Source organism: Oceanobacillus luteolus (assembly GCF_023715655.1).
GTDB classification, from domain to species: domain Bacteria; phylum Bacillota; class Bacilli; order Bacillales; family Amphibacillaceae; genus Oceanobacillus; species Oceanobacillus luteolus.
Window position 1 is genome coordinate 1 of the sequence record NZ_JAMBON010000026.1, and the last position, 49,759, is coordinate 49,759.

The following is a 49,759-nucleotide window of genomic DNA, read 5'->3' on the forward strand; positions in this document are numbered from 1 at the left end:
CAACCGCCCATTTAACTTCACTAGAATAAACGTTTTTGCCCACGCAAAAACACCTCCGAATTAGTATTGGTTTGATTATACCATTTCGAAGGTGTTTTTTATTGTCTCATTTTATTGTGTTAGTCTATTTTCGTTTATGGCTTTCCTTCCATTAATGTTCCAACAGTTCAATCGAATAAACACCACGTGATGTCGTCAAAAGAAAACGTGAACCGTCATATTCATAAAGGGCGTCGTCTTCCAGTGGTATTTCAAATTTATCCGATGGCAGGTCTTCAAAGTTGTTCTCCGTCGTTCCAATCTTCCCCGGACCATTCAAATGCAGAGCATAACGGGGTTCATAATCATCTTCATCATGATTTTCCTTTGCATATGAAACTTCGTCCAGATTGATTAATGTTTCGTCAAGGTCACTCATTTCATGTTTCACTACTTTTACCCTTTTCCCACTCCATTGCCGCAATAAATCATTAAATTCTTGTATCGATAAATATCGTTGCTGCTCCATAGTATCTCCTCCTGATTTTACGTTTTCCTTTTTTGGAGATAAACATGCATGAAATTGAGGGCTTAAAAAGGAATGAGAGGAAGAAACATACAGAATTTCAGCCTCATGTTAGCTATCTTATCGATACATTTTATTATAATACTCCGTCCATTTATCTACTCCAGTATCATAATAATGGAGCCATACTTCTACCCCATTATCATAAGCTTCCAGCCAGTTTTTCGATTGATTATCGTATCCATACATCCATATCGCACTGGAGCGGTCATAAAATAACATCCATAAATTCTCCGCTTTTTCCATTTCGCGTTCCTTTACAAGATAATCGATTAATTCCTCTGCTCGTTCAAACTCCAGTTCGGATTTATCCATGATTGAAAAACCATTTTCCTCAGCTAAATCCATCAACTCATTCGAGATTTCTTCAGCATTTTTCATGCCTTCCTGTTGCCATTCTTCCCAAGCTTCTTGTATCCGAGTATATTCATCATGCCAATATTGTTCTAAATCTTGCTGATTCCCTGCATACGTGAAAGTTCCATTACCCGCTTCTGCTACCTCCTCTAATAATTCTCTTGCTTCATCATCAACTTGGAAACCAATAATATTGATGATTGGCTCGATGCCTTTTTCAGTCAACGCTTTAGCAGCGGCCACTGGATCACCATCACATGTCTCGATCCCATCACTTACAACATAGACAATGGCACCGGAAGCAACTTCAGGAATATCTTTTTCCGCTTCTTCCAGCGCAAATCCAATCGGAGTCCAGCCTGCAGGGGTTACGGATTCTAATGACTTAGTAAAGTCCTCATGATTAACTTTGTCATTATAAATTACTTCAGTAGCTTCACAGGACATCTTTTTATCTTGTTCTGTTCCCGAGCCTTCATGGCCATACACACGTAATGAAATCGTACTGTCTTCAGGCAGTGTATCAACGAAGTCTGTGATAGCTTCCTTTGCAGCGTCCATTCTCGTTTTCCCACCATTGTCTGCATTCATACTGCCACTAGCATCCAGTAAAATGGCAAAATGGCTGGAGGAAATCTTCTGTTCTGGTCCGTCCACGTCTTCGTCTGGACTTTCAACTTGAACATCAACTGTCGGGTCAAATTTGACGAAAACTTCCACTTCTTCATGATAATCTTCACGAATCAATTGTAAAATCGCCGACTCCAATACTTCCTCACTGCTATCCATCGGCAGTTCATCCAACAACAATTTAATCTCCTCAAAATCATAATCATCTCCACTGAACATACCTTCTTTCAGCACGAGATCCTGCTCCAGTTCCTCCAATTCCCGTGGGAGATCTTCTAACTGATAAGCTTCGACTTCCTCCTCCCACCAAGCCTTTTGTTCATCTTCCGTTGACTCTTCGGTATTGGTGTCATCCTCTACCGATTCCTCAACTGGGGAAATTTCCTCCTCATCTTCTGCAGAGGCTTCCTCGTCTTCACTGCAACCTGAAATAAACAACATAGTAATCAACAAAAATAGTCCAAACTTCTTCAATTCGACACCTCTTCTTTGATTTACAATTTGTATAAATCATATAAAAGTGAAGATATTTTTCTAGAGGTTTAATACCTATAAAACGCCTATAAAATACGACAACAAGGGCCTTTCGCCTCAGTATTATCGACGGAGTTTAAATATTTGTATTTAATTGGCAAATAAGAAATTAATTATTTTTACCACGAACCACGGATTCTTTGGTAATATAGTATAGTTAGGAAAATTAGAATCAATTGCAAGGGAGTTTTACTTTTTGATCATTACCGAAATCATGACAAAAGACGAATTACTGAAATTGCAAAATCTGCTCCAGGAATCTAAAGAAGATGCTGTACTTTTCGTTGAAGATAAAATACAACTACGATCGAAGAAGAAAAGGATTCAAAAGAAATTCCGCAAAAAAATAATCACTCAACTTTCTTCTATGGAGCAAGCCGTACATACAGATGAAGAAGTAATTGCTGAGCAGCCAGAAGTGGATGTCAGCGGTCTCCCTGTTACCTTCCTATTAGGTTTAGGCAAAGAATATTTTGCTGATTTGGATATCGTCAAGTATTACTATACGAAATCCCAAGAAGCATACTATAAAAACAAGGAACTATTGATTGAAACAATCAATAAAGCAATCCAAGAGGAAACTTCTTCTGTACGGAAAGAAATTATCACGAAAGTTGAAGAAAAGAAAAAGTAACAATTTGAGGTGTATGCTGCCTCAAATTGTTATTTTTTTGCCTTGAGGGCGTTACTAATAAAATTAAAATAATAACAAAAGCTATGGACGAATGATTTGATATGAAGGAAGTGCTTCTATGAAAAGGCGTTTGTTTATCATAGCAATTATACTTTGTACCACCCTAGCTCCACTCATCATAAGTGCTCACGTAAAATGGTTTACAGAAGAGCCGGCGGTAAAAGAAGATATCACAACAATCTTATCACCATTCTTTATTTCATTCGCTTTGCTTGTCGCCATTGTTTTAGCTGCAATTCCTCAAATACTTCCTCGAATTCCGGTACTTCAAATGGTGCTTTGATCCCCCAAAGAGATGCACTCTTGAAGCCAAACTTCGGATAATATTCGGGATGCCCCAAAACAATAACTGAAAGATACCCAAGTTCTTTCGCTTTTCTTAATGCCTCGGAGATCAAAAGGCCGCCGATTCCTTTATTTTGCTTCTCCGGTAAAACAGATACGGGAGCAAGAGCAAGTGATTCCACCGTTTTTCCGTCATTTTTTCTAATTTGTATTTTCGACAAAAGGATATGCCCGACTAACTTATTGGTTTCCGGCTCTGTTGCCACAATGGAAAGCTCTGGTAAGAAGCCTTCCGAATTTCTAATTCGGGAAACTAACAGATGTTCATTTTTATCACTTAACTCCGCATTGGCAAAAGCTTGCTCCACAACCTGTTCAGTTGCATTATAATCATTTGGAGTTTCTTGCCTGATGTTAACGTTCATAAAATCAACCCTCTTTCATCCAAGAAAATCTTTCAAGGCAGCAAACTGCTCCCTGGCATCATTCTGGCCTAACTCGTAAAGTTCCTCTAACCTTTCCCTATTACGTTCCATCCTCCCGACGGGCAAAGAAACACTTGGTCTTAGTACAAATACATTACCGGCCTTTTCCTGCTCATTTATGTATTCTACTGTCGCGTTATAATGTTTATATCGCTCGCGTAATAACTCACTAATTTTTGGATGGCGTTTATATTTCAATACTGATGACAATTTGCTTGGACGTTTAAAATAACCTTCAGGCTTCGTGAGGATAACCACATTTTTTTGGTAGCCATCCCCTTCCGCTTTTTTTACAGGTATTGGATCTACGATGCCACCATCCAACAAATGCTTGCCCTTATACTCTACACTCGATGACACAAACGGTAAGGAACTGGAAGCACGAAGGAGCTTGACGAGATCATCTCCCTGTTGCGATTTATCAAAGTATACAGGCTCCCCTGTTTCACAATCTGTCGTAACAATGACGAACTCCTCCGGGCTCTCCCGAAATGCCTCCATATCAAACGGTACAAGCTTATTCGGGATTTCATCAAAAATAAAATCCATGCCAAATATTTCCCGTTTCCTAATATAATTTGAAAATGAAATATAGCGTTTATCATCTATGTATCCAAGATTCACTTTTTTATTTCTACCTTTTTGCCTTGATAGATAGGATGCACCCATACAAGCTCCAGCTGAAACCCCAATGATATAAGGGAAATATAAATCCTGTTCCATAAAATATTCAAGAACACCAGCTGTATATAACCCGCGCATTCCTCCGCCTTCAAGCACTAGTCCTGCATTAATCATCGACCATTTCCTCTCTTTTTTTGCATTCATTTCCATTATTGAATATCATTATTCTAACAAAGCCGCTTAGCATTTGAAAATTTATGGATTACATCGACTCGAGAGGAGCGATTCATGTATGATTAAACTAAAGCGAATTTATGATGAACCGGCCGAGACAGATGGAGTTCGTATATTGGTGGACCGTCTCTGGCCGCGGGGGATATCAAAAGAGGAAGCAAAGCTCGACCATTGGCTAAAAGAAATCGGACCTACAAACGAACTGCGAAAGTCTTTTCATCATAATGAACTGGGTTTTACAGCATTTAAAGAAAAGTATCTTCAAGAATTGACCTCAGGGAAACAAAAAGAAGCACTCGAGGAATTAAAAAGAATCTATAACTCCGAGGAGAAAGTTACACTTTTATTTGCCGCGAAAAATGAGGAAAATAATCAGGCCAGGATATTGAAAGAAATGATTGAGCATGATAATGAAAATATTTCAGATTCCTAAAGTAAATGACAGGATCAAAGGAGAATGCATGTATGAATGAATACGGTACACTACTTAAGAAAGATGGGCGTTATTCTTTACGATTTGAACGGTTTTTTCCGCTTCAACGAGAAGATGTCTTCCGCGTAATAACAGACCCTGAAGCCTTCAAGCAATGGTATCCTTTTGCCACTGGAGAAATGGATGTGAAACTTGGCGGAAAAATAGCTTTCGACGATGGGGAAGGATCGACATATGAAGGCATTATCACTGAATTAGATCCACCCCATGAATTCGGTTTTGATGAGGTTGGTGACTTAGTAAACATAACCATACAGGAAGAGGATGAAGGCAGCCGATTAATTTTCATCCATATTTTCGATGATGATTCTTGGGCGGTACAAACTGCTGCAGGTTGGCACCGTTGTCTCGATGCACTGAGTCAAATCATTAATGGGGAAAAAGTAGAGTGGAAAGATAACGCAGCTGCATTACGAGAAATATATAGTAAAGCCTTTGATAAGGAATAATAATGTCACTAGCTAAAGGGTGCTTTCAACAGGAGGAGCACCCTTCGTTTTATCTCTATCACGTGATATCACCCCCTCTTCCACACTTTTCGGTAATCGATCCTTCCATTACTATCAAGGGTCATATTTACAAAAAGGTGATCATTAGATTCATAAACGATATGTGAGCGATGGGTCAAAAAACGAATCACATGATGATCTGTCAAATAGTCCTCGATTTTCTTGTAGTACATCATGCGCTCCACGTCATCGTCCGTTCCTTTGATATTCTCCAGCTGTTCCAGTATAAATTGTTGCATATCTGGCTCTAAACAATTAAATATCGGAATCCTTTTCGATGTTAAAGTAGCAATTAAGGAAAGCAGCCGGTCTTCTCCGAGGGCAACACCAGATACGATTAAATCGTACCGTTCAAGCACTTGCCTTTCCTTAAGATCATTCACATCTACGGCTTCAACTTTAGCTTGAATGCCGATTTGATTCAGCTGTTGTTTTAGTATTTCAGCTTCCCGAAGATGATTTACCCCTTCACGGATTTGTTGTGCGGCAATCTTAATTTCCCCAGCAAACGTCACCTTACTAAAATCATGAGAAGGTGGTCGTTTCCCACTTCTCTCCGTCAGAAAACTATCCGCTACTCTCTCCCCAGGTAGACAAAATTCTTCTGGTCGGATCATTCGATATATTTTTTCTCGCAAACCCTCATTCTGTAGGAGGCCAGATTTCCGGCAATTAAACATAATAAAATCTGCACCCTCCTCTATCCTCTCTACCGCTTTCCACGAGGCATCGGGAGGACTTAATAAAATCGGGACAGAAACATCCGATGGAAAAGGAGTTTTTATAATTTCAATATGATCCAACCAAGGTCGGTACCCGTAGTAATCCTTGAAAACTTCCAATATGATCATTTCATCGTCATGCCGAACCAATTGATATGGCCCACAACCGATAGGGAAATCCTGAAAATTGGATGAATCAATAATATCCATCGGAATGATGGATGCTTTTAAACTAGCCAAATATCGCGGAAACAAATAATTGATTTCTTGCAGTTGAAATTCCACGACATATTTTGATTGACATAGAATTTGATCGATGGTTTGCAACGGCGCTTCTATCGGCATCATACGAGTAAGGCTAGCCTTCACATCTTCACTCGTCAATTCTTTACCATGATGGAACAGGACACCTTTTCGCAAATAAAAGGTCCAGGTTTTTCCATCCTCACTTTCAAAATGATGGGCAATCTGCGGAACAACCTGTCTCGTTTCAGCATCAAAGTCTACCAAACGGTCAAAGATTTGCTTCACCATATGGGCATCATGCCTGGAAATCGCATGGAGCGGATCCATCACCAGCCTTGTTTCATAGAATGGATAGCGCAATATATCGAGATCCTCTTCACTCTTATTGATGCTGGCTATATAACTTGTCATCCATTCCTGAAATTGGAGCTGAATTCTTCCTTCCATTTTTTCCAGCATCGCAAATCCTTCTTTATACTGTCCCTTCCGGATATACTGCTTCGCCTCTTCCAATTCAAGTTCATCTAAAGAGTAGTTTAATACGATGCTTGGCTTCTTTCCCCTTCCTCGTTGAATAGACCATGTGATATAGCCTTCGTTATCCAGATAACGAACAACCGTCTTGACATGACGCTCTGAACAATCCAATATCTCTGCAAGATCCTTAATTGTAGTCTCATATGTTTTATGTATGGTAAAAATTTGTTCATTCTTTTTAAATGATTACTATATTTCATATTTACCTCCAAAAAGGTGAACTGCTAATCTTCATAAAATTCACTTTATGTTGCTCTTTTTCTATCATACACTTTGATTAGAAACAGAACAATCAACGTTCGGGGTGAGGATATGGAAAATAGAGAAGTTCATGAAGAAACACAGACACTATGGAAAAATAAAAATTTCCTATTAATCTGGGGAGGTAATGTCGTCTCCAGCTTAGGTTTTCAAATTTATAGTATTGCAATTCCGTTATTAATCTACAGTATGAGCCAATCCGCCATAGCGATGAGTGCTATGCGAGCAATTGAATTTCTACCGAATATTTTTATAGGTATGATTGCCGGAGTGCTTGTCGACCGATTCAATCGGAAAAAAATGATGCAATGGACGAGTTTTATCCAATTTGCCTGTGTGCTCGGCATTGTACTGTTGCTCCTTGTCAGTCAGCTTGAACTTTGGCATTTGTACATCTTAGGCTTTATCCTTTCCTGTGCAGGCTACACGTTTGGAAATGCGAGCCACTCGATTATCCCGCAGATTGTGGAAAAAGAGCAGCTTACATCAGCTAATGCCAAGCTGACCTTTATGAGCACCATCGTTCAAACAGCTGGACCAGGAATGGCCGGAGCATTCCTTGCTGCTTTTTCTTTTACGTCGACATTCGCCCTGTATTTATTTTGCCTGCTTATTTTATTGCTGTGCATCCGTTCCATTAAATTGCCTTCTGCTGCAAAAGAAACGAGCAGACAAACCGGTATTTGGACAGAAATGAAAGAGGGGCTGGTAGAATTATTCCAGAATAAAACATTACTCACTCCGACGATTACAGTCTTATTTGTCAATTTTGCTGCGAGTCTTGTCATTGGCGTCCTCGTTTTTTACGTCACCGATCAACTCGGGGCGACCGAGGCAGAAGTCGGACTGATGTTTACGATTTCTGCTGCAGGAGGACTGATTGGGGCGGCTTTCATCAGCCAAATCCGGAAAAAGTTCGGTAGAGGAAATATTTATACCTTTTGCTTGTTGATTGATGTGATTGGCATCACGAGCTTAATCTTTGCGCCAACATGGTGGACAATCGGAATTGCCCTTGGCATCCGTACATTTTCCACCACATTATCTAACATTGTTTATTTTACAATCCGGCAAGAATTCACGCCGAATCATTTGCTTGGCAGAGTAGCCGGGACTTCTTCCATGCTTATGAAGTTAACCCTTCCACTCGGGTTATTAATTGCAGGCCTCTGGGCCGAGTGGTTGCCAATTCCTATTTTATTTGCCATCTCATCGTGCATCTTGTTCATATTGTTTATTCGCCTTTTTTTCCACCCGTTTCGTAAGCTCGTATAAAAAATCGGGTTAGGAGGAGTCACCTTCTAACCCGATGAATGTTAAACTTGAGCATAAAACATGTGAGATTGAGCATTTTTGCTGTGAACTTGAGCATTTATTTGTAAATCTGAGCATTTTCACCATCGACTTGAGCATTTCAACTCAACATCCCGCATCACTGCTTCCGATGCTTTTCCCAAAACTCCATCATCTCTTCTTTACTGATTTCCCGATGTACTTCATGCAGCATCCAAACATAACCAAATGGATCGGTAAAAATTGCATTCGAAAGCCCCATCTCAGGTATTTCAGTGACGACTTGTATTTCCGTACATCCCGCTTCCATTGCCTGTTTGTATGTATCCTTAATGTTAGGGACTGTTACATTTACCCAACTCGTTTTCGAATCTTCCGGCTTTGGAGCAATCAAATGAAATTGCGGATTTTCATCCAAAAGATGAAAACGAACACCATATAAAGTAAAGATGACTTCATTTTCACCACGCGAAAAGTCCGTTACTTCTTCACGTTCAATATCAAAAATCCTCTCATACAATTCCAGAGCCTTAATACTATCCGGCACCACCATATCCAGTTCTACTCCGACCATTAAGAGTCACTCCTTCGTAAATTAATTGGCTTCCTTATTATAACTCAATTAACCCTCATAATGTCTCTGGTCACAGCTTCCCTCTCTATTCTTCGATTTATTCCTATGAACATTAGAATTTTTCCCGTTCATACAGCATACGTTTGTAATAAGGACAAGCATCATGCTCATTCATCCTAGTAACTATAATCAAAGGAGAGGAATTTAATATGAGGTACAAAAATCCGAACACGGAAGGTGCAGTCGTTCATTTCAAGGTTCGGTATGATAACTATATTGGAGGCGAATATCGTCAGCCGGTTAAAGGGATGTATTTCGAAAATGTCAGTCCGGTAACAGGAGAAGCGTTCTGTGAAATTGCACGGTCGACGAAGGAAGATGTGGACCTGGCTGTTCAAGCAGCGACGGAAGCAAAAGATACTTGGGGCAAAACGTCGGTTGCCGAACGGGCAAATATATTAAATGAGATCGCCAGGCGCATGGAAGAAAATATGGAGAAGCTCGCTGTTGCAGAGAGTTGGGATAATGGAAAAGCGGTCCGGGAACCGTTAGCAGCAGACTTGCCATTGGCAATCGATCATTTCCGTTATTTTGCAAGTGCGATTCGCGCGCAGGAAGGCGGCATCAGCCAAATCGACAATGATACGGTAGCTTATCATTTCCATGAGCCGCTTGGAGTCGTTGGACAAATCATTCCTTGGAACTTCCCACTCTTGATGGCGACTTGGAAATTAGCTCCGGCACTTGCTACCGGAAACTGTGTCGTATTAAAACCAGCGGAACAAACACCTGCATCAATTCATGTTCTGCTTGAGTTGATTCATGACCTATTACCACCGGGAGTACTCAACGTAGTAAATGGCTTTGGACTCGAAGCAGGAAAACCGCTTGCCACACATCCTGGCATTCAAAAGGTCGCTTTCACTGGTGAAACGACTACTGGCCGACTCATCATGCAATATGCGTCAGAGAATATCATTCCAGTAACTTTAGAACTCGGCGGAAAATCTCCGAATATCTTTTTTGAAGATGTGTTCGATCAGGATGACGGATTCCTCGATAAAGCGGTGGAAGGATTTACAATGTTCGCGTTAAACCAAGGAGAAGTTTGTACTTGTCCTTCCCGCGCTTTGATTCATGAATCGATTTATGATGAATTTATGGACCGGGCTATTGCACGCGTGAAAGAAATTAAGATTGGTCACCCACTCGATACAACAACAATGATGGGTGCTCAAGCTTCAACCGAGCAAATGGAAAAAATCACTTCCTACCTCGATATCGGAAAACAAGAAGGCGCGGAAGTTCTTCATGGCGGCAATGTGAATCGTCTCGAAGGAGAACTTTCAAACGGTTATTATGTAGAGCCGACTATCTTCAAAGGAAACAATAAAATGCGGATTTTCCAAGAAGAAATTTTCGGTCCTGTAGTTTCCGTAACAACATTCAAAGATAAAGAAGAAGCACTGGAGATTGCGAACGACACACTGTACGGACTAGGTGCCGGGGTTTGGACACGTAATATTAATACAGCATACCGTTTCGGACGTGAGATTCAAGCCGGACGTGTCTGGACGAACACGTATCATCAATACCCTGCCCACGCAGCATTCGGAGGCTATAAAAAGTCAGGAATCGGTCGGGAAAACCATGCAATGATGCTCTCCCACTACCAGCAAACGAAGAACTTGCTGATCAGCTATAGTGAAGGGCCTGCTGGATTGTTCTAATAGAAGGAAAGGAGCTAATTCCACGAAAGATTAGCTCCTTTTTTGCATAGGTTACTAGCAAGGAGGGATTGCGATGGTTGAACGTGTGATTGCAACAGATACCGCATTGCAGTTAATCGATAAGCTGAAATATATCCATGGGCCACTCATGTTTCATCAATCTGGCGGCTGTTGTGATGGAAGCTCGCCGATGTGTTATCCACGTGATGAATTCCGTACCGGAGAATCAGATGTTTTACTCGGTAAAATTGGCGACACACCCTTTTACATGTCAAAAGACCAATATGAATACTGGAAACATACTCAATTGATCATTGATGTCGTCGATGGCAGAGGCGGTATGTTTTCCTTGGAAGGTCCTGAAGGGAAGCGTTTTTTAACACGCTCAAGGGTATTTACGGAGGAAGAAAGAAAAGAGTTAGCTCTCTAATATTCTATAAGAACCTGTATCCGGGCCCTTAACCCAAGAGGGCCCTGCTAATTTATAATAACTTCCTTATGAAAGTTATGAGCAGCCCAGTTTCCTTCCATTTCAAATAATTCATAGACTGTTTCCTGGTCCTGTGGTGGTTCATTCACCCATTCCAGTAGCCTCCTGACAACAGATGTTTTCTCAGGGAAATACTTTATAAAGACTTCCGCCTGTTCAGCAAGGCGTGTCGTCCATATTTGCGAGCGTACCATCACCATGGAATAATAGGTTCGAATCAGTTTACGGGAAAAGTTTTGCACAACTGTATGCCACTCTTTCTCAGAAGCCTTATTTAAATTTTCCAGCGTTCTAGCAAGCACGTCACCAATATCTCCGTTAAAACTAATTGCGATTTCAGCTGATAAATTATACGGACCAAATTGCTCCCCTACGTCTTCACCGAATACACAAACAGATATTTCCTTAATAAAGGCATTTTCATAATAATTCTTCGGATCCATGATATCTTGATAATTCGCAACTGCTATTCCGACATCACGAACCAAGGATTCATATTGGGCAGATAACCCTTGAGCAAGCTCCTTTAACACAGACTTCTCTCTCGAACTTAGTTCACCATGAAACATCGCGATGACATCCAAGTCCGATTTAGAAATTACCGCATCTCCTCTGGGCACACTTCCGTACACATAAACACTGTGAAGCTGATATTGAAATAACACTCGAAGACGTTCAACAGAATCCCTAATGCAAGGCAGGAAAACAGGATTTATCTTCTCCACACTTACATCACTTATAATATATCCTTGATTGTCAAGACCATACCCAGCTTTTAACCTTGTCATTGTGAATGACTCCCCTCTTCCGTACAGATCATAACCCTACATATTCCAAATAATTCCCATACCCTTTGACGATCGACAATCCATCCTGTACCAATCCATTCCAAATTTCCGCATCCAAAGCAAATGGACCGGTCGCCTGCAGTTCAGCAATTCGTCTTTCAGAGATGACAGTTTCATAATATGTTTCCTCTAATCTCACGATAAAATGATAATCTGCCAATTTCATAATGTTCACCGCATAGTTTCCGTCCCATTCCAGAAGTTGCCGCTCTATTCCCTCACCAACAAATAGCAGGAAGTCTTCACTCTCATAATTTTTGGCAATCATTCCTCTAATCCATCCACTCGTATTCATCTTATTCTATTCCTCCTTTAATTTTCCTGGAGGATAACAAAAAGAACGCCCTTTGCTGCATACGGAGTGCAACAAAGGGCGAAAGTTTTCCGTTCCTCTTGTTATCATCCAAAGCAGTTTCGCTTTGCTGGGTGGAGCACCTTACTTGTTCGAGCAGGTTGCTGTGAAGTCATCGAGCCAGTTCTCTCATTCACTCTTGATAACTGATTAAGTTGTAATTATGTTTTATCACAAGATTCACAGTTTGTAAAGTTCTTGAATAACACGATTCATTCGAAATAAAATGATTTCAATCACGAATTTCATCTCTTAACCTGTTATAATAAGTATAACTTTTATATGAATTTATCAATCTGAATTCGAAAGGTGAGCTGCTATTTAGATGGGCCAAATGAACGTAATTGCAAAACGTATTATAATTGGAATACTTATCGTTATTGGTATACTTATTACATATTTTTATTTCTCACAAATCTCCCCGATTCTGCTGGCATTTTTACTCGCTTTGATTTTTGAGCCATTTGTCCGTTTTCTGATGAAGCGATTTAAATGGCAAAAACGAATATTACCCGTACTCATCACCTTTCTTTCCTTTTTAGTTCTTAGCGGACTGTTGATTTATTTTACTGTCGTCGTTGTATTTGATATTCTCTACAGCTGGGCATTTCAGATTCCTAGCTATGCGGTGGAAATACAGAAATTCATCGAAACAAATATTGAAAGCTTCTATCTCTTTCTCCAGGAAGTACCGATGGCGGATGTGATCATTGAAGAATTGGAGGCTCTGTCTTCTGACTTCATGCAGACTGCTTTAAGTATCACCACCTCTATTATTACTGGGATTGGCTCCTTTGTACAAAGTATGGTGTCTGCGATTCCAAATTTGATTTTTGTATCGCTTTTCTTCTTGATTGCTCTTTTTTTATTCAGCTTGGAATTACCAAGAGTGAAGAAAATCTTCTGGAGTTGGTTCAGCTCTGATCTATCCAAAAAGCTTCAAGTCGTTTCTAAGCGGATGGGTGAAGTGTTTCTCGGGTACTGGAAAGCACAGTTCATTTTGAGTGTCGGTGTATTCATTTTATGTTATATCAGCCTCAAATTTATCGCACCTGGATCCGCCTTGATCATGTCGATAGTTATTTGGGTGGTCGACATCATTCCGCTCTATGTCGGTCCAGCTTTGGTCCTTGTACCATGGGGAATATTTGCAATGATTCTCGGAAATACATTTACAGGAATCCAGCTTCTCGTGCTGACGGTTGTATTACTTGTTCTGCGCCGGATCATTGAACCGAAAGTATTGGGTGACTCTATTGGGTTAGCTGCCCTTCCAACGGTTTTATCGATGTATTTTGGATATGTATTCGGAGGCATACTCGGGTTGATTTTCGGGCCATTCGTCTATATCGCATTTCAAACAGCAAAAGAAGCTGGTCTGTTCAAACTTACTGCTAAAGCGGATCAATCAGGCATAAAACCTGATTAATCCGCTCTTTTACTTTCGATATACATCTACTTTATTGGAATCAACAGAAATTCGATACTGATTGGAAGTGGTAATCTCCAATGGGTAAACCGCAGATATTTTATCTGAGAAGAACCATTGCCTTCCAGGTTTATTGAGGATGATAAAAATCCCCTTAGATTTCTCTCCCATAAAGTTAAGCGATGTGATGCTGATTGGTTTATCATCCCGTTCATGGATACCAATTTCAATCAATCTATTTCCAACAGTTACAACATCCTCAACTGTAAGGCCAATTTCACTAATATTTAGTACATCTTCTACAGAGAATGGCCCTTCTCCCCTTTCCGAGATAGAATGTCTGGAGATAAACTCTACTACATTACCAGCAGGATCATAAAAATATAAGGCATGGGCATCAGAGTAGGAGAAATAAACTTCATCTTCCCCCTCATTTTCGTTCAATGGCACTCTTTCTTTAACCCATGATTTAGCTTCTTCGAATTTATTTGCAAAAATGTTAAAAGCAAAATGATAATACGGATCACCTTTTACATTTTCTGTTGTGAATTCCAACTCACTAGAGCCTGCTTGGATACGAAATCTATTTTCATCTTCCATTACTAGCGGAAATCCGAAAGTATCTACATAAAATTCTTTCATTTCCCTAATGCTTTTAGTTTGAAGAGTCAATCGTTCTATTTCCATGACAAACCCACCCCTTATCCATCCATACTTTGTATCATCAATGCTTTAACGATTCTTTCTCAACTGCATTCCCTCAATCAAACGAAATAGTTGATTAGTAGTAAACTCTAGGTTTCGATAAGTTGTATCAAAGTCCATCGCCTCATCCAGAGACAAAGGAGCATGTAAGATAGAAAAACAGGCTGTCATCCCTTGTTCATTCAATTGGAAGTTTTCATGATTCACACCGCCAGCGAGGGCAATCACTGGTACACCATGCTTTTTAGCTAGCGCTGCAATGCCGAGTGGAGCTTTTCCCATTGATGTCTGTCCATCCAACATCCCTTCCCCGGTTATCACTATATCCACCTCTTTTACATACGTTTCCATAGCCGTAAATTCCAACACGAGCTCTATTCCGGATTCTAAGCTTGCTTGTAAAAATCCTGCAAATGCTGCACCAAGACCTCCAGCTGCACCTGCTCCTTCAATAGCATGAATATCTATTTCCAAAACATCTTGCACAATATCCGCGAAATGCCGAAGACCTTCATCTAACTGCTCGACCATTTCTTGGGAGGCACCTTTTTGTGGGCCGTACACGTGGGCCGCTCCATTTTCACCGTAGAGATGATTATTCACATCACAGGCTACTTGAAATTGGCACTTATTTAATAATGGATGAACGTTGTCTGTACGAATATGTTCGATCTTTTTCAGCGCCTCTCCTCCTGAGGTCACTTCTAGTAACTGTTCATCCAGAAACTGAAAACCTAACGCTTGCAGCATACCTACACCAGCATCGTTCGTGGAACTGCCACCTAAACCAATGATAAATTTCCGGCAACCTTTTTCCATCGCATCAACTATGAGCTCGCCGACTCCATATGTTGTTGTTTTTAATGGATTTCTTCGCTCAGTTGGTACGAGCGGAAGTCCACAAGCTTCAGCTACCTCTATCATAGCGGTCTTCCCATCCCCAGAAATTCCATATGAAGCGATGACCTTTTCTGTCAATGGCCCTTGTACTTCCTTTTTCACCCATCTACCGTTCGAAGCTTCAATAAGTGCTTCCACCGTCCCTTCCCCACCATCTCCGAGAGGAATTCGATTAATCTCTGCTTCTGGATATACATCATAAATACCTGAAGCTATAGCTTCACTCGCTTTTTTAGAAGTAATGCTGCCCTTGAAAGAATCAATAGCTATCAACACCTTCATATTCTGCCTCCTAACATAGACTATATATTAAAACTGCTCTCAACTCATTCAGCTCCCTATCTGATTTGAATATATACTGGATGAGCCGAACCTTCAAATCAAATTAGCTAGATAACTCTCTATATATCATTACTATCGCTCTAATAGGCAGACCTAAATAGGCAGAATGGCCCCTAGGAAAATAATGGATAGTATAGTTAAATCATAAGAAAGGGAGGGAGAAGTTTGATAGAAACATTATTTAATTATGGGATTCTTTTCGGAGTTGTCATATTTTTTGTGATCATTGTCTCCTTGGTGAGCCGTTCTCGTATACTTTCTTCTCTATTCAAGTTTTTAGGTAAGCTGTTGTTGGTACTGTTGCAGGTTGCTATGCTTGCTGTATTTACTGTCATCATCAGCTTGCTCGTCGGGTTGATCATCTTCATTCACCCGTTGGTATTAGGAGAGCCGCAATTTTTTGCGAATGGAGAAGCGGTTCATCTTCTGGCACCTGAACCTGATGGTTATGGTCTGATGCAATTTGCTTTTACTTATGGAATCATGTACATTATCTTATATTTTATCGCTTTACGATTCCTTGCCAAGACAGGGATCACAAAATTCTTCTATAGCATCGCAAGGAAAATCCGGATGATTTTCCCTTACCGGCGGAGCCACAAATACTTGGAAACAAAACTTGTCGGTACAGCATGCCAGTTGCTCACTACCAGCTGTTTGATCCTATTATATCCACTGGCTATTGCTGGCATGTTTCCACATCTTGAATTGACGATGACAGGTAATGTCGCCATCTTTATTTGTCTATTCATCTTTTCTATGGTTCCACTGCCTGGTTATGCAGATACAAGAGAAGAGAAACAACGACCGTATTTACGGACGGGAACGATAAGAAATAGATTCTAGCACTGATGCATGAAAAGCAGATCAATCCTTTAGATCGATCTGCTTTTCTTCATTCCTGATTACCTATATACCACTTTAAACCGTTCACAGACAATCAACATATCCTCTTCAAATTCTCTTTTTATTCCCTTCAATTCACGTGCAAAAAAATCTTCATGGACCTTCCTCCAATAAGCAAGTGAACGGTCCCCCTCACCCTCCAGATAAGCATGTTCTGCCGAGACTTCATGAAATGGGATCAACTCTATTGATGTCGTTTCGATCATGCCAACCGCTTGTTCCTTACCATTAAGAATCACATTGTGTAATCCCACGTAAGGTAACTCCTCGTTTTCCAATTCGTACAGTAAATGCAATGATGATGTTGCTGTTTTTGTTCCGTCAAAGACCAACTCTGCAAGCTCATCCGCCGATTCTTTAGAATCACCAAATGCCCACGCATCATATGTTTCAGGTGCAGCTGGATTTGTCTTACAGAACTCATTCCACATGTTTATGACCGATTGATTTTTCATATTCATCTACCTTTCTATGCTTTCGACTAATGTTTCCCATTTCTTTTCCAAAGCTTCTTTTTCACTATACATCTCTTGTAATATCTCAACATCCTCAATCTCTAACAGTTTGTCATCCAGTTCATTTATTTTCTTCTCTAAAGCATCTAGTTCTTCCTCTACTTTAAGTCCCGAATCTTTTTGCAACGATGAATTTCGCTGTCTTGGAGCCTGTTTCTTTTCACTGGCACCCAATTCGATTCGATGCTGTCTCTGCTCTTCCATCTTCTCCCTTGCCCATGTATAACTGCCGTCGAAATGATACATTTTCCTATCTTCAAGCCAATAGATCTTCTCAAATAATTTATTCAAGAAATAACGGTCATGAGAGACAGCTAGAATCGTACCATTATAATCCTCCAGCGCTTCTTCCAATACTTCCCGTGAGTCGATATCCAAGTGGTTTGTCGGTTCATCTAAAATCAATAGATTCACATCCTGGTGCATAAGCTGCGCCAATCTTAGCCGCATACGTTCACCACCACTTAAGCCGGAAACTTTTTGAAAAACTGTATGACCATAAAACATGAACTTGGCCAGTATCCCCCTTGCCTCACCTTCAGTCACCTTCACCTTATCCCGGAATGCATCCAATACTGTTTCATCGGCGGCCTCTTGGAAAACATGCTGTGACAAATATCCGATTTTAACATTACTACCGACACGAACCTCGCCCTCGTCAGCCGTCATTTCTCCTAATATCATTTTCAGTATTGTAGATTTTCCTGTACCATTCTGACCGATGATTGCTGCTCGATTTTGATAAACAAGATGCATCGACACATCCTGGAATAATTGCTTATCCCCAAATCTTTTACAGACGTTCCGCAATTGGATGACGTCCTTCCCGCTTCGATCAGAGGCCTCCATTTCCAAGTCCATTTTCTTCCGTTGCATTACTGGGCGATTCAATTTCTCCATTCTTTCTAGCGCTCTTTCCATATTACGCGCCCTTCGATGTAGATCAGCATTCGGTGGATTTGCCCGGTTAGCCCAGTCCCGAAGCCGCTTGATCGCTTCTTTCACCTTCTTGATTTTCTTCTGTTGCTCCTCATAATCTTGGAAAGCCTTTAATAACCTTTTCTCTTTTTCTTCCACAAATCCAGAAAAATTGGTGTGGTACGTCATCAGCTCCCCATCCTCTAAATCAAGTATTTTATCGACCACTTCATCAAGGAAATAGCGGTCATGTGAAATGACGAGGACAGTTCCTTTATAATTCTTTAAAAATTCTTCGAGCCATTCTACAGCCAGTAAATCGAGATGATTCGTTGGTTCATCCAGCAATAACAATTCTGGTTCCTGAAGCAACAGCTGACCGAGTCCGACCTTCGTCTTCTCTCCTCCACTTAAACTGGAAAAAGCTTGATCTATAAAATCGACCATGTCTAACCCGTGAACAATTTTCTCCATACTTGCTTCCATTTCATAGCCGCCTTGTATAGAAAACTGTTCCTGCAGCTTGCCGTATTCGGACACCAATTTTTCCAATTCCTCCGTGTCAGACTCACTTGTCATTCGTTCTTCCATCTTCTTCATTTTATATTCCATGTTAGTTAAATCTGAAAAAGCCCTTTTCAGTACATCCCATGCTGTACCCTGCGACTCTTCCGGAAGCTGTTTCAAATAGCCGATGGAGGCACCCTTTTTCCAATGAATCTTTCCGGCATCGACCAACTCCTCACCTGAAAGCAGACGAAGCAATGTCGTTTTTCCACTTCCGTTCCTTCCCACTAAAGCGACTCTTTCATTTTCTTTTATCTCAAACGATAGATTTTCAAAAATCATGTTACCACCGTACATTTTGGCAATATCGTTTACACTACAAATTATCATTTTTATCCTCCTTCATTGTAAGTACACAAAAAACCATGAGAAGACATACTCCCCATGGTTTATAGATGCTGCAAATCAGCATCAAAATAAAAAGGAGTACATGAAAATGCACTCCTTTTCCAATATAGCTTTTAATCAACAGACGACGGCTATATCCCCTTCAAATACGAGGTGGAGAATTAAAAATCCGTCAATCCTTGATTTCTTTTATGGGTAAAGAGATGTTTCCACTGTTTCAGCTTGCTATTTAGTTGTTAAAAAAGGACACACTTATCCCGTTAACAACCAAACATGCAAATTTTGCACGGACAAAATAAAGAAAATCTTCTACAAATCCATGCACTAAAACAGTATCATTAAACATCCTTTCCCACCTCCGTTCATCAATATAATTACAGTTTACCATTTTCCGAAAGTTTCCACAAGCAGATTATTCATTTGGATTAATCACGAACTCCACTCGACGATTTTTCTGCCTACCATCCTCATCTTCATTTGAAGCAATCGGCCTGGTCAATCCGTAACCGTTCGTCTCAAATGTTAAATGATCAAGGCCACCATTTTCCTGGATATAAACTTCCACCGCTTCTGCCCGTTCTTCCGATAATTTCTGGTTCAACTCTTCGCTGCCTGAGTTATCCGTGTGTCCGTTAATTTGGATGACCGTTCCTTCTTCTACCTTTTCCAATGACCCGAGGAAATCATCAAGAGCCGCTTCTGCCTCTTCCCTTAATTCACTTTCACCAAAATCAAATAAAATATGATCCGGCAGCTGGATTTTCGTTTCTTCCCCATCAACCGTTATCTGGGAATCTTCAGGCAAGTTATAATCAAACTCAGGAAAATTCGGATAAAGTTTTAATTCAATTCCTTTTACCCCTTCTTCATTCTCTATCACTTGCTCGCCTTCCATGTAAGCAAAGTCCTCCCCATAAACATTAAAAGTCTCATCAGGGTCTTGATGGCTATAATTCCCCCATGTTGAAAACTCGATGAAACCAACATCTGTGATAGAGTCATACGGAATCCGCAATAAAAAAGTTCCATCCCGCTTTACGTTATCTTCACTGCTGAACCAATGTTGTGGTAGTGCAGCTTTCTCTGAGGAATAATAAACAGCCCTGACATTCGTTCCTTCTAATAGATTTGATTTTCCTTCCACATATAGATAACGGTGATCATTCGTTACGTCCGTATCAACCCATACTTCCTTTTCTCCGTAGTCAGTCGGAGGATCTGTGTATTCAGGAGCCTCAATCAAATATTCCGTTTCTTCGCCGCCGACTAAAATATAAATTGGAGCGTAAGCCTTATATTTCGTTTCTCCTGATTGATCATATGGATAAATAAATGGCCCTTCCATTTTTTCTCCCTTTTCACCATAGAGTAAGATTGTTTCTTCTGGTTGCATCGACATTTTCACTTCGATCGCCAACTCAATATAACTTTGATCAAAACTTTCCCCAGGTGGAGGAAATTCGAAATGGAAGCTTCCATCACTTTCCACTTTTGCATTCTCTGACCCACAAGCTACACAAATTAGATGTCTTAATGTAAAGGGAGAGCGGTAACGGGTAACTTGAACATTCGTTCCTTCAGGTAAGTTACTTTCTCCTTCTACAATCATGGCATCATCCGTAAGCGTCACTTTTCCTCCTAAAGAAACCTCAGCACTTTGTTCAACCTTTTCCGCGTCTTCTATGTCATCTTCTTCATTTACTTCTGCTGCCACTTCCTCAACTATTTCGCTCTCTTTCGTTGATTCATCCTCAGCAGGTTCCTCCTCTGCTTCCCCCTGACAAGCTGTCAAAAATAAAATAAAAATTAATGCTAAAACGGCTAACCGCTTCACGGCATCATCCCCCCAAACCTAGTCTATCCATATCTTAGGAAAGTTTAAGAGAAAATGAAATAGCTTCAAAGTTCTAAACAAGACAGCCCTCCAGTACGTTTTTCCTGGTTTTCGTTTTGAATAAGGGTTGAAATAACTGCTCCATAAAGAGCATAACGCGAAACATATTTTAATCCTCGAAGGAGCGAAAATACCTTCCCTCCGCCAAATTTGCTATAATATCTATGACAACACAAGAATTAAAGGAGACAGAAATGGATGAAAAAATTTATCAACGCAAACATCTACGGAGACCCAGAGTCTCAAGAAATCCTCATCGAAAATAACCAATTCAAAGCAGTTGGCAATAACTTGGGAGACGCAGACGAAGTAATCGACCTTGAAGGCCGTCTTGTGCTCCCACCATATGTCGATCCCCACCTCCACTTGGATTACATCTTCTCAGGACTTGGCGAAGGAAACGCCAACGTATCCGGTACACTTTTTGAAGGTATCCAGCGCTGGAGCGATAACAAAAAGTCATTAACAGAAGACTTAGTTCGAGAAAGAGCTTTAAAAGGAATCAAAAAAGAAGTAAGTCATGGGGTGCAGTTCATCCGTACTCATGTTGATATTACCGATCCGAATCTGACGGGAATGAAAGCTTTACTTAAACTCCGCGAAGAATTAAAAGATATCGTTACCCTTCAACTTGTCGCCTTCCCTCAAGAAGGATTTTTTCGCTACAAAGGCGCAGAACAATTAATGGAACAAGCATTGGAAATGGGTGCGGATGTCGCTGGAGGTATCCCACATTTTGAGATTTCCTACGAGCACGGTGTGGAGTCTCTGAAACGGATTGTTGACTTGGCAATTAAATATAATGTCATGATTGATATCCACTGTGACGAAAACGATGATCCAAACAGCCGCTTCCTCGAAGTACTAAATGCGCTAGTGATGGAAAAAGACTACGGAGAATATACAACCGCAAGTCATACGACAAGCTTCGGTGCAGTAGAAAACAGTTATGCGAATAAAATGATGGGCTTATTCAGAGAATCAAAAATCAACTTCATCTCTTGTCCTACAGAAAACGCCCACTTACAAGGACGTGGCGACAATTATCCGAAACGCCGTGGTCTCACAAGAGTGAAGGAATTACTCGAAAATGGCAACAACGTCGCATTTGCCCAAGATTCAATCGCAGACTACTGGTATCCATTAGGTAACGGAAACATGATGAACATCCTAGATAACGGAATCCATTTGGCACATTACACCCATATCGATGAAATCAATAAAGCATTCGACCTCATCACGTATAATGGCGCGAATATTATGCGGGTCAACGATGAGTACGGAATTGAAGCAGGCAAACCAGCGAACTTTATCGTACTGGATGCAAAGGATGCTTATGAAGCGATTCGAGAGCGTGCCGAAGTGTTAGCTTCTGTCCGTAACGGAGAATACTTATTTAAACGCGAACCGAGAAAAAATGATGTTGAAATTGACTTCTTAAAATAAAAATAAAAAAATCCCCCTCTCCACATTAGGAGGGGGATTTCTCATGAAGTTACGGATAGAAAACCGATAAGATGATTCAGTAATGTAGTCGGTCCAGGCATTTTCTCCAATGGCAAAAATGAAAGTATAGCACATACACCAAAAATAAATATTAGAGTAGCTTTTTCAGTTTTGGAGGCATTTTTTATTAAATTCCAATCAACAGCGATAATGATACCAATCAATATAAGCATAACGATGATCGGCACTATTCTTTCACCTCATCTTTCGGCAAGAATCCCGGCGGACCAATATAACCAGGTTTTTGGACAATTACGGTAAGATCAATATCGACTTCCACCTCTTGATATTTACTATCCCATTCACTTTTTGCTTCTTTCCACTCTTGTGGGTAATGTTGATGAAACTTTCTTCCGAACTGAAGTACATCCGTATTCATCTTTTGAAGTTTGCTAATAAGATCTGCTATTTTTCCTTCCAACACTTCTTTATACCTTTTCTCGATTTGCTTAATTACCTGTTCATGCATAATATTGAAATGTGTTTCGTTCTGTATAATTTCTCCTTCTACAGAAACAACAACATCCATTTTCCATTGCCCATCCTGCACTTCAGGTATGTACTTAACTCTACCTGAAGCAACTTTCATTGTAATATCCCCACTCTCTTCAGGTAAACTTGCAGATACAACCCCTCTTGTCACATCCCCTTGTAACCACAATAAATATTGAGTTTCCATAATATCGAGTAAGCCCGCCTGTTGATCACCATGAAAAGTCGCCGTAGCAGAAATAACTGGTATTGTCTTCTGTTGAGCATTTCCAGCTGCTTCTAAAGGAATAATATAGGGAATCGAAACGCTCTTCCCTTCCCCCATTAACCCTTTATCTACATCCCGTAACGTCGTACCTAAACCTACTTCCTCATCTGTTAATTTACTTAACACTTCTGCAGAATATCTTTCGAGAGGCGGGGTCAGTTCCAAAGTGCCCTTCGCTTCTCCCTGGCTTACAAATAAAAAAGCTCCTCCTCTTGGTCCCGGGTGCCGGGCTAAATAGTCCAACTCTTCTCGTATCCCATCCTTTGCGAGCTCTTCTCCAAGAATAAATATTTTACATTGTCCCCAAAAAATCCTTCGCGGAACATTCACTTGCAATAAGGAGATGGCACTTGCAAGGTTCTCTCCCACACCCTCTCTTACAAAGGTAGCCCCTGAATCGGGATCTTCCCCCGTCTCCCCACTCGTAATTGCACGTGGTATAAAAATTTGGACGGAGATCCTCGTCTGTCCATCTTCAAGTTTATCAATTGCAGCAGCCGTAATGATAGCAAGGTTTTGCAACTCTACTCTGTCCCAGCAACCGGATAAGAGTGGAAGGCTTAGCACTAAAACAAGAATCATTTTCTTCAATTGGTTTTCCGCCCCCTCATCCCACGTGCTAAAGCGATAAGTAGTAAACAAAGAGGTAGTATGACTTGAACCAGAAGGAAATAAGTTGGCTGAATGTTCTTCATGTAATCCACTAAGACTACATAATTCGGCAAGCCCCACTGACTAAACAGTATAATAAACAGACTGATCGGATAAACAACAATTCGATAATCAGACAACCTCAATAATTGAGCAAGCGCCAAGCTAACTACATAGAGAAACATAGATATCTTTACAAAGTTACCTAGAACCCAAGAAGCTGTAATAATCACCTCAAAGTTTTCAAAAAAGTCAAATACTGATATTGCGCGGATAAGGGAATAGACTGGATATAGTTGATTGCCTGCGGTTACCCCAAGTACAGTAAGCACAAAAAATTGACGTAAAAAAAAATGAGCATAATATATATAGTTGCCAATATCCCTGGCTTTACACTGATTTTCTCTCTATTAAGAAATGGAAAAATAAATGCCAGCAAGAAAAGCTCACTATACCATGCACCGAAGACAAAACCGCCCTTCAAGACAGGCGTAATCCCATTTTCCATAATAGGAAGCAGGAGGCTTACATCCATATCTTTAATCAGCAATAATAAAGAAAGTGAGGATAGCATGAATATCGTCGTACAAATGACGGCGCTTCTTGCAATCACCTCAATACCACCACGCACCGCCAAGGCACTTACTACCATTATGCTAAGGGAGAAAATTAGTTCTGGAGTTTCTGTCAATACGTTCATCGTAATAAAATCCGTATATTGCCGAACAATTAGCCCAGTATTATGGAGGTAAAAGAAGATGAGAAAAAAACTGAGCATAGAACCGAGTATTTTTCCGAGAATTTTTTCATTATATTGAATCGGAGTCATTCTCGGAAACAGTTCATGAAGCTTCCAAACAAGAAAGACAGTAATAAATCCGATGATAGAGCCTGCAATTGGAGTCATCCACATATCATGTACCGCAAGTTGAGCAGCCATTGATGGGATGGAGAGGATCCCCGTAGCAATGATGGTTGGTATAATGATAAATTGCATTTGCAACGTCGATATCTTCCCTTTTTCCAGCAACTATATTTCACTCCCATCTGCGGCTTATTCACTATGATGTTTAGGACCCGGCTTCAAGTTTTCCTTCTGTCTTCTCGGATTATACTTACCAGTCAAATGCGGACGATAATCCATTTTCCATAATGGAGAACGGACAAGCGTATCTTGAAACACTGGCTTTCGCAAGGTACTAATTGGTCCTAGATAAGGTAGACCGAACGATCTCAAGGAGGATAAATGGATTATGATTAAGATAAAGGCAAGCATGACTCCAATTAATCCGATTGCGCCTCCTAATAAAATAATCGGAAAACGTAATAAACGGACCGTTAAACCCATGGAATAACGTGGAACGAGGAAAGAAGCAATTCCAGTAATACTTACAACGATAATCATCGGAGCAGAAACTATGCCAGCTTGAACAGCCGCTTGCCCAATAACAAGAGCCCCTACAATACTCACTGCTGACCCAACTTGTTTCGGCAGACGTATACCGGCCTCTCGCAATGCTTCAAATGCAATCTCCATAATGATAACCTCAATAATCGCCGGAAAAGGAACCGCTTCTCTCGATGAAGCAATGCTGAGCATGAGATTGGTTGGAATCATTTCTTGGTGGAATGTTGTGACCGCCACATAGATAGCCGGGAGGAATAATGAAATACCTAAGAATAAAAACCGAAGACTTCTTACAAAGGTTCCTACCCAGAAACGGTCATAATAATCTTCCTGACTTTGAAACAAACTGAAGAAACTTACGGGAGCAATTAAACAGAATGGGGTGCCGTCAATGAATATAGCTGCTCTCCCTTCAAGTAAATTCCCACTTACTACATCAGGCCGTTCTGTAAATAACATTTGTGGGAATGGAGAATACGGATTATCTTCTATAAACTGTTCAATGTACCCACTTTCCAATACCCCGTCAATTTTTATACGATTTAGACGGTCCTCGATTTCTTTAATTAATCCCGGATCTGCTAATCCATCTATATAAGAAATGACAACCTTCGTTTTTGTATATTTACCGATTTGGAGATTTTTCATTTTCAAAGCAGGATCTTTGATGATGCGCCGCAATAAAGATGTATTCACTCCAATTGATTCTGTAAATCCTTCTCTCGGTCCACGAATGGCCATTTCCGCTTCAGGCTCTGCAATTGAGCGCATCTCAAATTTAGCTATGCCAAACGACAGTGCTTGTTTTTCACCATCTACCAAAAGAATTGGGTTACCATTGGAGATTTCATCGATTCCTTCCACGTATGTAGCTATCTTTTTCATATTCGAGACCGGAATACGATTCTCTACGGATTGAAGAAAATTTTCTTCATTAAACTCAGCCTCTGCTAAGAGTATGTTCAAAACTTGCTCATCTAATTTCTGTGTATCTGTTAATCCTTCTATATATATAATAGTAGCTTGTCTATTTCCTATAGAAACTGAATGGAAAACGACATCCGTACTTTGTTCATATAGATTGGTAAAAAAAGAAACATTCTCTTCCAGCTTCTCCGAGAACGATTGGTTTGGCACGACGCTTTTCTTGGCAGACCGTTTTGTTCTTCTAAACATAGCTCCTCATCCCCTGAACTGATATATAGATAAATTTCCTCAAGGACGGAAAATTATACATATCTCTTCGTTATAGATATAAGTTATGATTTTAAATAATCTAAGAACGTAACTACTTTAAGTCAGTTAGGACTAAGCCATAAAAAAATATACCCCTTATCAAAAGAGGTATATTTTTTATGTTATTTGATTTTAATTACTTCCAATTCAAACATTTTACCTAAATCTTCAATTTGATCAGCTGTAACTGCAAATGAGAGGACCGTATGATGTCCTCCACCATGTTCAACCCATTTTTTCACGCCTTCATAAAATCCGGATTTTGGAGTATACATTTGACGGGCAACTGGGAGATTTGGAGCCGGTGTTTCCGGTTTATTTCCATCCACCTCATACATCACTAATTTGAATCGGTCGCCAAAGTCAGAAATAGTGATATTCACTGCCTCCCCTTCCGATCCATCAAATACTAATCTTGCAGGATCCTCTTTCCCACCTATTCCAAGTGGATGAACCTCTACTCTAGGTTTTGTGCTAGCAAAAGTCGGATCTACTTCTAACATATGGGAGCCTAAAATAGTCTCTTGTCCTTGAACAAGGTTATACGTATAATCCTCCATGAATCCTGTTGCTTTGTTATGAGACATAATTTTTATTAATCGGTCAAGAGCCGCTGTTTTCCAATCTCCTTCACCAGCAAAGCCATATCCAGCTTCATTCAAACGCTGTACAGCCATGCCAGGTAGCTGCTTCATGCCCCATAAATCTTCAAAGTTTGTTGTGAAGGCACTATAACCCCCACGCTCAAGGAACTTCCTTAGGGCTATTTCAATTCTAATTTGCTCTTTAACTTGCCCTTCGAAAAAACTAGGATCGTTATCGCCAACAACTAACTCATATTTTTCTTCACATTCTTTATATACAGCATCTATTTCCTCTTCTGTTACTTCCTTCATTTCGGCTACGAGGTCACCAATGCCATAATAGTCGACTGTCCAGCCGAATTTAATTTGGGCTTCAATTTTATCTCCATCCGTTACTGCTACATTACGCATATTGTCTCCAAATCTAGCTACTTTAATATGGAAGCTTTCGTTGTAAGCTACAGCTACATCCATCCATTGCTTGATTTCATTTTGCAGACGTTCTTCTTTCCAGTGACCGACAACTATTTTATTGTTTTTATTTAATCGAGCATTGATAAAACCATATTCCCTGTCACCATGTGCACTTTGGTGCAAGTTCATGTAATCCATATCAATCGTATCCCAAGGAATATCATTCGCAAATTGAGTATTTAAATGAAGTAATGGCTTTTGTAGTAATTTAGTTCCTCTAATCCAGTTTTTTGCTGGAGAGAATGTATGCATCCAAGTGATGACACCTGCAACACGATCATTATAGTTTATTTCTTTCATAACTTGCGTAATACTGTCCGCCGTGGTTACAACCGTTTTAAATACAATCGGATAAGGGAAGTCACCCTTTTCATTTAGTTCATTAATGATTGCAACTGTATTTTTCTTTACTTCATTTAATGTTTCTTCCCCATATAAGTGCTGACTTCCTACAACAAACCAAAATTCGTATTCATTTGTTTTTAACATCCATACACCCTCCTCTAATTTTTAAAGCCACTTTACCTATCTGATTAAAGAATATAAATATATAAAATTAGTATGGTAGATTCAAAAAGTGAATCCCATATGTAAACCGCTTACATAAAATAATAAAATATTTATACGTATAAGTCAAATGATATTTTATTTATACGCATAATAAAACAATTCCTGTTAACATAAGTTGTAATTTATATGCTATCCATTAGGTATTTATTTAGCTTATATAATTTAACAAACAACCAAAATCACGAATCGCATTAAAATAACAGTATTAACTATAAGCAAATGAAATGTTTAGTAATCTAAAACCCAAAATTGATACGTACAAAAATTAAACTGTTGATTTATTCGGATAACGGTGTTAACATCATTTTATGAAAGCCTTTACCTATCTTTAAAGAATTCATAGAAAAGAGGCGGTACTACAAAGTAATGATGAGTTTCAACAAAAGATCATGGTTGTCCTTATAAGTATAGGTAATTTATTTTTATTCGCAGCCTTTATATCATTTTATTTGTAAGCCTTTTCCAAAACCAGAAAATTATTTTTAATATAATTTTACTGAGCGATCGGATTATTCTTAAGGAGGGAAACACAATGGTTAAAGAAAAAAAAGTATCACATAAATTTATATACTTCTTTGGAGCTTTCGGCGGTATCTTATTCGGGTACGATATCGGTGTTATGACAGGAGCGTTGCCATTCCTCCAACAGGATTGGGGACTTGATAATGCCGCTACCATCGGATGGATCACATCTTCTATCATGTTAGGGGCAATTTTTGGAGGCGCTTTAGCAGGTCAATTGTCTGACCGCTTTGGAAGACGAAAGATGATTCTAGCTACTTCCGTCATTTTCGTCATCGGCTCCATACTTTCTGGGATGGCACCGCCAGACGGAAGCTTATTCTTAATTCTTGTCAGAGTATTTCTAGGTTTAGCTGTTGGTGCTGCTTCTGCATTAGTACCAGCTTACATGTCAGAAATGGCTCCAGCACATTTGCGAGGACGCCTCTCAGGAATTAACCAAACAATGATTGTGTCTGGAATGTTGCTTTCCTATATTGTTGACTTTCTACTTAGTGGTTTACCAACAACGATAGCTTGGCGTTCTATGCTTGCAATGGCAGCGGTTCCAGCTGTAATCCTATTTATCGGAGTATTGAGATTACCAGAGTCACCTCGTTTTCTTATTAAAAATAATAAATTGGACGAAGCTCGAACCGTTCTAGGATACCTACGTCCAAACAAAAAAGCCATTGATGCTGAAATTAAAGAAATCCAAGAAAGCAGTAAACAGGAGAAACAAAACGTATCTTGGGGTGCCTTACTCGATAGTAAGTATCGTTATCTAGTTATAGCTGGTGTAGGTGTTGCTGCGTTCCAGCAATTCCAAGGGGCAAATGCGATCTTCTACTATATTCCGCTTATCGTTGAACAAGCGACTGGACAAGCAGCAAGTTCGGCATTGTTGTGGCCGATCATCCAAGGTATCATTCTTGTCATTGGATCATTAGTCTTCCTTGTAATTGCTGATAAATTTAAACGCCGTACATTATTGACACTTGGTGGAACGGTAATGGGACTTTCTTTTATTTTCCCAGCAATTCTAAACGTTTTGGTTCCTAATGCGGATCCAATGTTGATCGTTGTATTCTTGAGTATTTATGTAGCATTCTATTCCTTTACTTGGGCACCTTTAACATGGGTTATTGTAGGAGAGATTTTCCCGTTATTAATACGTGGACGTGCTTCCGGCTTAGCCTCATCCTTTAACTGGATAGGTTCATTCCTAGTTGGTCTACTGTTCCCAATAATGACTGCATCCATGGCTCAAGAAGCTGTGTTTGCCATTTTCGGTGTCATCTGTTTACTTGGAGTAGCCTTTATCCGCATTCGTGTCCCTGAAACTATGGGTCGCACTTTAGAGGAGATTGAGAAGATTGGGGAAAGAAAAGGATTGGAAAAAAAAGGAGCTTAGTCGAAACAGCTCAACAGGAATGGAGGAGAAATAATGTACATTAAGGAAACATCTCAGGCAATTCAACGTGGTGATGTATATCTTGGAATAGAATTAGGATCTACTCGGATTAAAGCTGTTTTAATCAACGATAAATATGAAACCATCTCCGTTGGAAGTTATGCATGGGAAAATAAGTTTGAAAACGGTATCTGGACCTATTCACTTGATGATGTGTGGAAAGGGATCCAAAGTAGTTACCTCCAAATGGCAGCAGATGTGGAGAGCAAATTCCACACGAAACTAACTAAGATTCGCTCTATTGGTGTAAGTGCCATGATGCATGGTTATTTAGCTTTTTCACAGGATGGTACACTGCTTACTCCTTTTCGAACATGGCGCAATAATACAACAGAGAAAGCTGCAATTGAACTTACGGAATTATTTCAATTCAATATACCAGAAAGATGGAGCATCGCTCATCTTTACCAAGCAATCCTAGACGAGGAATCACATGTTGAGGATGTGAACTTTTTAACGACTTTAGCTGGTTATGTCCATTGGAAATTATCAGGAGAAAAAGTTTTAGGTATTGGTGATGCCTCTGGTGTGTTCCCTATTGACGAGAATACTGGTAATTATTCTGAGGAACTTCTACTTAAATTTGAAAATATGAAACGTGTATCAGCTTATGAGTGGAATATTAGAAGTATATTACCAACTGTATTAAAAGCAGGCGATGTAGCAGGCAACTTAACAGAGGAAGGAGCTAAGCTGCTTGATGTGAACGGATATTTACAGGCGGGAAGTTTCATGGCTCCACCAGAAGGGGATGCAGGAACCGGTATGGTCAGTACGAACAGTGTGCGCAAACAAACAGGAAATATTTCTGTTGGAACTTCAGCGTTTTCAATGATTGTGCTTGATAAACCACTAAAAAAGGTTTATAGAGATATCGACATTGTTACTACTCCTACAGGGAATCCTGTTGCAATGGTCCATACCAATAATTGTTCATCTGATATTAATGCCTGGGCAAATATATTTAAAGAATTCGCAGAAAGGCTCGGTATAGAAATCGAGCCCGACAAATTATATGAATCCCTATTTCTTACTACTACGAAAGCAGACCCAGATGCCGGAGGATTGATTAATTACAGTTATCTTTCGGGTGAGAACATTACAAAAATGCCGGAAGGACGTCCCCTATTTGTAAGGGATGTCAATAGTTCGTTTACATTGGCGAACTTTATTCTCACACAGTTATATGCTGCTTTTGCTCCTTTAAAAATTGGTATGGATATCTTGTACAATGAAGAGGAGATTCAAACAAATGTCTTAATAGCCCAAGGAGGTCTGTTCAAAACAACAGTCATTGCTCAACAGATTTTGTCCAATGCCTTAAATACGCCAATCACTGTTATGAACACTGCGAGTGAAGGCGGAGCTTGGGGTATGGCGGTATTGGCTGCATACACCAAGTTTGGGAATGAGAATATGAACTTGGAGGACTTCTTAGACCAGTATGTATTCGTAAATCCTAATAGCTCTACCTTAAGTCCGGAACCTCAAGGGGTTGAGGGGTATGAGACATTCATCAATAATTACAAAGCCGGCTTACCCGTTGAAGAGGCAGCGATAAAATATATTTAATTTGACGCATCCATTTAAAAGAGAGCTGAGACACAACTCGTAGTTTGTCTCAGCTCTCTTTTTCCATCATTTCCTTAGAAGCGAGGGGAAGTACAGAATCTCGCTCAATGATTTCTGGTTCATATACTTTTGAAGTAACCTCTTGTTTATTTATCAAATCGATCATCATTTTCCCTGCGTCCAACCCCATTTTTTCCTGTGGATGACGAATTGTTGTCAGTCGTGGGTTGATATAATTTGAGAATCGATAATCATCTACCCCAATTATCGAAATATCATGTGGGACACTCAAACCAATTTCTTTAGCAAATTTAATTACTTGAATAGCTAATTGATCGTTATAGCAAACAATTGCTGTTGGTGCATCGTTCGAACGGGTCAGCATCATGTGAAGTTTTTTAAACAAGTTATCAATATTTTCTTCCGTCTGAAACATCATAATATCGCCCATATTTAATAACTCCGGCTGCTCTTGATAAGCTTTGATAAAACCATTCATTCTATCAATCCCCTGCTTATCATCCACTTTAAATATACCAACGATTTGCTTATGTCCCTTGGAAATTAGATAGTTAGTCGCAAGCTCACCAGTCTTTACATCATCCATGATCAAATATGGTATATCGAGGTCATCATAAACTGCATTAATCGACAACATCGGGATACCCATCGATTTGATATTATCGTAAATTCCTTTATTATAATCATTCCGAGCGCTCTTGGTTGGCTCAATAATTAAACCAGACAAATTATTATTTAGTAGATTCGTAAGGCTTTTACGCTCTTTCTCAGGACTGTTTTGTGTATCCGTTATAAGAATGGAATAACCATAATTAGATAGGTAATTATCGATTCCTGTAATGATATTCGGGAAAATATAATTGGCGATATGTGTGGAAATAAGCCCGATTGTCTTATGTTGAATTTGTATTTTTGGTTTGCTTTTCCAATCATTAACAAATATTCCAGCACCTTGAATTCGGTATACATAATTATCTTTCTCAAGTTCATCAATTGCACGTCTTACTGTAAATCTACTGACATCGTAAACCTTCATCATTTCTGATTCAGTAGGCAATTTATCATTCACTTGATATACTTCCGATAGGATTTTTTCTTGTATATTTTGTTTGATTCGTTCATATTTTTTAACCATATTGAATCCCCTTTAATTCCATACGACCTATAATAAAGAATAATCTTTCTATATACAGAAATTTCTATTATGTGTAGACAAGTTTAATTATAGCATACCTATAATCATTATTATTGGTTGTAAATAAAAAGTCTAAACCTATACGGTAAGATTTAGGTACGTTTAACTTGCATCAAATAAAAAAACCATTAAGAAATTAGAATGCTTCTTAATGGCAGTATCTTGAAAGATTTGAATCTAATTATAACTCTATAAGACTATTTTTGACCGTAATAAGCATTTGCGCCATGCTTCCTCAAAAAGTGCTTATCCAAAAGATAAGAATCCATCTCAATTCCATGTGGATTCAATTGTAATGTATGGTAAGTCATTTTAGCTACCTCTTCCAATACGACCGCATGGTGTACAGCATCTTGTGCAGATTTCCCCCATGTAAAAGGACCATGATCATTGACTAACACTGCTGGAACATAATCTGGATTAATCTTACGTTCTTCAAACGTCTCAACGATAACATCTCCAGTTTGTCTTTCATATTCACTAGATACTTCAGATTCTGTCATCTTCCTTGTTACAGGGACGGGGCCATAAAATGTATCAGCATGAGTAGTTCCTGATGACGGAATATCAATACCAGCTTGGGCGAATGTTACAGCCCAAGGAGAGTGTGTATGAACAATGCCTTTAATATTAGGAAATTGATTATATAAAACAACATGCGTTGCTGTATCACTCGATGGATTCAATTCCCCTTCAACAACATTACCTTTCAAATCAACGACCACCATATGCTCTGGCAACAGTTCTTCATAAGGTATGCCACTAGGCTTAATAACAATTAAATTTTCATTTCTATCTATTCCACTAACATTTCCCCATGTAAAAGTAACAAGATTATATTTCGGAAGTAACATGTTCGCTTCATAAACTTCTAGTTTTAGCTGTTCTAACATAATCAGTCATCCTTTTTAGCATTTTTTTAGTTCAAGTTGGATGGATCATTTGAAAGATTGCCTCAAAACTTCTATTAACTCTACGTATTATTCTCTTCATACTAATGTCATCATATTATATTTGTACGTACAAGTCAATTGAGTTATACTTAAATTAAGCATTTTAATACGGACTAATTAAGATACATAAATTTCATTCGTATAACTGGTAATGTTTTATTGTAAACGCTTGCCAAAAGCTAAATTCAAGCGCAATTCAACTTAACGATTTATTAAAATATCTATAGGTTGGTGAATCAAGTGATTACACGAAAAGAAATAGCAAGTAACTTAGAGCGTCCTCTTATGCAATATACTGTTAATAATGGTAATGGATACGCTTTTACCTGTTTGAATTATGGAGCTACATTAACTTCTATTATGATGCCAGATAGAAATGGAATCATAGATAACATCTTGCTCGGTTTTAACGGACCCACAGACTTTTTGAATGACCAGACGTATTTCTTCGGAAAGGCAATCGGCAGAGTTGGTGGGAGAATAAAAGGTGGTCTGTTCCACTATAAAAATCAGGAATTCCTATTACCTAGGAATGAAGGAGACAACACCTTACATGGTGGGGTTAACGGCTTTCATCATATGTGGTGGGATGTTTCGGAAACTGAAAAGGGACTAACTTTCACTAAAGTAATTAATCCGGAAATGGATGGCTTTCCTGGCAAGTTGGAAGTTACTATTACATATAGATGGGGAGAAAACAATCAATTTCATGTTGAATTTTATGCTATAAATAAATCCGATACACCTACACTCTTTAATCCCACTACACATATTTATTTCAATTTAAACAATGATAAGTTAAAGGGATTGAATAATCATAAACTATCCATCAGCGCCGAACAGCTGTTAGAGCTGGACCAGCAACAAATTCCAACTGGAGAATTTATAAATGTAACAAACACACCCTTCGACTTTCGGAAAGAACAAAATCTATCAGAAATGCTGCACTCACTAAAACAGCTCAATATATCAGGATATGATCATCCTTATCATGTAACCGGGCCAAAGGCTGCTAGATTAAGCAATTTAAATAATGGACGAATTGTTGAAATCCAATCCGATCGAAACGGTCTAGTTTTTTATTCATTAAACAAAACTCATCCTCACATAAAGGTGAATGAGGGGAATCATCTATTCCCTCATATGGCTGTAGCATTGGAACCCCAAACTTTACCTGATGCTAATCATCACCCTGATTTTGGAGATATTGTCTTACCTGCTAATACCGAAAAGAAATATGAAATTACTTATAAACTATCAGTAATATAAGAGTAACCGATGTTCCTTCATCAATTCTGAAGGAACATCGGTTTTTTACCCAACTTTTAACATGGTTACGTAACATCATTAATTAACTACAACTGCTGTTTTCTCCAATTCCTTCCCTAAAAACTTCGCAACCTCCAACATCCCATACTTTCCACTTACAGCTTCGGCATCACTGTTGTAGTTCGTATTTGTGTTGATGTCATACGTATAGATTTTTCCGTCCTTATCCTCAATAAACTCGATACCTGCGATTTGGATGCCATTCGCTTGAAGGAGTTTTTCATATTTGTCGATTATAGGATAATCAAAGCCTTCCCTCACTTGGAATTTAGCTGGCGCTTCGCTTTCTTCACCGACTGGGCAAAAAGCATCCTCTATGGAGCAAGCGTCTGCCGGACATAATTCAAACCCTTCTGATGTATCTACACGAACCGCATAAAGGAATTTACCGCCAACAAATTCACAGCGTGTAATATATGATTCCGGTGATTCGATATAATCTTGCAGCAGTGTAATTCCGTCCACCGGCTCTTCGAACTCTTCACTTTCGACATAACGCTGTAACGCTTCAACAGAATCAAACAACCGGACGCCGAGTCCTTTTCCAGCACGATTATGTTTTGTTATGAATTTCTTACCTCGGAAGTTTTCAGCAGCTTTCAAGATCTCATCTTTTCCAACTGCTACGACCGTCCGTGGAGTTTCAATGCCAAATTTCTCAAGTTCCAAGTACTGAAGAACCTTGCTGACTTCCAACTGCAATACGCGACTGCCATTGATCACCGTTCTCCCATGTTGTTCCAGCCAAGTTAAGACTGCGCTCGTCAACTCCGGAGCAAAACGATGACCTCTCGTGTGAGACGACGCACTCATCCGGCTGTAGAAGACTCCTTCTGGTGGTACAGAAGCAAGATCCACCGTCCCCTTATCCAAATGCCATTCTTCATAAGGCAGATTCAATTCCTCCAAGCGTTTCGTCAAATGATTGGTCCATTCTTTATTTTCATGCAGAACATATATTTTACTCATCAACATACTCTCCTATTGTTTAGTTTTTTGCTAACTCGCTGCGTAATTCTTCAACTTTAGGCATGACTTGTTTGGAAAATCGTTCGAGTTCTTCTAGCTGGGGAGAACTTTGTAATAATAATAAATCTACTCCCGCTTCCTCAAACGCTAAAATCTGTTTCGCTATTTGCTCAGGTGTCCCGATTAAATTCGGACGAAGCCCACGATTCGATACAGAATAATCTTGTAATGCAATCTTCTGCTCTAGCTCAGACTTCGTTGTAAAGTCTTTAAATCCAGCATAGCCACTTAAATCATCTACAGTCGTAATCCGTTCCAACTCGGCTTGTGCTTCTTCCTCCGTATCCCGACAAATCACATATGCCGCCATCCCGATTGTACGGAAAGGCTCACATCCCGCTTGCTTTCTCCGTTCCTTCATTTCATCGATTTTCTCTTTTGCTTCTTCCACCTTATGGCCATGAATCACATACGCATCACATAAGGAGGAAATGACCTGTTTTCCTTTTTCACTTTCTCCGCCTGCATAAAGAATCGGGTTTGGACGTTGAACTGGCTTCGGTTCTAGTTTCGTATCCTCGATTGTATAGAACTTACCTTTAAAGGAGAACGTATCTTCCGTCCATAAGCCTTTTAATATTTGAATGAATTCTTCGGTTCGTGCATAACGCTCGTCATGCGCTGTGAATTCACCGCCGTATTGTTTTGCTTCCCCTTCCCACCAGCCAGAGACTATATTCAGCGTAAAGCGTCCATTAGAAATATGGTCGATATTTGCAGCCATTTTAGCTGTAACTGCTGGATTATGATAAATCGGACGGACGGCTGTCATGATTTCAATTTTCTCCGTCACTGCCGCTAATGCAGCTGCGGTTGACCACGCCTCTAATGAATCGTGATCTGTACCTTTGATGTCATTCAAGTACAACTCAGCAATTAACGTTGTATCATAGCCCCAATTTTCCGCAGATTGGATGACTTTCTTCGCATATTCATAAGTAGGTGGCATTTTTTCATCTTTTACATTACGTAACCATCCTCCAAAAATCGGCAACCAAAATCCATATTTCATCTTCCCCACTCCTCATCTCTCTCTCTTAATCTATATAAAATAAAAAAACCTTTCTCTAAAAAATAGAAAAAGGGTCCAATCACAATATTACTTTCCTCTTCCTATCTTCCAAGCCATACATGCTTGATGGAATTAGCACAGTATTCTCTGTTAGAACCTGTTGCCGAGGCTTCCGTGGGCCATATCCCTCCACCTCTCTTGATAAGAAATTATTCGATTATTACCAATCCTAAAGTAATTAAAATCATTTGTCAATCAAAAAATTCGCACTTGACTTATCGGAATAATTCACATAGAATATGAAATAATTTAATAATTAAGAGTTCTTATCAAGAGAAGCTGAGGGACCTGGCCCGATGAAGCTTCAGCAACCTCTGATTTATCGAATCAGAAAGGTGCTAAATCCGGCAAGAAATAATTCTTGAGAGATAAGAGATGAATGTAACCAATCCCTATTTCTCAAGTTTATGAAAGAGAGGGATTTTTTTAATGCTCTAAATTATGAACAGTGTCTAAGTCGCCGTTCGTTATCTACTGATTCGAAACCTTAAAATATGAAAATACTCTTAGAAAGGAGTTATATCATGAGTGAAATTATTATACTTTCCGGAAGTCCTTCTGAAAATTCGGGTTCTGACAAAGTATTGTTATATTTAGGTTCCTTACTGGAGAAGGAAGGTTTATCTGTAACCCACCTTTCCGTAAAAGATGTCCCTTATCAAGATTTGTTTGAAGGGAGATATAATAGTCCTTCTGTCGTCGGCATCACCAGACTCATTCAGAATTCAAAAGGTGTACTCGTCGGCTCACCAGTATACAAAAGTTCCTACACCGGCGTATTAAAAGCACTGATTGATCTGCTGCCACCAGATGTATTTGAACATAAACCAGTACTCCCATTGATGAGTGGAGGAAGCGCCTCCCATCTATTGGCACTCGAGTACTCCCTGAAACCTCTGCTGGCAAGTCTTAAAGCACATAATTTAAAAGGCATTTATCTCATAAACGAACAAATCGATAAACGAAAAGATACCCCGATAATCGATGAAGAACTTCTACAACGTGCAGAAAAACAACTGAACTATTTCATCCATCTCGTCAACAGGCAAAAACAAGCTACACCAGTATTTTTACAACAATAGGAGGAATAGCATTGAGTAAAAAACGAATCTATTTAAACGCGTTTGACATGAATACACCTGGGCATCAATCTCCAGGTTTATGGGCCCATCCCGAAGATCAATCACATCGATACAAGGATAGTGAATATTGGATAGAACTTGCTAAGATTTTAGAAAAAGGACGTTTTGATGGGGTGTTTATTGCTGATGTACTGGGAACCTACGATGTATACGGCGGATCAAGAGACACTGCGGTTGCACACGGTGTACAATCACCGGTTAATGATCCGTTTCTCATCGTGCCACTGATGTCGGCGGTAACGAAACATCTTGGATTTGGTGTAACCTCCTCCGTGATTCATGAACATCCTTATACCTTTGCACGAAAAATAAGTACACTGGATCATTTGACGAATGGGCGCGTCGGATGGAATATCGTCACGTCCTACTTGAAGAGTGCCTCCGTAAATATGGGGCTTGATGAGCAAATTTCCCATGATGAGAGATACGATATTGCAGAGGAATATTTGCAAGTTTGCTTGAAGCTTTGGGAAGAGAGCTGGGAAGATGATGCAGTCAAAGTAGATAAAGCTAACCGGATTTATACCGACCCGACTAAGGTTCACGACATCGAGCATGAGGGTAAATACTTTAAAGTACCAGGTGCACATCTGAGCGAACCATCTCCACAGAGGACGCCAGTCATATTCCAAGCGGGAGCTTCTACAAAGGGAAGATCTTTTGCAGCAAGACATGCCGAGGTTATTTTCATCGGTGCACCAAATAAAAATGTAGCTAAAGAAACCGTCCGGAAAATTCGTGAAGAAGTAAAAAAAGCAGGCAGACCACAAGATGGCGTAAAAATTATTACGATGTTCGTTCCGATTACCGGAAGCACAGAAGAAGAAGCAAAACGGAAGTATGAGGATTATAAAAGCTGTATTAGTAAAGAAGGAGCGCTCGCATTATTTGGCGGTTGGACCGGGGTCGATGTATCCGGCTACGCACCAGATCAGGAAATCAAGTATATCGAAAATGACGCTATTCGTTCAGCGTTAGAAAACTTTACGAAATTAAAAGCAGATCGCGCCTCCACCGTACAGGATGTCATCGATGCGATAGGTATCGGCGGGATGGGTGCTTCTGCGATAGGATCTCCCGAGCAAATAGCGGACATCATGGAAGAATGGGTGGATGAAACTGGGATCGACGGGTTTAATATCGCTTATGCAACTACACCAGGAACTTTCAAAGATTTCGTAGACTATGTAGTACCTGTTCTACAGGAACGAGGGTTGGTCCAAAAAGAATATGAAGGCAACACTTTCCGGGAGAACTTATTCGGAACGAACCGCCGTCTGTCGCGGGAAAAACATTTCGTTTAAAATATCTCGACAAAGTGAAAAAGTGGTATTCGTTTTCCTAGACGAATACCACTTTTTAAACTTTCCACATGAGTTATCTCCGATGTGGAGAATCATGAATATCCTCTTTCAGATCTCCAATCCGCTTTTTCACATTACCTTTTGCTTTATCCACTTTTCCTTCTGCTTGCTTGGAAAAGTCCTCTGTGGCTTTACCCCACTGATCTTTTGCTTCACCTTTTGCTTTATCAACCGTTCCGTCCACTTTATCTTTAAATCCATTATCCATCGTGTCTACTCCCTTCTTGTTCTTTTTCTTCCCTCCATGGTTCTTTCTAAAACATGTTATACTTTAATGAAGCACAACTTAGTCTGTACCTTAACACGTTAAAAAGCGGTACCCGTCTAAAGATTGGACACCGCCGCGATTTCAATATTACCTTACATCATCAAGGGATTTGGCAACCGTATGTGCAATTGGTTTCCATTCCACCTTTTGAAATAAAGCAACAACAGCAATTGGAATATACGTAAACATGAATAATGGAAAAGTGAAGGTATAGAAAATCTTTTTCCAGCTAGTACTATGAATCCTCTTCCATTCCGTCAATACAGTAGCCAAACCGAGCAAATACAGTATCCCATAATACCAGCAGAGGAATCTCAATATAGTAGCAATGGTTACCGGAATGACTTCTCGATCATCTATTATTCCTGTTACACCAGCTATGAGAAATGCCATATTTACAAGAATACTGAAAAAGGAAACAAGCATTGCGGGGAGAATCATCATCGTCATATCATAGCAAGAAAATCGATGATGATTCCCTTTTGTAAAGATATTTTTAATCATTGTTTTACCGTATTTAGCAAATACTTGGTAAAATCCTTTCGCCCAGCGCATTCTCTGATTCCAAGATTGACGGAAAGTGACGGGCTGTTCATCATAAAACATCGCATTTCTGCAGTAACCGATTTTTTCACCCTTGGCAATTTGAGCAACAGAAAACTCAATGTCCTCTGTAAGCAGATGGTGACCCCAACCACCATTTGCCTTTATAATGTCTGCATGAACGAGGAAGCCTGTCCCAGAAATGGCACAGCTTGTATTCAAATTCATTCTTGCCAGGTTCAGATGTTCCGCTTCATGGAGGAACCAAAGTGAATAACCTGAAGAGATCCAGTTCTGTCCAAAGTTCTTAGAATTCCGATAACTTGTGATGATTCGATATCCATCGTGGAAGGTACGATTCATCTCCAATACATAATCCTCTTCAAGCAGATTATCTGCATCAAATACAAAATAACCTTCATACTTCTCCTCAAAAAATTCTTGCTCTATAATATGAAACATAAAATCAAGCGCATAACCCTTTCCCACCAACTCCTTGTTGAATCGCTCCCTGACAATTGCCCCCGCCTTTTGTGCGACCTCGGCAGTCCGGTCTGTACAGTTATCCGCCACTACGAATATATCAATCATTTCTTTGGGATACTTCTGTTTTTTGATACTTTGAATCAATTGACCAATAACAAGCTCTTCATTTCTCGCAGCAATGATTACGGCATACTTATGAAAAGGAACGGTATGATTGAAAGACGATTTCCTTTTCTTTACTTTAAATGAATAAAGCAGATAAATGATTTGATACAAATACATGAATCCAAAGAGAAGAAATAAAAGAAAATTAAATCCATATATAAACTCTTCAATCGGTATACCCAAAATGATACCACCACCGTTTTATATTTTTCTCTTGCTCTACTTAACAACTAATTATAGAACATGATTAAAAATGGCATATTAATCCAACATTAAAATCCCGTTAATTTAACTAGTTCTATTGCCATGAGTCGTAAATCACTACCTATACTATAAATAAAAAAGCATGCTTTGAAGGTACCTTCAAAGCATGCACTCTTCGTTTTGTATTTACCAGTTTTCCTCGTCTCTCATATTCTTCTGGTCTTCTTCGTCCTTTTCATCTTTAACATAACTCACTCCATATGCTGCATTATAAATACTCGAATATGGAGGTGAGTCCATCCGATGATTTTTTTCATCTTCTCCGCCAATCTTTTTGTTCAACTCAAGATTCGCTTCTTCTGTTGTTTTACGTTCGCGTCCGGGTTTATTTTTCATTAGACATTCCTCCTGTTAGTGGTATTCCCTCTAATAAAAGATTTATTACCCACTCCAAAAATATCTTAATACATTCTTTAATTGTTCATCTTATGTGAATACTGGTACACTTAATTTCAGCTGAGTAAAGTAAAGAACAAAGGAGGGGCGAAAAAATGATAAAAGGGATAGGTGGCATATTTTGGAGAACTAAAAATCTTGATGAGGTTAAAAGATGGTACAGCAAGGTATTGAAAATTGACGTAGAAAACTGGAATGGAACAGTAATGAAGCTTGAACCAGGGAATGAGACGATTTTTTCCTTTTTTACTGAGCATGACAGTTATTTCCCGACAGATCAGCAAGTGATGTTAAATTTCCAAGTTCATGACCTGGACGAAACGATTCACCATCTTGAACAAATAGGCGTACCTCTGAAGAAAGAAAAAGAGGATACGGATTTCGGAAAATTTATTTGGATTAAAGATCCAGATGGTCGACTAATCGAACTTTGGGAGAAATAAAAAGATTAGGCAGAGCTCCATCCTCTGCCTAATCCCACTTTCTAAACGATAACTCAATTATAAATTCATTTTCTTGAACATCAGCAACTGCTGTTCCTCCCTGTTTAGTGACAAGCTGCTGTACGATGTGAAGACCTAATCCAAGCTGATTACCAGTCCGACTGGAATCAAGCCTGACGGTACGGTCAAAGATCCGCTGCAGGGATGTAACATTTATTTCCTCCACGTCATTCACTGCCCTCAAACGGATAACTTCCTCTTCCTCTACAAAACTGATTTTGAAATAACTTTTCGCATACGTTATTGCATTTTGGATGATATTTGCTACAATCCGGTCCACCGCTTTCTTGTCAGCTAAAATTGGCGAAACAGTACGCTCGTCCATCTCTACCTTAATTTGTTTCTTTTCAAAGTCGCCATAAAAGAGCAACATCGTATCTACAACGATGTGGTCCAAAGATTGCTTTTCCATTATGAGTTGTTTATCTGAAGAGTCCAATTGGGAAAGCTCGTAAAATAAATCAACCTTCATCGTAAGATTATCGATTTTCTTTTCAATAATCGTTAAAAATTCTTTCCTTTGAGTTTCTGATAAAGATGGTTCAGACAATAATTCCGTAAATCCCTTGATCGACGTTAATGGTGTCCGAAAATCATGTGAAATATTCGTTATTTCCTGTTTCAGATTCTTTTCCCTATTTAACGTATGCTGCTGATCTTGCTTGAATAAATGAATGAGCTGATTGATTTTAGCTGTAAACTTCGTCACGTTTTTGTGATGCGTACTCGTGCGAACTAATTCATTTGTACCAAAATTTTCAATGATATCATCCAATTGTTTGGTCATGTTTTTAATATCCCAATGAAATAGCAGAAGTCGCGCAAACGTAACAATCAGCAGTAAAAGCAATATCGTGATAATCAACCAGCTGCCCACATTCATTCATCCCTTCTCAGTCAATCAATACTTTGATTTTTGAACTTTTTTGCTCCTATCAGGATGGCAATCACAGAGATTACTATGCCTATAATCCAATATAGATACTCAAATTGAACTGTACCATCCATAAAGTGCATTAAGTTATCATTTAATAATGTATTTGGTGTATATTTATATATCTCGTTTAAGCCTGTAACTGGACGAAACAGATTCCGAAGTAGATTACTGGAAAATCCATAAATAAATAACAGTACAAAAATGATGTATATATCTCCAACCTTCATCATTTTTAACGCATGAGTCAGAAAGAATCCACTTAGAATAAGCGGAGCCATATTCACACTCGCAATTAGAAAATGTCTGACAGACTGTTGATCACTAGGGAACATATTCTCACCTAGTACAATCATAAAAAGTATCCCAACAGCACATACTGCTAGAAAACAACTTAAAGTAATGATGAGCTTGGACCAGAAAATTATTTTACGGGATATGCCGAAAGAAACAGATTGCTTAATTAAAGACATATCTTTACCAGTAAGAGTTGAATTAAAGATTATCCCTACGAGTACGATCAGTAAACCACTGCCAATTACATTAGAGTAGAAAAATTCGCCAGTATTATAAGGGAAATTCGGATCGGATTGTCCAAAATAATAAAGGACAGCGGCAGCAGCAGCAATCAATAAAAAACAGATCACACTTGTGATATACAAGCCTTTTAGACGAAAGAGACGATAATACTCACTTTTCATATAATTTATCATTGTTGTTCCCCCTCCACTAATCCTAAGAAATATTCTTCCAGCTTCAATGTTTCGGTACGGAACTCTCGTACGAAGACGCCACTGTCCACTAAAAGACGATTTATTTCTCCAGCTTTTTCTGCATAATTTTGGATCGTTATTACTTGATCAGGGAGAACTTGATACTGGAGATCTACATATGCCTGTTCTAAAACTCTTGCAGCTTTAGCAGGATCATCCACTTTCAACAATATTTGTTTCCTGCTCTTATCCACTAATGCTTCTTTGCTCAAATCATCGACGACTACCCCATTTTTGATGAACACAAAACGGGTGGCGAGTAATTCTAATTCCGTTAAAATATGGCTGGAAATCAATATCGTTATATGTTTTTCCTGGTTAAGCTTCGTCAAAAGCTTACGGATTTCCATAATTCCTTCTGCATCCAAACCATTAATCGGTTCATCGAGCACTAAGCAATCCGGACTGCTTAAAAGACATAGGGCAATACCTAATCGCTGCTTCATCCCCATGGAGTATTCTTTAAATTTTTTCTTCTTCTCTTTCGCCAAATCTACAATTTCGAGCACTTCATGAATGCGCTGTTTATCCACTACGCCACGTTGAATCCGGAAATATTCCAAGTTTTGTTGTGCAGTGAAATCAGGAAAAAAGGCAGGAGTTTCAATCATAAAGCCCATTCTCTTTCTCGCACGAGCTTTTTTCTTACCTGTTTTGCCAAACAACTGCATATCTCCACTTGTCGGTTTGATTTGTCCGGAAAGCATTTTAAAAATCGTCGACTTACCTGCCCCATTTTTTCCAATGAGTGCACAAATCTCTCCTTTTTTTAACGTAAAATCTAGTGGCTTGATAACTTCTGCATCTTTAAATCTTTTCGTTAATCGGTATGTCTGAACAATCGTATCCATCACATTGACTCCTTCACCGTATTTCTTTACTTAAGTTTAGCGCAGAAGTCTTTAAAATCCTTTAAGCAAAACATAAAGAAATCATAAAGAATGTTTGCGAATTAAACCAGCATAAAGCCGACGCCCCAAATTGTTTTGATATATTCTTCTTCCGTAACTTCCGCCATTTTCTTGCGGAGATTGGAGACGTGGACACTGATCGTATTATCGTCTCCATAGTAAGTCCCGCTCCAAACATTTTCATAAATCTCTTTCTTGGAGAAAGCATGCTCCGGTTTATCCATAAATAAGTTTAAAATATCGAACTCAGCGTTCGTCAACTGCAGTTCTTTTCCTTTCAATGTCACGGAACGTTTATCTTTATCGATGGTAAGCCCACGCCATTCCATTTGAGCTGTTTCCAGCGGATCATTTTTTGCTTTTCGTAGCTGAACTTCCACACGAGCAAGCACTTCTTCCTGATGAAATGGCTTTGTTATGTAATCATCCGCTCCGATTTTCAATACTTGCACTTTATCCTCCACAGCTACCTTTGCTGAGATGACGATGATCGGAATCGAGCTTTTTTCTCTGATTTCTTTGATTAATTCTTCACCGCTTTTTCCCGGCAGCATTAAATCAAGTAAAATTAAATCAAACGAATTATTTTGTAGGTGTAATAAACCTTCCGTACCAGAATATGCTGCAACAGGGCTTAGATTGGACTTGGATAGTATCACTTGCAGCAGCATACTGATTTCTGGATCATCTTCAATAATTAAAATCTGTTTTCCTTCATTCATTCTCATCACCCGTTCATCGATATCTTACTATTTATTATAACGTATCTTGTTTATTAACAAGCCATAGTGCCTATGGGTATATAGATGTTTTCTTTTATATGAAAATCGGTTATACTAATAGCAGATAAACATATAATATAAAAAACCGTTTGGTGCGGGAACACCAAACGGTAAGTGCATACAGCCCTTCAAGGGGCGACTCACAATAGAGTGTTAAAAATAACCACCGCTAATTGCTTGTCAGGCTAAGGGTGGTTATTTTTTATCGTTAATTGACAGTATCGCAACAATGAGACTCCCAAAGGAAATCATCACAACCATTGCTTCATAAACCGTCATAGGCAACACCCCCTTTCTAAAAGGGAGTGAGCCACCACCCTGATAGCCTTATGCACTTGTCATCATTATATCACTAATTGTCTTTTATTAAGCAAAAATTTCCAATTTTTATAAATGAAACTTCCTGGCAATTTTTTGTTTGATTCGTTCCGGCATCCCATATTTTACATAAAGCATAATCAACAGGACCGGCAACAATTGCAGGACTGTAACAATCAGCCAATTTAACGGATCTGTCTTGTTTTGGTAATTTTGGATGAAGAAATTGATCCACATGATGAGAATGACTGCGGCTATAAAAAAGAAGCCTATCACATTAAAGCCTCTGACCGATAACGCCCGGACTACACTCCAGTAAAGGATGGCCACGACCGTTGTTCCGGTTACAATCGGAAATGCCAGTGGGATGAACCAATCCAGGCTGCCGTTAAACAGATCTAATCCGAATAGCAGGATGAGCATATCCAAACCAATCCCAATCAGCACTTTATAATAATTTTTCACATAACCAAAAGTAAAGAATATGAATCCCCAGCCTGCAAGAACACTTAAATTACTGTATCTGGACCATGTGAACATTTCATTTAATTCATAATCGATATAAGCCATGAGACTGACAGCTACGAATACTAACAGTGTAATAAATATAAAAATACGGTTCAGTACCCGTCTCATATAGCTTGGATAAGGGTTGGTCGTTTTAGGAAACTTTCTTACTCTGACAACCTCTTCACCATCTTCATTGACTTTCGGAATAGGGAAACTGCAAAGTGGACATGGCCGGTTATCCCTCTCCACTCTAATTCCGCATTTCGGACAATAGGCCATCTTCATTCTCCTCATCGTTTGTTTCAATTGTAACTTGTATTCCTAGCTCACGGATGCTACGGAAAAATTCTCGCTCAAGCATACGGTCTTTTGATAAGTTCCCAAATGAAATGTACATATGTTCTTTATAGCTCGTCAGTATGGCCTTCACTTTGTTGCCAATACTCGGCGGTGGATAGCACTCCACTCTTTCAATGTATTTCTCCATTTCACTAGGCACACGTACAATCCCTAAGTTGGATAAGCCACTCGTATATTGTCCTTCACCAAAAAAGGAATATATCGATGGAGCGACCATATCCTTGATCGGTGATGGCATTAATCGCAACATTAATGATTTCTCACTAATGACACTCTGTTTGATGTACTGTTTTAATTTTTTTGGCGTCAATAATCGGCTAAATTCGATTTTCACTTCCTGGATTATTTCTTCAAATTCATATTTACCAAGCCTTGCATCAATCGAAGGTGTAATACTTACAAAGAAGTTTCGCATCGTGTCACTTGGAAAGTACGACCGCATATTTACAGGTACATTGATAACGACCGGCCGCTTACGTCTTGATGTTCTTTCTTGAATCGTCAACAAACTTTGGATATAAATCGCAGTGAGGAATATTGTAATCGATACATCATATTCCTTTGCTTTTTTCTTTAAAGCCTCTACAGGTATGATTCCGGTAACGATATGATAATACCCTTTTTTATCTAATTCCAAGGGCAGTTTAAAAGAGTTTCCCAACTTGGTCTTCGGTGCCGGTATACTTTTATCATAATATCTCCGGAAACCATTCTCCGTTTCCGCCTCCAACTGCTCATCACTTATCTCCTCTTGCTCAATCGGAATGCCTTCCTTCAAATGCAAGTATTGCTTGACGAGCTCACCTAAAAACTTCAGCCCCCCAGTCCCATCTGTCATACTATGGGATAGCTCCAGGGCGATTCTGTTATTATAATAATATACCCGATATGGAAAAGAGCCACGCTTTTTAATCGATAAACTCATGCATGGGTAATACCTCTCTTTTTCCACTTGAGGCATTTGATCTGTTCCTTCAAAGTAATACCAAAAAAATCCTTGCTTTAATTGCACTTTAAAAAATGGAAAACGTTGTAACGTCAATTCCAAAGCCTCTTGCAATAAATCTGGATAGATTGGGCTTGTCAATGTTGCAGACAAGCGGAATAAAGTAGTTGCACGGGAGGATATGATAGAGGAATACAATTTCCCAGCATTATCTAATTGGTACCATGATTTGTCCCCTCTCATCTGATCAACCCTTCCTTGTGATGAAGATTACGAGGTTATTTTACCATACCAATAGTGGTAAAGATAGATTGACAACATGGTCTTCAAGAAGGAATGACATGTATCATCGGCCCTATACTTACTATCGCTTCATCTTCTATAAATAAAAGCCGCAGAGAGCTGCGGCTTTATCCTAAAAATCAACTAGAAGTAAAATGTTCTATTTTATGAACTGTACTGAATGAGAAATCTTATCATCAATAATTTGTACGAACTTATTGATATTCTCAGGTGCAATGATGGTGTAATCATTGGCATTGTAATATAAATAGTAACGCTCCTTTGCAAGTGCCACTGATGCAAGTTGTGTATTGGTTTTTTCGATCTTTTTAATAGCATGAAGAGCGATTTTACGTTTAAAAGGGCCTAGATTAATGATTAAGGTATCATCTGTCAATATATAATACGTACTGTACCAAAACCATAGGATGATCAAACCACTTATCCCAAATAAAAGACCGACGATTAAACTGGCAGCCAATCCAGCTTTGTTATAAATTGGTACAAAGAGGCCGACTGAAATTCCTAAGAAAAGTAAAGCCGATCCCCAAACGAGGACTCGGTATGTTGTGTCCTTTTTTGCGTTAAACTTCATAGGTTTCATCACCTCATCCGTTAGACTAATTTGTTTTGAAATATTATTAGACTCATCTTATTCTCTTTTACCGACTATTGGCACCCAAAGCTCAAATATACAATCAGGGTCATCATTATGTGTAAAATCCTTACCGTAAAACTCAAAGTAATGAGGAAATTGATAGTGAAACCCTTTTATCGTCGGAGCCCATTCACTAAACAAATAATCATTTGCTATCCTAATTTCATCAATGACACCTTGATAGGTAAGTACTGCATATTCATAACTCGGTATTTCTGCCGTCTTCATTCCACTCGGCAGTTCAGATGGAAATTCACTAACCTCGATACATGCCATATACTTGTGGGAATCCCCAACCTTCCAATCTTCTGGAAAACGCATCAATCCATATGATTGATGTGGCACGGCATGGTTGATCTCTGATCTTCTTTCATTAAAGGCATCCCAGGTTTTTGCAATTGTATTTTCTGAAGGTTGCTCTTTATTGGATTGCCAGTCAATCTCAATCCCAACTACTTTAAAGGCATCTTTTTTGATGATACTTTTATTTACAATCCCCATTTTCATCCCCCTATTGATAAAATCCGAAACATTTCATTCCTATTGCCCGATATGCTGCTTTATTCACTACTTCAGATAGTTGATTGTATATGTTCCAACTCCCTTCTTTCCATTCTCATGTCGCTTTTCCTTGATATATAACTTCTACCTATACTTAATCTTTTCCTCTTTCCAGATGTTCCTAACAGATAAAGAATTTCACACAAAAAGAGGCTGGGACATAACTAGCCGAAAACAGTAATTAAAAAGGATCCAAGCAATCAAAACTTTGCTAGGATCCTTTTTTGAGTCAAATTTATCATTATCGGTCTTTAGATTGGGGTTGTTGGCG

49 protein-coding genes, 1 pseudogene and 3 riboswitches are annotated in these 49,759 nt (G+C 39.2%); of the genes and pseudogenes, 15 read left to right on the top strand and 35 right to left on the bottom strand.

The window, feature by feature from the left end:
• Positions 1-151: 151 nt before the first annotated feature.
• Complete coding sequence (ymzB, locus tag M3210_RS13770) at positions 152-508, bottom strand: protein YmzB (RefSeq protein WP_251515540.1); 357 nt, start codon at positions 506-508, stop codon at positions 152-154.
• A 117-nt stretch (positions 509-625) separates the two neighbouring features.
• Positions 626-2,026, bottom strand: coding sequence for a vWA domain-containing protein (locus tag M3210_RS13775; RefSeq protein WP_251515543.1), 1,401 nt, complete (start codon positions 2,024-2,026; stop codon positions 626-628).
• Positions 2,027-2,282: 256 nt separating this feature from the next.
• Between M3210_RS13775 and M3210_RS13780 the strand changes: the two genes are divergently transcribed.
• Entirely contained in the window at positions 2,283-2,720 is a 438-nt protein-coding gene (locus tag M3210_RS13780; protein ID WP_251515546.1) for a hypothetical protein, read from the top strand.
• Positions 2,721-2,974: 254 nt separating this feature from the next.
• Here M3210_RS13780 and M3210_RS13785 read toward each other — a convergent pair whose 3' ends face one another.
• A complete protein-coding gene (locus M3210_RS13785) occupies positions 2,975-3,490 on the bottom strand; it encodes a GNAT family N-acetyltransferase (protein ID WP_251515555.1) in 516 nt (171 codons plus the stop codon).
• Between the two features lie 15 nt (positions 3,491-3,505).
• Positions 3,506-4,348, bottom strand: coding sequence for a patatin-like phospholipase family protein (locus M3210_RS13790; protein ID WP_251515616.1), 843 nt, complete (start codon positions 4,346-4,348; stop codon positions 3,506-3,508).
• Positions 4,349-4,466: 118 nt separating this feature from the next.
• Here M3210_RS13790 and M3210_RS13795 point away from each other — a divergent pair, with 118 nt between their 5' ends.
• Together M3210_RS13795 and M3210_RS13800 are read left to right on the top strand one after the other, a co-directional pair.
• Positions 4,467-4,841 carry a DUF488 domain-containing protein gene (locus M3210_RS13795; RefSeq protein WP_251515556.1) on the top strand — a complete coding sequence of 125 codons (375 nt, stop codon included), beginning with the start codon at positions 4,467-4,469 and terminating at the stop codon, positions 4,839-4,841.
• A gap of 32 nt (positions 4,842-4,873) precedes the next feature.
• A complete protein-coding gene (locus tag M3210_RS13800) occupies positions 4,874-5,350 on the top strand; it encodes an SRPBCC family protein (RefSeq protein ID WP_251515557.1) in 477 nt (158 codons plus the stop codon).
• A gap of 68 nt (positions 5,351-5,418) precedes the next feature.
• Here the strand turns inward: M3210_RS13800 and M3210_RS13805 are convergent, their stop codons facing one another.
• Positions 5,419-7,080, bottom strand: a complete 1,662-nt coding sequence (locus M3210_RS13805; protein ID WP_349774366.1) for an ABC transporter substrate-binding protein — start codon at positions 7,078-7,080, stop codon at positions 5,419-5,421.
• A 108-nt stretch (positions 7,081-7,188) separates the two neighbouring features.
• Here M3210_RS13805 and M3210_RS13810 point away from each other — a divergent pair, with 108 nt between their 5' ends.
• The gene (locus M3210_RS13810; protein ID WP_285853792.1) at positions 7,189-8,451 is read left to right on the top strand and encodes an MFS transporter; all 1,263 of its coding nucleotides are present in this window, start codon (positions 7,189-7,191) and stop codon (positions 8,449-8,451) included.
• Between the two features lie 157 nt (positions 8,452-8,608).
• Here M3210_RS13810 and M3210_RS13815 read toward each other — a convergent pair whose 3' ends face one another.
• The gene (locus M3210_RS13815) at positions 8,609-9,043 is read right to left on the bottom strand and encodes a VOC family protein (protein ID WP_251515560.1); all 435 of its coding nucleotides are present in this window, start codon (positions 9,041-9,043) and stop codon (positions 8,609-8,611) included.
• 209 nt (positions 9,044-9,252) lie between these two features.
• Between M3210_RS13815 and adh the strand changes: the two genes are divergently transcribed.
• Both adh and M3210_RS13825 read left to right on the top strand, forming a co-directional pair.
• Entirely contained in the window at positions 9,253-10,773 is a 1,521-nt protein-coding gene (gene adh / locus M3210_RS13820) for an aldehyde dehydrogenase (RefSeq protein WP_251515561.1), read from the top strand.
• 73 nt (positions 10,774-10,846) lie between these two features.
• Positions 10,847-11,203: a DUF779 domain-containing protein gene (locus tag M3210_RS13825; RefSeq protein WP_251515562.1), complete on the top strand. Its 357-nt coding sequence runs from the start codon at positions 10,847-10,849 to the stop codon at positions 11,201-11,203.
• Between the two features lie 47 nt (positions 11,204-11,250).
• Here M3210_RS13825 and M3210_RS13830 read toward each other — a convergent pair whose 3' ends face one another.
• Together M3210_RS13830 and M3210_RS13835 are read right to left on the bottom strand one after the other, a co-directional pair.
• Positions 11,251-12,051 (bottom strand): nucleotidyltransferase domain-containing protein, encoded by an 801-nt coding sequence (locus M3210_RS13830; protein WP_251515563.1) that lies wholly within the window; start codon positions 12,049-12,051, stop codon positions 11,251-11,253.
• Positions 12,052-12,079: 28 nt separating this feature from the next.
• Positions 12,080-12,406 (bottom strand): hypothetical protein, encoded by a 327-nt coding sequence (locus M3210_RS13835; RefSeq protein WP_251515564.1) that lies wholly within the window; start codon positions 12,404-12,406, stop codon positions 12,080-12,082.
• A 98-nt stretch (positions 12,407-12,504) separates the two neighbouring features.
• Positions 12,505-12,612: riboswitch (SAM riboswitch) on the bottom strand.
• A 176-nt stretch (positions 12,613-12,788) separates the two neighbouring features.
• Here M3210_RS13835 and ytvI point away from each other — a divergent pair.
• Positions 12,789-13,892 carry a sporulation integral membrane protein YtvI gene (ytvI, locus tag M3210_RS13840; protein WP_251515565.1) on the top strand — a complete coding sequence of 368 codons (1,104 nt, stop codon included), beginning with the start codon at positions 12,789-12,791 and terminating at the stop codon, positions 13,890-13,892.
• Between the two features lie 9 nt (positions 13,893-13,901).
• On the opposite strand, the gene M3210_RS13845 is transcribed toward ytvI, so the two are convergent.
• Together M3210_RS13845 and M3210_RS13850 are read right to left on the bottom strand one after the other, a co-directional pair.
• Positions 13,902-14,579 (bottom strand): VOC family protein, encoded by a 678-nt coding sequence (locus M3210_RS13845; protein WP_251515566.1) that lies wholly within the window; start codon positions 14,577-14,579, stop codon positions 13,902-13,904.
• Positions 14,580-14,624: 45 nt separating this feature from the next.
• A complete protein-coding gene (locus M3210_RS13850) occupies positions 14,625-15,779 on the bottom strand; it encodes a glycerate kinase family protein (RefSeq protein WP_251515568.1) in 1,155 nt (384 codons plus the stop codon).
• Between the two features lie 225 nt (positions 15,780-16,004).
• On the opposite strand from M3210_RS13850, the gene M3210_RS13855 reads away from it, so the two are divergent.
• On the top strand, positions 16,005-16,685 hold the full coding sequence (locus tag M3210_RS13855) for a hypothetical protein (protein WP_251515569.1): 681 nt from the start codon (positions 16,005-16,007) through the stop codon (positions 16,683-16,685).
• A 59-nt stretch (positions 16,686-16,744) separates the two neighbouring features.
• Here the strand turns inward: M3210_RS13855 and M3210_RS13860 are convergent, their stop codons facing one another.
• The 4 genes from M3210_RS13860 to M3210_RS20615 form a co-directional block, all read right to left on the bottom strand.
• Positions 16,745-17,200 (bottom strand): ASCH domain-containing protein, encoded by a 456-nt coding sequence (locus tag M3210_RS13860; RefSeq protein ID WP_251515570.1) that lies wholly within the window; start codon positions 17,198-17,200, stop codon positions 16,745-16,747.
• 6 nt (positions 17,201-17,206) lie between these two features.
• Positions 17,207-19,075, bottom strand: coding sequence for a ribosomal protection-like ABC-F family protein (gene abc-f / locus M3210_RS13865; RefSeq protein WP_251515571.1), 1,869 nt, complete (start codon positions 19,073-19,075; stop codon positions 17,207-17,209).
• Between the two features lie 247 nt (positions 19,076-19,322).
• Positions 19,323-19,481 carry an RAxF-45 family protein gene (locus tag M3210_RS20480; protein ID WP_349774365.1) on the bottom strand — a complete coding sequence of 53 codons (159 nt, stop codon included), beginning with the start codon at positions 19,479-19,481 and terminating at the stop codon, positions 19,323-19,325.
• 24 nt (positions 19,482-19,505) lie between these two features.
• On the bottom strand, positions 19,506-20,927 hold the full coding sequence (locus M3210_RS20615) for an OmpA family protein (protein WP_251515572.1): 1,422 nt from the start codon (positions 20,925-20,927) through the stop codon (positions 19,506-19,508).
• A 258-nt stretch (positions 20,928-21,185) separates the two neighbouring features.
• On the opposite strand from M3210_RS20615, the gene M3210_RS13875 reads away from it, so the two are divergent.
• Entirely contained in the window at positions 21,186-22,433 is a 1,248-nt protein-coding gene (locus M3210_RS13875; RefSeq protein ID WP_251515573.1) for an amidohydrolase family protein, read from the top strand.
• A 41-nt stretch (positions 22,434-22,474) separates the two neighbouring features.
• On the opposite strand, the gene M3210_RS13880 is transcribed toward M3210_RS13875, so the two are convergent.
• The 5 genes and pseudogenes from M3210_RS13880 to araA form a co-directional block, all read right to left on the bottom strand.
• Positions 22,475-22,681, bottom strand: coding sequence for a hypothetical protein (locus M3210_RS13880; protein WP_251515574.1), 207 nt, complete (start codon positions 22,679-22,681; stop codon positions 22,475-22,477).
• Entirely contained in the window at positions 22,681-23,835 is a 1,155-nt protein-coding gene (locus tag M3210_RS13885) for a Ger(x)C family spore germination protein (protein ID WP_251515618.1), read from the bottom strand. The genes M3210_RS13880 and M3210_RS13885 overlap by 1 nt, the downstream gene beginning before the upstream one ends.
• A 5-nt stretch (positions 23,836-23,840) precedes the next feature.
• Positions 23,841-24,934 (bottom strand): annotated as a pseudogene (locus tag M3210_RS13890) (GerAB/ArcD/ProY family transporter).
• Positions 24,935-24,958: 24 nt separating this feature from the next.
• The gene (locus tag M3210_RS13895) at positions 24,959-26,488 is read right to left on the bottom strand and encodes a spore germination protein (protein WP_251515576.1); all 1,530 of its coding nucleotides are present in this window, start codon (positions 26,486-26,488) and stop codon (positions 24,959-24,961) included.
• A 182-nt stretch (positions 26,489-26,670) separates the two neighbouring features.
• Positions 26,671-28,095 (bottom strand): L-arabinose isomerase, encoded by a 1,425-nt coding sequence (araA, locus tag M3210_RS13900; protein ID WP_251515577.1) that lies wholly within the window; start codon positions 28,093-28,095, stop codon positions 26,671-26,673.
• A 613-nt stretch (positions 28,096-28,708) separates the two neighbouring features.
• On the opposite strand from araA, the gene M3210_RS13905 reads away from it, so the two are divergent.
• The gene (locus M3210_RS13905) at positions 28,709-30,091 is read left to right on the top strand and encodes a sugar porter family MFS transporter (RefSeq protein ID WP_251515578.1); all 1,383 of its coding nucleotides are present in this window, start codon (positions 28,709-28,711) and stop codon (positions 30,089-30,091) included.
• Positions 30,092-30,124: 33 nt separating this feature from the next.
• The gene (locus M3210_RS13910; protein ID WP_251515579.1) at positions 30,125-31,723 is read left to right on the top strand and encodes a xylulokinase; all 1,599 of its coding nucleotides are present in this window, start codon (positions 30,125-30,127) and stop codon (positions 31,721-31,723) included.
• 49 nt (positions 31,724-31,772) lie between these two features.
• Here M3210_RS13910 and M3210_RS13915 read toward each other — a convergent pair whose 3' ends face one another.
• Positions 31,773-32,879 (bottom strand): GntR family transcriptional regulator, encoded by a 1,107-nt coding sequence (locus tag M3210_RS13915; RefSeq protein ID WP_285853794.1) that lies wholly within the window; start codon positions 32,877-32,879, stop codon positions 31,773-31,775.
• A 257-nt stretch (positions 32,880-33,136) separates the two neighbouring features.
• Positions 33,137-33,832 carry an L-ribulose-5-phosphate 4-epimerase gene (locus M3210_RS13925; protein ID WP_251515580.1) on the bottom strand — a complete coding sequence of 232 codons (696 nt, stop codon included), beginning with the start codon at positions 33,830-33,832 and terminating at the stop codon, positions 33,137-33,139.
• Between the two features lie 300 nt (positions 33,833-34,132).
• On the opposite strand from M3210_RS13925, the gene M3210_RS13930 reads away from it, so the two are divergent.
• Positions 34,133-35,161, top strand: a complete 1,029-nt coding sequence (locus M3210_RS13930) for an aldose epimerase family protein (RefSeq protein WP_251515581.1) — start codon at positions 34,133-34,135, stop codon at positions 35,159-35,161.
• Positions 35,162-35,239: 78 nt separating this feature from the next.
• Here M3210_RS13930 and M3210_RS13935 read toward each other — a convergent pair whose 3' ends face one another.
• Together M3210_RS13935 and M3210_RS13940 are read right to left on the bottom strand one after the other, a co-directional pair.
• The gene (locus tag M3210_RS13935; protein ID WP_251515582.1) at positions 35,240-36,190 is read right to left on the bottom strand and encodes an ATP-grasp domain-containing protein; all 951 of its coding nucleotides are present in this window, start codon (positions 36,188-36,190) and stop codon (positions 35,240-35,242) included.
• Positions 36,191-36,209: 19 nt separating this feature from the next.
• Positions 36,210-37,262, bottom strand: a complete 1,053-nt coding sequence (locus M3210_RS13940) for an LLM class flavin-dependent oxidoreductase (RefSeq protein WP_251515583.1) — start codon at positions 37,260-37,262, stop codon at positions 36,210-36,212.
• A gap of 98 nt (positions 37,263-37,360) precedes the next feature.
• Positions 37,361-37,470, bottom strand: a riboswitch (SAM riboswitch).
• Positions 37,471-37,585: 115 nt separating this feature from the next.
• Positions 37,586-37,697: riboswitch (SAM riboswitch) on the top strand.
• Positions 37,698-37,846: 149 nt separating this feature from the next.
• On the opposite strand from M3210_RS13940, the gene ssuE reads away from it, so the two are divergent.
• On the top strand, positions 37,847-38,404 hold the full coding sequence (ssuE, locus tag M3210_RS13945) for an NADPH-dependent FMN reductase (RefSeq protein ID WP_251515588.1): 558 nt from the start codon (positions 37,847-37,849) through the stop codon (positions 38,402-38,404).
• 11 nt (positions 38,405-38,415) lie between these two features.
• On the top strand, positions 38,416-39,768 hold the full coding sequence (locus tag M3210_RS13950; RefSeq protein ID WP_251515590.1) for an LLM class flavin-dependent oxidoreductase: 1,353 nt from the start codon (positions 38,416-38,418) through the stop codon (positions 39,766-39,768).
• A gap of 73 nt (positions 39,769-39,841) precedes the next feature.
• Here M3210_RS13950 and M3210_RS13955 read toward each other — a convergent pair whose 3' ends face one another.
• The 3 genes from M3210_RS13955 to M3210_RS13965 form a co-directional block, all read right to left on the bottom strand.
• Complete coding sequence (locus M3210_RS13955; protein ID WP_251515592.1) at positions 39,842-40,036, bottom strand: CsbD family protein; 195 nt, start codon at positions 40,034-40,036, stop codon at positions 39,842-39,844.
• Positions 40,037-40,183: 147 nt separating this feature from the next.
• Entirely contained in the window at positions 40,184-41,473 is a 1,290-nt protein-coding gene (locus M3210_RS13960) for a glycosyltransferase family 2 protein (RefSeq protein ID WP_251515594.1), read from the bottom strand.
• A 207-nt stretch (positions 41,474-41,680) separates the two neighbouring features.
• A complete protein-coding gene (locus M3210_RS13965; protein WP_251515596.1) occupies positions 41,681-41,890 on the bottom strand; it encodes a hypothetical protein in 210 nt (69 codons plus the stop codon).
• A gap of 155 nt (positions 41,891-42,045) precedes the next feature.
• On the opposite strand from M3210_RS13965, the gene M3210_RS13970 reads away from it, so the two are divergent.
• Positions 42,046-42,393 carry a VOC family protein gene (locus M3210_RS13970; protein ID WP_251515598.1) on the top strand — a complete coding sequence of 116 codons (348 nt, stop codon included), beginning with the start codon at positions 42,046-42,048 and terminating at the stop codon, positions 42,391-42,393.
• 28 nt (positions 42,394-42,421) lie between these two features.
• Here M3210_RS13970 and M3210_RS13975 read toward each other — a convergent pair whose 3' ends face one another.
• The 9 genes from M3210_RS13975 to M3210_RS14010 form a co-directional block, all read right to left on the bottom strand.
• Positions 42,422-43,330, bottom strand: coding sequence for a sensor histidine kinase (locus M3210_RS13975; protein WP_251515600.1), 909 nt, complete (start codon positions 43,328-43,330; stop codon positions 42,422-42,424).
• A 20-nt stretch (positions 43,331-43,350) separates the two neighbouring features.
• Complete coding sequence (locus M3210_RS13980) at positions 43,351-44,100, bottom strand: ABC transporter permease (RefSeq protein WP_251515602.1); 750 nt, start codon at positions 44,098-44,100, stop codon at positions 43,351-43,353.
• Positions 44,097-45,011, bottom strand: coding sequence for an ATP-binding cassette domain-containing protein (locus tag M3210_RS13985; protein WP_251515604.1), 915 nt, complete (start codon positions 45,009-45,011; stop codon positions 44,097-44,099). Before M3210_RS13985 ends, M3210_RS13980 begins: the two co-directional genes overlap by 4 nt.
• A gap of 101 nt (positions 45,012-45,112) precedes the next feature.
• The gene (locus M3210_RS13990) at positions 45,113-45,793 is read right to left on the bottom strand and encodes a response regulator transcription factor (protein ID WP_251515606.1); all 681 of its coding nucleotides are present in this window, start codon (positions 45,791-45,793) and stop codon (positions 45,113-45,115) included.
• Between the two features lie 255 nt (positions 45,794-46,048).
• Positions 46,049-46,132, bottom strand: coding sequence for a putative holin-like toxin (locus tag M3210_RS20745; protein ID WP_379597166.1), 84 nt, complete (start codon positions 46,130-46,132; stop codon positions 46,049-46,051).
• Positions 46,133-46,240: 108 nt separating this feature from the next.
• A complete protein-coding gene (locus M3210_RS13995; RefSeq protein ID WP_251515608.1) occupies positions 46,241-46,960 on the bottom strand; it encodes a DUF6320 domain-containing protein in 720 nt (239 codons plus the stop codon).
• Positions 46,932-48,230 carry an alcohol acetyltransferase gene (locus M3210_RS14000; protein WP_251515610.1) on the bottom strand — a complete coding sequence of 433 codons (1,299 nt, stop codon included), beginning with the start codon at positions 48,228-48,230 and terminating at the stop codon, positions 46,932-46,934. Before M3210_RS14000 ends, M3210_RS13995 begins: the two co-directional genes overlap by 29 nt.
• A gap of 199 nt (positions 48,231-48,429) precedes the next feature.
• Positions 48,430-48,864, bottom strand: a complete 435-nt coding sequence (locus M3210_RS14005) for a PH domain-containing protein (RefSeq protein ID WP_251515612.1) — start codon at positions 48,862-48,864, stop codon at positions 48,430-48,432.
• A gap of 57 nt (positions 48,865-48,921) precedes the next feature.
• A complete protein-coding gene (locus tag M3210_RS14010) occupies positions 48,922-49,428 on the bottom strand; it encodes a GyrI-like domain-containing protein (protein WP_251515614.1) in 507 nt (168 codons plus the stop codon).
• Positions 49,429-49,759 lie beyond the last annotated feature (331 nt).

Coding starts and splice junctions, on each gene's coding strand:
- M3210_RS20480 (WP_349774365.1), bottom strand. CDS start 19,481: ATGGTAAACTGTAATTATATTGATGAACGGAGGTGGGAAAGGATGTTT.
- ymzB (WP_251515540.1), bottom strand. CDS start 508: ATGGAGCAGCAACGATATTTATCGATACAAGAATTTAATGATTTATTG.
- M3210_RS13790 (WP_251515616.1), bottom strand. CDS start 4,348: ATGATTAATGCAGGACTAGTGCTTGAAGGCGGAGGAATGCGCGGGTTA.
- M3210_RS13935 (WP_251515582.1), bottom strand. CDS start 36,190: ATGAGTAAAATATATGTTCTGCATGAAAATAAAGAATGGACCAATCAT.
- M3210_RS13925 (WP_251515580.1), bottom strand. CDS start 33,832: ATGTTAGAACAGCTAAAACTAGAAGTTTATGAAGCGAACATGTTACTT.
- M3210_RS13995 (WP_251515608.1), bottom strand. CDS start 46,960: ATGGCCTATTGTCCGAAATGCGGAATTAGAGTGGAGAGGGATAACCGG.
- araA (WP_251515577.1), bottom strand. CDS start 28,095: ATGTTAAAAACAAATGAATACGAATTTTGGTTTGTTGTAGGAAGTCAG.
- M3210_RS13795 (WP_251515556.1), top strand. CDS start 4,467: ATGATTAAACTAAAGCGAATTTATGATGAACCGGCCGAGACAGATGGA.
- M3210_RS13845 (WP_251515566.1), bottom strand. CDS start 14,579: ATGGAAATAGAACGATTGACTCTTCAAACTAAAAGCATTAGGGAAATG.
- M3210_RS13850 (WP_251515568.1), bottom strand. CDS start 15,779: ATGAAGGTGTTGATAGCTATTGATTCTTTCAAGGGCAGCATTACTTCT.
- M3210_RS13800 (WP_251515557.1), top strand. CDS start 4,874: ATGAATGAATACGGTACACTACTTAAGAAAGATGGGCGTTATTCTTTA.
- ytvI (WP_251515565.1), top strand. CDS start 12,789: ATGGGCCAAATGAACGTAATTGCAAAACGTATTATAATTGGAATACTT.
- ssuE (WP_251515588.1), top strand. CDS start 37,847: ATGAGTGAAATTATTATACTTTCCGGAAGTCCTTCTGAAAATTCGGGT.
- M3210_RS13990 (WP_251515606.1), bottom strand. CDS start 45,793: ATGAATGAAGGAAAACAGATTTTAATTATTGAAGATGATCCAGAAATC.
- M3210_RS14010 (WP_251515614.1), bottom strand. CDS start 49,428: ATGGGGATTGTAAATAAAAGTATCATCAAAAAAGATGCCTTTAAAGTA.
- M3210_RS14000 (WP_251515610.1), bottom strand. CDS start 48,230: ATGAGAGGGGACAAATCATGGTACCAATTAGATAATGCTGGGAAATTG.
- M3210_RS13830 (WP_251515563.1), bottom strand. CDS start 12,051: ATGACAAGGTTAAAAGCTGGGTATGGTCTTGACAATCAAGGATATATT.
- M3210_RS13895 (WP_251515576.1), bottom strand. CDS start 26,488: ATGTTTAGAAGAACAAAACGGTCTGCCAAGAAAAGCGTCGTGCCAAAC.
- M3210_RS14005 (WP_251515612.1), bottom strand. CDS start 48,864: ATGAAGTTTAACGCAAAAAAGGACACAACATACCGAGTCCTCGTTTGG.
- M3210_RS13910 (WP_251515579.1), top strand. CDS start 30,125: ATGTACATTAAGGAAACATCTCAGGCAATTCAACGTGGTGATGTATAT.
- M3210_RS20745 (WP_379597166.1), bottom strand. CDS start 46,132: ATGACGGTTTATGAAGCAATGGTTGTGATGATTTCCTTTGGGAGTCTC.
- M3210_RS13825 (WP_251515562.1), top strand. CDS start 10,847: ATGGTTGAACGTGTGATTGCAACAGATACCGCATTGCAGTTAATCGAT.
- M3210_RS13785 (WP_251515555.1), bottom strand. CDS start 3,490: ATGAACGTTAACATCAGGCAAGAAACTCCAAATGATTATAATGCAACT.
- M3210_RS13860 (WP_251515570.1), bottom strand. CDS start 17,200: ATGAAAAATCAATCGGTCATAAACATGTGGAATGAGTTCTGTAAGACA.
- M3210_RS13835 (WP_251515564.1), bottom strand. CDS start 12,406: ATGAATACGAGTGGATGGATTAGAGGAATGATTGCCAAAAATTATGAG.
- M3210_RS13985 (WP_251515604.1), bottom strand. CDS start 45,011: ATGGATACGATTGTTCAGACATACCGATTAACGAAAAGATTTAAAGAT.
- M3210_RS13915 (WP_285853794.1), bottom strand. CDS start 32,879: ATGGTTAAAAAATATGAACGAATCAAACAAAATATACAAGAAAAAATC.
- M3210_RS13940 (WP_251515583.1), bottom strand. CDS start 37,262: ATGAAATATGGATTTTGGTTGCCGATTTTTGGAGGATGGTTACGTAAT.
- M3210_RS13905 (WP_251515578.1), top strand. CDS start 28,709: ATGGTTAAAGAAAAAAAAGTATCACATAAATTTATATACTTCTTTGGA.
- M3210_RS13955 (WP_251515592.1), bottom strand. CDS start 40,036: ATGGATAATGGATTTAAAGATAAAGTGGACGGAACGGTTGATAAAGCA.
- adh (WP_251515561.1), top strand. CDS start 9,253: ATGAGGTACAAAAATCCGAACACGGAAGGTGCAGTCGTTCATTTCAAG.
- M3210_RS13815 (WP_251515560.1), bottom strand. CDS start 9,043: ATGGTCGGAGTAGAACTGGATATGGTGGTGCCGGATAGTATTAAGGCT.
- M3210_RS13885 (WP_251515618.1), bottom strand. CDS start 23,835: ATGATTCTTGTTTTAGTGCTAAGCCTTCCACTCTTATCCGGTTGCTGG.
- M3210_RS13965 (WP_251515596.1), bottom strand. CDS start 41,890: ATGAAAAATAAACCCGGACGCGAACGTAAAACAACAGAAGAAGCGAAT.
- M3210_RS13980 (WP_251515602.1), bottom strand. CDS start 44,100: ATGATAAATTATATGAAAAGTGAGTATTATCGTCTCTTTCGTCTAAAA.
- abc-f (WP_251515571.1), bottom strand. CDS start 19,075: ATGATAATTTGTAGTGTAAACGATATTGCCAAAATGTACGGTGGTAAC.
- M3210_RS13875 (WP_251515573.1), top strand. CDS start 21,186: ATGAAAAAATTTATCAACGCAAACATCTACGGAGACCCAGAGTCTCAA.
- M3210_RS13970 (WP_251515598.1), top strand. CDS start 42,046: ATGATAAAAGGGATAGGTGGCATATTTTGGAGAACTAAAAATCTTGAT.